40 protein-coding genes and 1 pseudogene are annotated in these 46,285 nt (G+C 53.5%); 31 read left to right on the forward strand and 10 right to left on the reverse strand.

The features are described 5' to 3' along the window. The coding region (locus M891_RS24690; RefSeq protein WP_051417031.1) for a transposase at positions 1 to 741 on the reverse strand (741 nt) is incomplete at its 3' end. An 872-nt stretch (positions 742 to 1,613) separates the two neighbouring features. Here M891_RS24690 and M891_RS0114865 point away from each other — a divergent pair. From M891_RS0114865 to M891_RS0114880, 4 genes are read left to right on the forward strand one after another with little or no spacing between them, the layout of a single operon-like run. Then, the gene (locus M891_RS0114865; RefSeq protein ID WP_232228352.1) at positions 1,614 to 2,249 is read left to right on the forward strand and encodes a YIP1 family protein; all 636 of its coding nucleotides are present in this window, start codon (positions 1,614 to 1,616) and stop codon (positions 2,247 to 2,249) included. A gap of 29 nt (positions 2,250 to 2,278) precedes the next feature. Further along, entirely contained in the window at positions 2,279 to 3,346 is a 1,068-nt protein-coding gene (locus tag M891_RS0114870) for an efflux RND transporter periplasmic adaptor subunit (protein WP_232228353.1), read from the forward strand. Then, the gene (locus M891_RS0114875; protein ID WP_028539399.1) at positions 3,343 to 4,032 is read left to right on the forward strand and encodes an ABC transporter ATP-binding protein; all 690 of its coding nucleotides are present in this window, start codon (positions 3,343 to 3,345) and stop codon (positions 4,030 to 4,032) included. Before M891_RS0114870 ends, M891_RS0114875 begins: the two co-directional genes overlap by 4 nt. Further along, positions 4,029 to 5,225, forward strand: a complete 1,197-nt coding sequence (locus M891_RS0114880; protein WP_028539400.1) for an ABC transporter permease — start codon at positions 4,029 to 4,031, stop codon at positions 5,223 to 5,225. Before M891_RS0114875 ends, M891_RS0114880 begins: the two co-directional genes overlap by 4 nt. 86 nt (positions 5,226 to 5,311) lie before the next feature. On the opposite strand, the gene M891_RS0114885 is transcribed toward M891_RS0114880, so the two are convergent. Next, on the reverse strand, positions 5,312 to 6,217 hold the full coding sequence (locus M891_RS0114885) for an AraC family transcriptional regulator (RefSeq protein ID WP_036700623.1): 906 nt from the start codon (positions 6,215 to 6,217) through the stop codon (positions 5,312 to 5,314). Between the two features lie 293 nt (positions 6,218 to 6,510). On the opposite strand from M891_RS0114885, the gene acpS reads away from it, so the two are divergent. Then, on the forward strand, positions 6,511 to 6,918 hold the full coding sequence (gene acpS, locus M891_RS0114890; RefSeq protein ID WP_016313554.1) for a holo-ACP synthase: 408 nt from the start codon (positions 6,511 to 6,513) through the stop codon (positions 6,916 to 6,918). Positions 6,919 to 6,930: 12 nt separating this feature from the next. Next, positions 6,931 to 8,160, forward strand: coding sequence for an A/G-specific adenine glycosylase (mutY, locus tag M891_RS0114895; protein WP_028539402.1), 1,230 nt, complete (start codon positions 6,931 to 6,933; stop codon positions 8,158 to 8,160). A gap of 494 nt (positions 8,161 to 8,654) precedes the next feature. Here mutY and M891_RS0114900 read toward each other — a convergent pair whose 3' ends face one another. Continuing rightward, the gene (locus M891_RS0114900; RefSeq protein WP_028539403.1) at positions 8,655 to 8,867 is read right to left on the reverse strand and encodes a hypothetical protein; all 213 of its coding nucleotides are present in this window, start codon (positions 8,865 to 8,867) and stop codon (positions 8,655 to 8,657) included. 35 nt (positions 8,868 to 8,902) lie between these two features. Beyond that, positions 8,903 to 9,517, reverse strand: coding sequence for a superoxide dismutase (locus M891_RS0114905; RefSeq protein ID WP_028539404.1), 615 nt, complete (start codon positions 9,515 to 9,517; stop codon positions 8,903 to 8,905). A 356-nt stretch (positions 9,518 to 9,873) separates the two neighbouring features. On the opposite strand from M891_RS0114905, the gene M891_RS0114910 reads away from it, so the two are divergent. From M891_RS0114910 to folE, 7 genes and pseudogenes are all read left to right on the forward strand, one after another. Then, entirely contained in the window at positions 9,874 to 10,314 is a 441-nt protein-coding gene (locus M891_RS0114910; protein ID WP_028539405.1) for a GNAT family N-acetyltransferase, read from the forward strand. A 116-nt stretch (positions 10,315 to 10,430) separates the two neighbouring features. Continuing rightward, the gene (gene lepB / locus M891_RS0114915) at positions 10,431 to 11,042 is read left to right on the forward strand and encodes a signal peptidase I (protein WP_028539406.1); all 612 of its coding nucleotides are present in this window, start codon (positions 10,431 to 10,433) and stop codon (positions 11,040 to 11,042) included. Positions 11,043 to 11,066: 24 nt separating this feature from the next. Next, positions 11,067 to 11,507 (forward strand): ribonuclease HI, encoded by a 441-nt coding sequence (gene rnhA, locus M891_RS0114920; RefSeq protein WP_009227070.1) that lies wholly within the window; start codon positions 11,067 to 11,069, stop codon positions 11,505 to 11,507. Positions 11,508 to 11,558: 51 nt separating this feature from the next. Continuing rightward, positions 11,559 to 12,731: pseudogene (gene queG / locus M891_RS0114925) on the forward strand (tRNA epoxyqueuosine(34) reductase QueG); the annotation flags it as partial. 45 nt (positions 12,732 to 12,776) lie between these two features. Beyond that, positions 12,777 to 13,811, forward strand: a complete 1,035-nt coding sequence (locus M891_RS0114930) for an HD-GYP domain-containing protein (RefSeq protein ID WP_028539408.1) — start codon at positions 12,777 to 12,779, stop codon at positions 13,809 to 13,811. Positions 13,812 to 13,907: 96 nt separating this feature from the next. Continuing rightward, a complete protein-coding gene (locus M891_RS0114935; RefSeq protein WP_016313545.1) occupies positions 13,908 to 14,150 on the forward strand; it encodes a YneF family protein in 243 nt (80 codons plus the stop codon). Positions 14,151 to 14,192: 42 nt separating this feature from the next. Then, positions 14,193 to 14,786: a GTP cyclohydrolase I FolE gene (gene folE, locus M891_RS0114940; RefSeq protein ID WP_028539409.1), complete on the forward strand. Its 594-nt coding sequence runs from the start codon at positions 14,193 to 14,195 to the stop codon at positions 14,784 to 14,786. Positions 14,787 to 14,860: 74 nt separating this feature from the next. On the opposite strand, the gene M891_RS0114945 is transcribed toward folE, so the two are convergent. Both M891_RS0114945 and M891_RS0114950 read right to left on the reverse strand, forming a co-directional pair. After that, positions 14,861 to 16,285, reverse strand: a complete 1,425-nt coding sequence (locus tag M891_RS0114945) for a Fe-Mn family superoxide dismutase (RefSeq protein WP_028539410.1) — start codon at positions 16,283 to 16,285, stop codon at positions 14,861 to 14,863. 68 nt (positions 16,286 to 16,353) lie between these two features. After that, complete coding sequence (locus M891_RS0114950) at positions 16,354 to 17,385, reverse strand: alpha/beta hydrolase (RefSeq protein ID WP_028539411.1); 1,032 nt, start codon at positions 17,383 to 17,385, stop codon at positions 16,354 to 16,356. 238 nt (positions 17,386 to 17,623) lie between these two features. Here M891_RS0114950 and M891_RS0114955 point away from each other — a divergent pair, with 238 nt between their 5' ends. Continuing rightward, positions 17,624 to 18,364, forward strand: coding sequence for an IclR family transcriptional regulator (locus M891_RS0114955; RefSeq protein ID WP_028539412.1), 741 nt, complete (start codon positions 17,624 to 17,626; stop codon positions 18,362 to 18,364). Between the two features lie 143 nt (positions 18,365 to 18,507). On the opposite strand, the gene M891_RS0114960 is transcribed toward M891_RS0114955, so the two are convergent. Genes M891_RS0114960 through M891_RS0114970 form a run of 3 tightly spaced genes read right to left on the reverse strand, consistent with a single transcriptional unit; the run spans position 18,508 to position 21,656 of the window. Continuing rightward, a complete protein-coding gene (locus tag M891_RS0114960) occupies positions 18,508 to 20,124 on the reverse strand; it encodes an alpha/beta hydrolase family protein (RefSeq protein ID WP_028539413.1) in 1,617 nt (538 codons plus the stop codon). A 35-nt stretch (positions 20,125 to 20,159) separates the two neighbouring features. Continuing rightward, positions 20,160 to 21,263 (reverse strand): DUF1648 domain-containing protein, encoded by a 1,104-nt coding sequence (locus M891_RS0114965; protein WP_028539414.1) that lies wholly within the window; start codon positions 21,261 to 21,263, stop codon positions 20,160 to 20,162. A 6-nt stretch (positions 21,264 to 21,269) separates the two neighbouring features. Continuing rightward, the gene (locus M891_RS0114970; protein ID WP_016313538.1) at positions 21,270 to 21,656 is read right to left on the reverse strand and encodes a GntR family transcriptional regulator; all 387 of its coding nucleotides are present in this window, start codon (positions 21,654 to 21,656) and stop codon (positions 21,270 to 21,272) included. A 144-nt stretch (positions 21,657 to 21,800) separates the two neighbouring features. On the opposite strand from M891_RS0114970, the gene M891_RS0114975 reads away from it, so the two are divergent. Then, positions 21,801 to 22,673, forward strand: coding sequence for a GNAT family N-acetyltransferase (locus tag M891_RS0114975; protein WP_028539415.1), 873 nt, complete (start codon positions 21,801 to 21,803; stop codon positions 22,671 to 22,673). Positions 22,674 to 22,726: 53 nt separating this feature from the next. On the opposite strand, the gene acnA is transcribed toward M891_RS0114975, so the two are convergent. Then, positions 22,727 to 25,444, reverse strand: a complete 2,718-nt coding sequence (gene acnA / locus M891_RS0114980) for an aconitate hydratase AcnA (protein ID WP_028539416.1) — start codon at positions 25,442 to 25,444, stop codon at positions 22,727 to 22,729. Positions 25,445 to 25,679: 235 nt separating this feature from the next. Between acnA and M891_RS0114985 the strand changes: the two genes are divergently transcribed. From M891_RS0114985 to M891_RS0115060, 16 genes are all read left to right on the forward strand, one after another. After that, positions 25,680 to 26,684 (forward strand): amidase domain-containing protein, encoded by a 1,005-nt coding sequence (locus M891_RS0114985; RefSeq protein WP_028539417.1) that lies wholly within the window; start codon positions 25,680 to 25,682, stop codon positions 26,682 to 26,684. Between the two features lie 56 nt (positions 26,685 to 26,740). Further along, on the forward strand, positions 26,741 to 27,835 hold the full coding sequence (locus tag M891_RS0114990; RefSeq protein ID WP_028539418.1) for a D-alanine--D-alanine ligase: 1,095 nt from the start codon (positions 26,741 to 26,743) through the stop codon (positions 27,833 to 27,835). A gap of 54 nt (positions 27,836 to 27,889) precedes the next feature. Continuing rightward, a complete protein-coding gene (locus M891_RS0114995; protein ID WP_016313533.1) occupies positions 27,890 to 28,213 on the forward strand; it encodes a hypothetical protein in 324 nt (107 codons plus the stop codon). Further along, the gene (gene uvsE / locus M891_RS0115000) at positions 28,210 to 29,211 is read left to right on the forward strand and encodes a UV DNA damage repair endonuclease UvsE (protein WP_028539419.1); all 1,002 of its coding nucleotides are present in this window, start codon (positions 28,210 to 28,212) and stop codon (positions 29,209 to 29,211) included. The genes M891_RS0114995 and uvsE overlap by 4 nt, the downstream gene beginning before the upstream one ends. A gap of 103 nt (positions 29,212 to 29,314) precedes the next feature. Next, entirely contained in the window at positions 29,315 to 30,085 is a 771-nt protein-coding gene (gene fabI / locus M891_RS0115005) for an enoyl-ACP reductase FabI (RefSeq protein WP_016313531.1), read from the forward strand. Between the two features lie 202 nt (positions 30,086 to 30,287). Continuing rightward, the gene (locus M891_RS0115010) at positions 30,288 to 31,157 is read left to right on the forward strand and encodes an inositol monophosphatase family protein (protein WP_174844485.1); all 870 of its coding nucleotides are present in this window, start codon (positions 30,288 to 30,290) and stop codon (positions 31,155 to 31,157) included. 73 nt (positions 31,158 to 31,230) lie between these two features. Next, positions 31,231 to 31,479: a hypothetical protein gene (locus tag M891_RS0115015; RefSeq protein WP_016313529.1), complete on the forward strand. Its 249-nt coding sequence runs from the start codon at positions 31,231 to 31,233 to the stop codon at positions 31,477 to 31,479. Positions 31,480 to 31,596: 117 nt separating this feature from the next. Further along, entirely contained in the window at positions 31,597 to 32,856 is a 1,260-nt protein-coding gene (locus tag M891_RS0115020) for a stalk domain-containing protein (RefSeq protein WP_157268813.1), read from the forward strand. A 598-nt stretch (positions 32,857 to 33,454) separates the two neighbouring features. Next, positions 33,455 to 35,773: a glycoside hydrolase family 65 protein gene (locus M891_RS0115025; RefSeq protein WP_028539421.1), complete on the forward strand. Its 2,319-nt coding sequence runs from the start codon at positions 33,455 to 33,457 to the stop codon at positions 35,771 to 35,773. Beyond that, on the forward strand, positions 35,770 to 38,136 hold the full coding sequence (locus tag M891_RS0115030; RefSeq protein WP_028539422.1) for a glycoside hydrolase family 65 protein: 2,367 nt from the start codon (positions 35,770 to 35,772) through the stop codon (positions 38,134 to 38,136). Before M891_RS0115025 ends, M891_RS0115030 begins: the two co-directional genes overlap by 4 nt. 49 nt (positions 38,137 to 38,185) lie before the next feature. Next, complete coding sequence (pgmB, locus tag M891_RS0115035) at positions 38,186 to 38,818, forward strand: beta-phosphoglucomutase (RefSeq protein WP_028539423.1); 633 nt, start codon at positions 38,186 to 38,188, stop codon at positions 38,816 to 38,818. A gap of 275 nt (positions 38,819 to 39,093) precedes the next feature. After that, a complete protein-coding gene (locus M891_RS0115040; RefSeq protein ID WP_254899739.1) occupies positions 39,094 to 40,872 on the forward strand; it encodes a sensor histidine kinase in 1,779 nt (592 codons plus the stop codon). A 20-nt stretch (positions 40,873 to 40,892) separates the two neighbouring features. Beyond that, complete coding sequence (locus tag M891_RS0115045; RefSeq protein WP_028539425.1) at positions 40,893 to 42,218, forward strand: response regulator; 1,326 nt, start codon at positions 40,893 to 40,895, stop codon at positions 42,216 to 42,218. A 104-nt stretch (positions 42,219 to 42,322) separates the two neighbouring features. Further along, positions 42,323 to 43,267: a carbohydrate ABC transporter permease gene (locus M891_RS0115050; RefSeq protein ID WP_016313522.1), complete on the forward strand. Its 945-nt coding sequence runs from the start codon at positions 42,323 to 42,325 to the stop codon at positions 43,265 to 43,267. A gap of 1 nt (position 43,268) precedes the next feature. After that, a complete protein-coding gene (locus tag M891_RS0115055; RefSeq protein WP_016313521.1) occupies positions 43,269 to 44,135 on the forward strand; it encodes a carbohydrate ABC transporter permease in 867 nt (288 codons plus the stop codon). Between the two features lie 123 nt (positions 44,136 to 44,258). Further along, positions 44,259 to 45,725 carry an ABC transporter substrate-binding protein gene (locus tag M891_RS0115060; protein WP_028539426.1) on the forward strand — a complete coding sequence of 489 codons (1,467 nt, stop codon included), beginning with the start codon at positions 44,259 to 44,261 and terminating at the stop codon, positions 45,723 to 45,725. Positions 45,726 to 46,285: the final 560 nt, after the last annotated feature.

A 46,285-nucleotide genomic window follows, 5' to 3' on the forward strand; every position in this document is an offset into this window, starting at 1 on the left:
ATGGGTTAGCCCCAAGGCAACATAGGTACGTTTCAGCGAATTCCACGCCGCTCTAACTTCTTTGCGCAAAGGCAAATACAGTCGAAATGCCAAAGGNAATGACTGAACGGTAGAGGTAGGGACATCGATATGCTTATGGATGAANGCGGCGACATCGTGCTTGTTGGCTCGTTGTCCNTCTCCTCTTNTNTGNGANATCAATTGNATCTTNACTCGCTCCGGCTCGCCAGANTCNNTNACNGTGCATCCGGCGACAACCGGGGTGGCATAAGGCTGAGCCGCCGGATGATAGCGTAACGAATCATACGCATATTGATCACAGTTGACCTTCACGTCTCCAGAGAGCAGTTCCCGGGCATCGCATTCGCCAAGGGTATGACGGATTTTGTGCAGCATGAGCCAGGCGGTCTTGTAGGTCACTTTAATGACCTGACTCAACCGCAGCGCTGAGATGCCATCGGGGAGCAGGAACAACTCGAGGGCGCGAAACCACTTCACCAAAGGCAGATGGGTTCTTTCAAAAATCGTACCAACCAAAGGCGACGCTTGATAGCCGCATCGTCCACACTCGAACAAAGGAAGTCGCCGGGTGGACAGGCGGGTGCACTCCGTATAAACACAACGCGGGCAAACGAAGCCATTTGGCCACTTCATCGCGATGATGGCCTCAATGCAATCTGCCTCGCTTTGAAAGCGGCTGCTAACAGTTTGAAACAGCTCCGTATTCATACCAAGCTCCATGTCCGATCCCTCCAACTCAAATTCCGCATCCTAATAATACGTACAGATGTTCTCTTTTTCATTATACCAAACATATGTTCTGTTAACAAGAAAAAAATCCCAAAAAATAATTCCTATATAAAAATCTTCTCCCAGAGGAGCTTATATCACTTTTCGTCCCATGTAACTCCTAATTCTGAGCAAAAGGGATAGCCTTGTGCAGAGAAGCGGTAGAAAGCCCTTCTTTCCACGATCCTTCCGTTCTGAGTTAAAGGGATATTCACGTAAAGTGACACACGAGAGGATCCCTATCACGACCTTGTCACACTGAGTTAAAGGGATAATCATGGAAAGAGGTGGCACGAAGGGCTTCTATCTGGAACCCTAATTCTGAGTTAAAGGGATATTCACGTAAAGTGGGCGTAACGAGAGGATCCCTACCTTGATCTTGTTATTCTGAACCAAAGGGATAATCATACAAAAAAGCAGCAGGAAGGACTCCAACCTAGCCCCTGCATTTCTGAGTCAAAGGGATAATAGTGTAAAGAGGTGTAGCAAGAGGAGCTCCTCCTTTAAAGATTTAATTACGAAAGGTAGCAAGGTCCGCGAGGTCCACAATGGGACGCTGATTTTTTTTGCAAATTGAGTGGGGTTGGTCTTAGGTCTAGCAGTGATCCTGGTCTTGAGACTGTGGCGGAATTGGGATAGAGGGGTATAATGGCAGGGAAACCCAGTGAGATTCCTAGGAATGCGATGTTCACGAGATCTTGCATGAGTTGTAAAATGTGCCTAACTTGAATCTCTTTGCGACTTTGTTCGTATATATAACATGATTCTAGTCTTACATATTTATGGGATGGAACAATGTTGGGAGATTTGAGGAGGGAGTTTCTATGAAAAACGTGTTTACGATTTTTACAGCTCCGGTGGAAACGTTCAGGCGGGTGCGGGAGAGTAAGACCGCTTGGCTCTTTGCGCTTGCGGCAATGATCATTGTTTCCGTTGTTGTGATTTACATGCAGATGCCGGTGATCGAGAAGGAATTTCTACGGCAGATCCAAAGTCAATCAGTGGATGCCTCGATGCAATCGACGATGATGGCAACAGCGAAGACGTCTGCTTACGTAATGGGTGTGGTGATGCCGGTTATTACGATTTTTGTGACGGGCTTGTTGTTGTTGCTGCTGAATTTAGTCGTTCGCGGTGAAGGCAAATACATGCAGTTCGTTTCCATCGCTGCTTATGCCGCATTGCCAGGGTTGTTAGGCAGCTTGATCACGGGAATTATGATCATGACGATGGACGTGCAGTCTGTTACGGATGTTTCGCTGAGCTTGGGAGCTCTTGTCTCTGATAAGTCCAGTGCAATGTACCAGTTCTTATCCTTGATGAATCCATTTTCAATTTGGGGCCTCGTACTGTATATCATCGGCTCTTCCGTCATGATGAAACGGCCTTACAAATCGGTGGCTGTTTGGATTATTGCAGCATGGCTCGTGTTATCGCTGGGATCGCTGTTGCTGGTTTAAGTCCGGAATTATACATAACAGGATAGGTGATGGACTTGTTGAAGAAAAAGTGGTTTTGGGGCGCTGTCGTCGGGTTGGCGGTCATCGCGTTGGTCATTGCCAATATGATCGGGTTGAATCGGGCCGCTAAAGTGAAGGTCGCCGCCGTGGAGATGGGCAAAATCGTCGAGCAAATCTACACGAACGGCAAGCTGGAACCGGGACAGACGACCTCCGTGTATGCTCCGGCAAGCGGGTTGATCGAAGAGGTAAAGGTGAAATCGGGTGATACGGTTAAGAAAGGGCAGGTTCTCCTTACGCTGAGCATGGAGCAGGTACGGGAACAGCTGGAGAAGGAACGGATTAATCTGCAATTGACTGAAGCGGAACGACTGGCGGCCAAAAAACAGCATTTTGAGAGCTTTAAGCAAGCGCGTCTCGAAAACCCGGACCTCGAACCGGAGGAGTTGGACCTTACCACCTATGATTTGCGCATTCGTTCCAGTGAGCTGACGATTCAATCCCTGGAGAAGCAGCTTGCTAACCAGAAGGTGCTGGCCCCAGCCGACGGCGTTGTTACCAGCCTGACGGTAAACGCAGGTCAAATGCTGGCCGAAGGCAGCGAGATCGCAACAATTGCCGATGTGAGCAAGCTTAAAGTAAGTGCATACCTGAATGAGTTGGATGCAGGCAAAGCGGAGCAAGGGATGAAGGCGGTGGTTACGGGAGAGGCTTTTTCGAATAGTTATGAAGGCAGTATCTCGTATTTGGCGCCTACCGCCGGTTTAGCCGATCCAACCTCCAAGGATACGTCGGTGGAAATGGAGGTCAGCCTGAATCAAGTATCATCAGAGCTTCGCCCGGGGTATAACGTCACGGTAGAGATGGAGATTCCCGATAAGGAACGGCTTCTTGTGCCAATTGATGCGGTTCAATATGACGGTGAGCAGGCTTACGTCTTTAAGGTTCAGGACGGTGTTGCTGTTAAGGTGCCAGTGACAACCGGGAAAGAGGGCGAGGCTCAAATCGAACTGGTCTCCGGGGTGGCCGCAGGCGATTTGGTTGTAGTGGAAGGCGGCGACAAGCTGCAGGATGGCGCTAAGGTGAAGATGAAATGATTACGCTCAAAGGCATCACCAAAGTATACAAAAACGGCCCCCTTGAAGTACAAGCTTTGACCCCCATTGACCTGCACATCGAGAAAGGTGAGTTCGTAGCGATCATGGGCTCATCCGGCTCCGGTAAATCAACGCTGATGAACATTATCGGATGTCTGGACGTCCCGACCTCCGGCAGCTATGAGTTGGACGGAGCAGCGGTAGAGTCGTTGAATGAGGAGGAATTGGCACGCGTACGGAACCGGAAAATCGGGTTCGTGTTCCAAAGCTTTAATTTGCTGGGCAGGCAAACCGTACTGCAAAACGTCACGCTGCCGATGATGTACGCCGGCATCTCCCGGGAGGAGCGTAACGAAAGGGCCCTTGAGTTGCTTCGCAGGGTGGGACTGGCTGAACGGGTTAAGCATCGTCCAAACGAGCTTTCCGGTGGTCAGAAGCAACGGGTGGCGATTGCCCGGGCGTTGACCATGAATGCACCGATCCTGTTGGCCGACGAGCCTACCGGGAACCTAGATACGAAATCATCCTATGAGATTATGGATCTGTTCAAAGAAATTCACGCCGAAGGGACGACGATCGTGCTCGTTACCCACGAACCGGACATTGCCGAGCATGCCGAACGGATCATCACATTTGGGGATGGACGGATCCTAAGCGACAAGCGTAAAGGGAGTGTTGGGGGATGAGCATTTGGGAGAGCATCCTTGTTGCTCTGGACAATCTCCGAATGAACAAGCTGCGTTCCTTCCTGACGATGATTGGCATCGTTTTTGGCGTCGCTGCGGTGGTCACGGTAGTGTCTATTGGCCAGGCTGGACAAAGCTCGATTATGTCGGAGATGTCGAACTATGAGGATGGGTATTTTCTGATCTATCCGAACTATAGCAACGGGGAGCCCGAGGATAATGTCTATTTCCGGCAGCGTGAAATGGCAGAAATTCGTAAGCTTCCGGGCGTCCGTTATGTTTCGTCGTCGTCTTCCTACGGAATGACCGGTAAGCTGAAGAAGGAAGAGCTGCAATTTAGTATCACGGGCACGACTTCGGATTCGCCTAAAATGCAAAAGATCGATTTGGTGGCGGGCAGATTTTTTAATTCTCAAGAGGAACGAGCGCGTCAAAAAATCCTCGTAGTTGAGGCCAAGTATGCCAATAAAGCATTTGGTTCTCCACAAGGTGCTATCGGTCGGAAAATCCAACTATCTGGAGGGATGTTCCGAATTGTTGGCGTGTACAAGGTGCAGGAGAGTCTCATGAGCGGTTTTGGCGGAGAGCGTTACTCTGCTTACGCACCAATTACGACGATGCTGGATGTGGAAGGGTCAAGTGATCGTTTAAGTATGCTGGAGATTCTGCCCACATCGCCGGAAAGAATGGATGAAACGGTAGCGTCGGTCAAGGCTTGGCTGGCAGATCGGAAAAACGTGAGCAAGGATGCTTATGTCTCGGAATCGGCAAGGGATGCGGAGCAAATGATCAAAAGCACGTTCTCTATCCTGCAAACGATCATCGGTTCGATCGCTGGGATCTCCCTGCTAGTCGGGGGAATCGGTGTCATGAACATCATGTTGGTCTCGGTTACAGAACGGACCCGGGAAATCGGGATCCGCAAAGCGATTGGCGCCACGCCAGGGACGATCATGCTTCAATTTATGATTGAAGCGATAATCCTCTCGTTTATTGGGGGGACGATTGGCGCCCTCTTCGGGTTATTGGCGGCCTGGGTGTTCGCTTTGATCTCGGGGTGGCCGTTCGTCATTTCGATTTGGGCCATTTTATTGGCGTTTGGATTTTCGGCAGCGGTGGGTATTTTCTTCGGCTTGTACCCGGCAAACAAAGCCTCCAAGCTGCACCCCATCGAATCGCTGCGTTACGAATAATAAAACAACCCGGTTCTCCATTGGGTGGAGCCCGGGTTGTTTCTTTTTTGCTGCGGGTTACTATGATGATGTTGCAGGTCAGCGGGTTACGCCTTTGCTTCAGATGGCTGAACCGGGACGTAAATGTCGATCTGTTTGCCTTCCTTCGGCCAGCAGCGTTCATCATACCATTCAAAATCAGGCGCAGCCACTTGCTCGTAGCCGGACGTTGGGAACCAGTCCGTAAAGATTTCGTCCCATGTCTGTTGAATAGACGAGGAGAAATCGGCTTCCCCTGCAGGTGGAGTCGTGAAGATCGCATAGGTTTGTGCCGGGATCCGATACTCCGTGATTCCTTCCTGAACTTCGGCCGTTTCGTCGACTTCAAAGCCGATGATATACCGGAACGTGCCGTCTTCATCGATGGCGGTGCAGACGCCGAGTTCAACATTTGGATGGAGTTTGCCAGGTACGCGGGAGCCCCATTGTTCACGCATATATTTTTGCCAAAATGCTGGGATGTCCTTGTGATTTTGCCCATTTTCCGTGGTTGTTTGGATTGCGAACCCCAGAATGCGTTTAGCTGGAATCTGTTCAATACGGAATTGCATGACATAATCTCCCCAATCGTACGTAATTTGAGCAACGAAGTCTCGAAGCGGATTGGCCTTGGGTACCAGGTATGGCGGGCGACCGCGGCGACGGCATTCCGTCGGCAGGATGCCGTACATTTTTCGGAAGGCCCGGGTAAAGGCCTCATGAGAACCAAAGCCGCAGCGCAGGGCAATATCGACGACTTTCAGGTCGGTATGTGCCAGCAGTTCGGCTGCGTGGGACAACCTGCGCTTACGAATGTAGGTCGTCATCGTATCGCCGACAACATACTGAAATGTGCGATGGAAATGATATTCGGAATAATACATCGCCTTGGCCACCTCAGCCAATGTGAGCTCTTCGCCTAGCCGTTCTTCGATATAATCGATGCTTTTTTGAATGATGTTGATTTGATTCATAACTGCCTCCAGACCGGTCTATGGTTCAAGTATAGCGGACCGAAAAATTGGCTTCTTGATCATTCTTGCGGTTGGGAAGATAACGCAGCTTCAGTATAGCATGGAGGAAGGGAGAGCTGTGTTGCTTGTTTTCTGGGTGGACGGTGATTGGTCATTCCCGATGGGAAGACTCGCGCCTCCTCCCGTTCCCTGCTACAATGGGGGAAGCGGCCGTTATGGGCTTGGCTCAGGACAGGGCGCAATGATAGAAGTAAGGTTCGAAGTTTACGTTTTGTAGGAAGAAGGGCTGCCTGTTGATTTTCGGAATCGGACATGACATTGTCGAAATCCAGCGCATAGAGCGCTTGCTCAACAAGACGATCGGCGAACGGTTGCGCCGACGGATTTTAACTGCGGCGGAGCTTGCGCTGCCTGGGCAAGCTGCCCGACCGGCGGAGTTTTTGGCGGGGCGGTTTGCAGCAAAGGAAGCCGTCAGCAAGGCGTTTGGCTGTGGTATCGGTCAGGTGCTTAGCTTTACTGATATAGAGATTTTGCCCAATGCGCAAGGGAAACCGTGTGTGACGCTGACGCCGGGGGCCTGGGTGCGGCTCGGGCTGTCTGGAGTTGGTCAACCGGAGGGCAGCGGGTATACCATACATCTTAGTATTACGCATGAGCGGCAGCTGGCTTCGGCCTTTGCTGTGGTGGAACGCGTGCAATAGAAGGAGTGCAGGATGCGGGGAAATAGAGAAACACGGGTATTTTTCAGTACAGAACTGTTGAGTTGGTACGAGCGGTCGAAGCGGGACCTGCCTTGGCGCAGGCATCGTGATCCGTATTATATTTGGGTGTCGGAAATTATGCTGCAGCAGACGCGGGTGGATACGGTGATCCCGTATTTTCAGCGGTTTATTGAGCGTTTCCCGACGATTCGGGATTTAGCCGAGGCGCCGGAGGAAGAGGTGCTGAAATGCTGGGAAGGGCTTGGTTATTATTCGCGAGCCCGCAATCTGCAGGCGGCGGCCAAGCAGGTGATGGAACGGCACGGCGGGATCGTGCCGGATACCAAGGCGGAGGTCTCCGCCTTGAAGGGGGTTGGCCCGTATACGACCGGGGCGATCTTGAGCATTGCTTTTAACCGCCCGGAACCGGCGGTGGACGGCAACGTCATGCGGGTGCTGTCGCGCTACTTCTTGATCGAGGAAGACGTCGCGAAGGCCGGGACACGCACCCTTATGGAGGAGCTGGCCGCGGAGCTGATCCCGGAAGGGCGGGCCTCCGATTTTAATCAGGCTTTGATGGAACTGGGCGCGCTCGTCTGCACGCCCAAGTCACCGCAATGCCTGATCTGCCCGGTGATGGCTCGTTGCGCCGGACGGCTTGAAGGCGCAGAGGAGCGCCTGCCGGTCAAGAGCAAGGCGAAGCCGCCGCGGCCGGAGTATCGACTCGCCGCCCTCGTCGAGGGCAGCGGGGCGCTGTCCGGCCGCGTGCTCGTGCGCCGGCGGCCGGACACGGGGCTGCTCGCACGTATGTGGGAGCTGCCCCACATCCCCGCCGACGCCGTGCCGGGCGAAGGCGCCGGCCTCCCCGACGGCCCGGCGATGGACCGGCTGGCGGCGGCGCTGGCCGCCGCCGGGGTGCCCGCCCGGCCGGGCGGGGCGTTGCTGAACGCGGAGCACACGTTCAGCCATATCCATTGGCATCTCCGCGTGTTTCGTTTTGACGCGGAGATGCCAATGGAGGCAGCCGGCCGCGGGGCAGGGCCCGCGGCCGTGGCCGAGACCGCCGCGGCGTATGACGCGGCGGGCGGCGCCGGCTCGGCGGCCCAGCCGCAGGCCTTGGACGCCGGGGCCGCCGCCGATGACACCGCAGCCGAGTACCGGTGGATCACTCGGGAAGACATGGACAACCTGGCGTTCCCGAACGTGTTCCTGCGTATTCTGAACAGGTACTTTGGCGCTTAATGCGCTGAAGCGCACTGCGAGGAGAAGCACACTGGAAGGAAGCGAAGGAAGAAGAGGAAGCAAAGAAACAAAGAAGCATAGAAGCTGGCAAGCAACAGCACGCAATCAGGGATCAGGGCAGTAACCGCATACGAGCAGGAATCAGAGGGGCAACAGCCATACGTTCAGTGGAGATTGGTTTAGTCCTGAATCAAAGGGATAATGCACATTCTCGTTAGCAAAATAGCGGTAAATCATACCGCTATTTTTGCATGGAATCCCCATTTAGCACCCATTAGCGGTAAAAAGGGGCGTTAATTTCGGTATTTTCGCCTGTTGTGGCAGTAACCGGGCTAAATAAGGGCATAAATTACCGTTAATTACGGTGCATCCGCTCTGCATGAGGGAAATAACGGTACTTTTTACCGCTATCAGCCGTTCCCCGCCACAGACCGCCGCACCCCGCGAACATCAAAAAAGGAAGGCGCATCTCATGCGCCTTCCTTTTTTTGCAATTACATCATACGGTTCTCCACAGATTTCATATGGTTCTGGGTGTCGGGTTCGCGGTGTTCCTCGTCCGAGACTTTGCCGAGGTCGGGGGTGGCCCCGCCGCCGGTGACGCTGTGGGCGAAGTTCGTGAATTGCTGCTTATGCGCGTCCTCCGCGTGTTTAGCGGCGAGAAGCTCCTCCGGGTCATTCGACAATTTACGCTTTTGCTCTGCCATAGATGTATCCTCCTTCGTTTGTCGTGAACGCAGCGTTATTTTTTCGCAGCCTCATACCGACGGTTCACTTCGTCCCAATTGATAACGTTCCAGAACGCCGCGATGTAATCCGGTCGTTTGTTTTGATATTTCAAATAATACGCGTGCTCCCATACGTCCAGGCCAAGAATCGGCGTTAAGCCTTCGAAGAGCGGGCTGTCTTGGTTGGGCGTACTGGTGACGGCAAGCTTGCCATCCTTGCCAACGACCAGCCATGCCCAGCCGCTGCCGAAACGGGTGGTCGCCGCCTTGGTGAAGTCCTCTTTGAATTTATCGAAGCCGCCGAGATCGCTGTCAATCGCGGCAGCGACTGCACCGGTTGGCGCACCGCCCCCGCCAGGGCCGATGACCTTCCAGAACAAGCTGTGGTTGGCATGACCGCCGCCGTTGTTGCGCACCGCCGTACGGATACTTTCGGGAACGGCATCCAGGTTGGAGATCAGCTCCTCCACGCTTTTGCTCTGCAGTTCCGGCGCGCTTTCCAACGCGGCGTTCAAGTTGGTGACATACGTGTTATGGTGCCGATCATGGTGGATGATCATCGTTTGTTCATCGATATAAGGTTCCAGTGCATTTGCCGGGTAAGGCAAAGCAGGCAATTCATGTGCCATGGTTGTTCTTACCTCCCGTTAATAATTAAATCCCGCTTCGTCATCCGAGTGTTAAGGAAGGCATCGCCTCCTCGCCGTTAACACTCGCATAACAATCCTATTATTGGCAGCGCATAAAAATATATGCATAAAATCGAGTCAAGACAGGGGCGTTTGTAAAAGTTCATAATTGTAACCGCTTAATTTAAAGCGCTTTCAGAAGAAAATTGATGTATTCTGGAGATATCTATGGTTTAATGGACAAGGAAGCTGTTTTTTTCTCGTTTTTGTCTGGAATCAAATATTCGGTTGATGTAAATCAGGGGGGTTATGTTTTACATCGGCCTATCTTGCGTGAAGAAAAGGGAGATCTTAGCATGCTTATTCGTTCCTTTCAGTTGAGTGATGTAAATCAAGTGATGGAGCTATTGCAGTTGGCCTTATCGGAGGATTGCTACGAAGACACCAAGTGCGCGTTTGCCAGACAACTTTCTTGGGATTCTGAGCTGATTATGGTTGCAGAAGTCGAGGAAGAGATCAAAGGGGTATTGATCGGGACGATCGATCAGAACACGGGATGTATCTACCGCATGGCCGTACATCCTGATTACCGCCGGCGCGGCGTTGGACGCAGCCTTGTAACCGCAATGGAACAACGGTTCCAGCAGCGGAATGTCCGTCGGATTATGGTCGCAGGAGATGAACATAATAAAGCGATCATGCCGCTCTACGAGGCGATGGGCTATGGGGCAGGCAAGTTTTTGGAAGCCTTCCAGAAGCTTGGCATCGCAGCCCGGACGCTGACGGGATCCAATTGATGAAACTTCCCATGACAGAAATGGGAAATGTTGAAGCATATCTTCCATCCGTTGCAAATGGGTGAAGGATATGCTTTTCTATTTATATAGTTTGTTTCATTTTGATGAGGTGCACAATGGAACCGATGATGGATTCGGAACACAAGGCAGCGTTAGCCCCTGAACGCTCTGCTAATGAACCGCAAGCGGACGCTCCGCAATCGCGATGGGCCGCAGAACTGTGGGAGATGCTGAAGACGATCGTGATTGCCTTTGTCATTATGCTGCTGTTAAACGTATTTGTTTTTAACTTATCCATGGTGAAGGGACAATCGATGCAGCCTACCCTGGAAGAGCAGGAGCGGCTGTTCGTGGATAAATTGGTGTATCGGTTTCAACATCCGAAGCGCGGCGAGGTCGTCGTGCTGAAGGATCCGAGTGTGGATGCGGACCGGAAGCCGTTTCTGGTGAAGCGAATCGTGGCGGTTCCGGGGGATACGGTTGAGGTGCGAGACGGCCGACTGCTCCTTAACGGGCAGCCGCTGGACGAGCCGTACACCGACTCGGTTATCGAGGACGGCGACATGCCGGAGCTGAAACTGGAGGACGGACAATATTTCGTGATGGGGGATAACCGTCACGCGGGACGAAGCAAGGACAGCCGTTATTTTGGCAGCGTGAAAGAGAAGTGGATCGTTGGCCGCGCTGAGTTCGTTTTTTGGCCGATTCCAAAGATCCGTAGTTTATAAGCCGTTAGTTTGGGAGGAAGAACTGTGAAGGAAGTGACGATTTATACGGACGGGGCGTGCTCCGGGAATCCGGGTCCAGGGGGCTGGGGCGCGGTGCTGATGTTTAATGGGCATCGGAAGGACTTGTCCGGCGGCGAAAAAATGACCACCAACAACCGCATGGAAATCCAGGCGGTCATTTCCGCGCTCAGTCAATTAAAGGAGCCTTGTCAGGTGAAGGTCTACAGCGACTCCGCTTATGTGGTGAACTGCTTTCAGCAGAACTGGATTCGCGGCTGGCTAAAGAACGGTTGGAAGAACAGCAAGAACCAGCCTGTCGAGAACCGCGATCTTTGGGAGGAGCTGTGGCGGCTTATGGGCATTCACAAGGTGGAATACATCAAAGTTAAGGGACACAGCGACAACGAGCTGAACAATTATTGCGACCAGTTAGCAAGGGAAGCGATTAAACGCTTATCTTCTTAAAAATACAACAGACAGCCTTTACGGCAACATGAACAGGAAGGAGGGGGACATATGTCTATGGCGGAAACCGGCACAACGCGTTTACCGGAAGGAGGCAACCGCTGGGCGCAGCTGAAGCGGGAGATACAGGAGGCCGCAACGGAGCTGGGGATCGACGATATCGGCTTTGCCAGCGCGGATCCGTTCTTGTCGCTGAAGGCAATTTTGCAGGACCGGCGGGATAAAGGCTATGAATCTGGCTTTGAGGAGCCGGATCTGGACAAGCGGGTGTATCCGGAATTATCGCTTACGGAGCCGGCTTCATTAATATCCATCGCGGTCGCCTATCCGTCGAAGATGGAGAATCCCCCGAAGTCAGCGCCCGGCGAACGGCGAGGCATTCTGGCCCGCTCCGCCTGGGGGCGGGACTACCATCAGGTGCTTCGCGAGGCGATGGCGAAGCTGGAAGCCTTCATCCGCGAGCGCGTCCCCGAAGCGCGGATCGAGAGCATGGTCGACACCGGCGCCCTGGTGGACCGGGCGGTGGCGGATCGTGCAGGGATCGGCTTTAAGGGGAAAAACTGCGCGATCATCTCCCCCAAGTGGGGCTCGTGGATTTACCTCGGTGAGCTGATCACCAATATTCCGTTTCCTCCCGACACCCCGGTGGAGGAGGATTGCGGTGAGTGCACCAAATGCATCGACGCGTGCCCGACGGGAGCGTTAGTGGGTCCCGGGGAGTTAAACGCACAGCGGTGCATTTCTTTTTTGACGCAAACGAAAGGCTTTCTGGACGAGGAATTTATGGTGAAGATGGGCAACCGCCTTTATGGTTGTGATACTTGCCAGATTGTCTGCCCGAAAAATAAAGGCAAGTCCTGGAATCATCGGCCGGAGTTGGCCCCTGATCCCGAAACGGTTAAGCCGCTGTTACTCCCCTTGCTGGACTTAAGTAACCGTGAGTTTAAAGAACGTTTTGGTGACAGCGCTGCAGCTTGGAGGGGCAAAAAACCGATCCAACGCAACGCGGTCATCGCGCTGGGCAACTTCAAAGATTCGGCGTCCGTGCCGAAATTAATAGATATACTGCTTCATGACCCGCGGCCAGAGCTAAGAGGAACTGCAGCTTGGGCGCTGAGCCGAATCGGCGGCAAGGAGGCCGAGGAAGCGATCGACCGGGCGCTTGACGCCGAGCAGGAGGAAGAAGTGCGGGTTCGGCTTCAGACAGCCAAGCAGAAGCTGCAGGCTTCCAACGGGGACTGATATCCAGCAAGGGGGATAACATAAAATATGCGTTTCATCAGTATCGAGGATATCGAACCGGGGCAATATTTAGGTAAAACGGTGTATTCCGCCAACGGGACCGTGTTATTGTCGGCAGGGGTTCAGCTTACGGTTTTTATGATTAACACGCTTAAGCGGATCGGTGTGACCATGTTATACATTAAAGATCCGGACTTCGATGATATCGAAATCGAAGATGTGCTCAGCGAGGCGACCAAGCAGGCGATGTTCCGGGAAATGTCCGAGACGCTGCAGGCGATTCGTTCCGGTAAGGATTGGAGCACACGCAAAATCAACGCCAGCGTGGATTCCCTGTTAACCGACGTGTTGAATAACAAAGAGGTTCTGTTACAGCTCACCGACATTCGGACAGCGGACAATGCCGCATATATCCATGCGGTGAACGTCAGCTTGATCTCCTCGATGATTGGACTGAACTTGGGGCTCGGGTACTCCCAGCTCAAGGATTTGGCGATTGGCGCGCTGCTGCACGATATCGGCAAATCGGTGCCGCTGCCGGAAGGCGCCAACGCCAAGGACCCGAAGCATCATCACACCTGGAGAGGCTATGAACTGCTTCGCCACAAACGCGAATTTAATCTGTTGATTGCCCATACGGCACTGCAACATCATGAACGGCTGGACGGCAAAGGAATCCCGCGGGGGATATCCGGGGATGAAATTCATCTGTTTCCACGCATCGTCGCTGTTGCGAACATGTACGATAATTTGGTCAGCGGTGCAAGCAAGGACGGGCGGGTCTTGCTGCCGCATGAGGCTTGCGAGCATTTGATGGCCTGCTCGGAACAGGAGTTGGATCACGAGGTGCTGGTGGAGTTTATGCGCATTATCTCCGTGTACCCGAACGGGACATCGGTTCGTCTTGGGACGAAGGAGACCGGCGTGGTGGTCCGACAGCACCGGGGATTACCAGGCCGACCGGTGATTCGGATCGTACGCGGAACCGGCGATGAGCTGGACGTGAATGAGATTGACCTCGCCACAGAGACAACGTTGTTTATTGAGGCAGTTTTGGCGTGAATCCTTGAATCACGTGAGGCTGGATGCTATGATATTTGGAGTGTGCAAGCCTTACAAGCTAAGGTAACACGATTATTATTCAGGGGTGGCTGAAACATGGATATCGTTATTCCAATTATTACTTTAATCGTCGGTCTGGTTGGCGGTTTTGTGATCGGGGTCTTTTATCTCCGCAGACAGTTAACGAAAATGCAAAACGACCCGCAAATGCTGCAAAAAATGGCGAAGCAAATGGGGTATAACCTGAACAGCAAGCAAATGCAGCGCGCGCAGCAGATGATGAAAAATCAAGGTGGCCCATTGCCGGGGGCGGGACGGCCGACGAAGAAGAGAAAATAAAGTAACGTTTCGCCATACTCTATGAAAGGAGGGGCGCTGAAGATGTCCGGATTGAAAGATTACGTTAATACACGGGTAGGCGATCATCGGGAGCAAATCGAATATCATGTTCGGGAAATCTTGAAGCTGATCGGGGAAGACGTGGAACGCGAAGGGCTGATCGAAACACCGGCCCGGGTGACGCGGATGTATGAAGAGATTTTTGCCGGGTATGAAGTCGATCCTCGGGATGTGCTGGGAGTTACCTTCGAAGAAAACCATGAAGAGCTTGTCATTGTAAAGGACATCGTCTATTACAGTCAATGCGAGCATCATATGGCGCCTTTCTTCGGCAAAGCCCATATTGGATATATTCCAAGCGGTCGAATCGCCGGGCTCAGCAAGCTGGCCCGTTTGGTAGAAGCAGTAACCCGACGCCTGCAGGTGCAGGAGCGGATTACTTCGCAAATTGCTGACATCATGGAAGAAGTGCTGCAACCCAAAGGCGTCATGGTTGTTGTGGAGGGCGAGCACCTGTGCATGTGCTCCCGCGGCGTCAAGAAGCCCGGCAGCAAAACCGTGACCTCGGCCGTACGCGGAAGCTTCCGTAAGGATGCGGCTTCCCGGGCGGAGTTCCTTTCGCTCATAAAGGAATAGTCTTTATTAAAGACCTTTGGTTTCGAGGATAAGCCTCGGGAACCAGAGGTCTTTTAGCGTCAAATGGCAGCCGATTAAAACGGCTGCCATTTTAGTTTTTTCGCGGCTTCGTAGCGGTTAGTAACGGCGGGCCAATAGACGACGTTCCACCAATCTTTGATGTAGTTGGCGCGTGCGTTTTGATGCTTCAGGTAATAGGCATGCTCCCAAACGTCCAGCGGAAGCAGTGGAACGACGTCCCATTGCGACAGGTTCTGATGCTTCTCTGCTGTGAGAATTTCCAGCCGGTGAGCGCGCGGGCTCCACACCAGGATGGCCCAGCCGCCGCCTTCGACTTTGGCTGCGGCTTCAGAGAACTGCTTGTGGAACGCGTCGTAGCTGCCAAAATCGCGTTTGATCTGCTCCAGCAGCTCGCCTTGCGGTTTGCCGCCGCCCTTCGGATGCATAATGTCCCAGAAAATCGTATGCAGATAATGCCCTGCGCCGTTAAAGGCGAGCTCCCGCTCCCAATGCTTCACTAAATCAAAATTACCGGATTTCCGTGCGTCCTGCAGCTTAAGCTCCGCTTTGTTCAAATCGTCCACATACGTCTTATGATGCTTGTCGTGATGAATGCGCATCGTCTGTTCGTCGATATATGGCTCCAACGCATTGTACGGATAAGGCAGCGGAGGGAGGGTATGTCCGCCGATCGGGACGGGCCGTTCTGGTATGCGCGCCGTGGGCGTTTCCGTGTTGTCATCAGCGGTTGGTTCTTGGCGAAGGCTGAGTTCATCCTGTTCCTGTTCTTCCTGGTTATGTTCTTGCCCAGCCTCCACTTCAAGGCTGGCTTCGGAGATGTTGGCTGTTTCTATTCCGTCTGGCTCTTCGGGAGGGTTTACCACCTCAGAGGGTTCGGATCTGTTCAACTCATCGGTGATGGCAGGGAGCACGTCGTCCGTCAGTTCCGGATGCTCAGAGGTGGGGGTGGCCGCTAGCTCCTGCGACTCTTCTTCACGATAGAATGGCTGCGCTCCAGCCGCGTGATACGGATCGGGATACGGCGGCGCTGCGGCCATGCTGCCAGCGATTTCTCCCGGCCGATTTAGCCGTTCAAGCACCTCAAGGAAGTACGCGGATTCCCGGATGATGTGCAGCAGCACCACGGGCGCCAGCGGTACCGATTTCACGGCTGCGCTGTGCTTCAGCATGTATTCCAGGTGGCGGATAAATTCCTGCGACTGTTGACACGAGGCTCGCAGAAGCCGTTCCGTCTGGCGGATAACCTCTGGACTCGTAGCGGCATGGGGCGTAGCCAAGGCGTATTGCAGCAGCCTGTCAGCGGCGGCCTCCGTCCCTTCAAAAATCGGCTTCCATTCCTCCAGCAGCTTCACATAATCGGCTTCCAGGCTGGGCACGATCGCCTGAATCACTTCTGTATGCTCTGCTTCTTGCTGCTTCCAGAAACGGATTTCCTCTAATATGCGTACAGGCAAAAAAGGCCCGTATACGAACAACATTCGGCCTACCTCCTCGGGGATAAGAAGTACATTACTACTAACTTATTGGTGAGGAGGGTTGGATTATGCTATTCGGATGCGGACCCGGTTTGAATATTCGTTTTTTGCGTTGCGAGCTTGATCTGGCCCAGGAACAGCGACACCTTGCGCAGATACTCCTTAGGATGCTCGCGGAAAATCAACTCATGATGCGCGCCGTCTACAATCCATACGCCGGAAGTGGGGTTCGTTTGGTTCTCCGCCAGTTTCTCGGCGATCGGGTAAGGCGCTTTCTCATCCTCTGTACCGTGGATGAACAGGATCGGAAAAGGATAATCCTCCGATTTGACCTGGCTATATGGAATTTGCCGCAGGCTGGTACCGTTGAGCACTGGAAGCAGCATGCCGATGATCTCCAGCGACGGATGGCGCGGCAGATCGATATGCTGGCGGATGTTGTGGTACATCGTATCCGGCTCCAACAGGAACGTACTGTCGAGAATCATGCCGTCGATATCCGGATTTTTGAGACCAGCTTGCAGCGCGGTGCCGGCTCCCATGGAGAAACCCCAGACGATGATCTCTTGGCTGCCCAATTGCTTGGCAACCTGAATCGCTCCGAGCAGCTGTTGGGCTTCCTTTTTGCCGCCGGTGGCGACCTCCTTGCTGTTTTGTGCGGCAAAGCCGTAATCAAACATCAGGACATTAAAATTCAGACGATGGGCAAAATTGGCCAGATCATACATCGGAATCCAATACTCTTCTCGGTTGGCCCCATACCCATGGCTGAATACGATCGTCTTGTCGGAATCTTCTGCTGGAATATACCATCCTTGCATCATTCGGCTCCCGTCAGCCGCAGGGAAGGTGATGTTCTGGTAATCCAAGTTAATAGACAGCTTCGGATTGGAATAAAGCGGCGCTACTTTGGGGTTAGAGAGCACCCAGGCGATATAGCCGTGCAGCGAGATGAAGCAGAAGAAGAAGAAGAACAGCACGGATAGTAAGAGGGCAATAATAATGTTTTTGATGCTAATTCGCCGAGCAGTCGCCGTGGGAACATCGCCGGAAACGTACGCCGAAGGAGGCAAGGGAAGATCATTTCGACCGGTGTGGCTCATACGCTTCCCCTCCCATTACTAGATTATATGATTAAATTTTGGACTGTTTACCATATAAGAAAACGCTTTTAATGTTGGGAATCGAAGAAAATGTCGAAATAACACGATTCTCCTGGATTTAATCGTAAGTCGATCCCCAGTGAATGTCAATGGAAGGTGTTTCATTGACGGAAATTCGCTTCTTTCATATAATTTATGTAACCGAGTTTCATATAGTGAAACCTAAGGAGGATGCCGGATGGAAGACCGGAAGCTGACGGTGCGCGCAGTTGAGCGGGCTTTGGATATTTTGGGATGCTTCACAAAAGCAAGCGATTTGGGGCTGACGGAGATCGCCGCCGAAATCGGCCTTCATAAAAGCACGGTTCATCGCTTGTTGACCACGCTGGAGGATCGGGGCTATGTGATCCGCGATCCTGCTACGGAGAAGTATCGACTCGGCCTGAAGATCTGGGAGCTGTCGACCCATATGTCCCACAGCGACGATCCCGCGGTGCTGCTGCTGCCGCAGATGGAGCGGCTGCGCGACCGCCTTGGCGAGACGGTCAGCCTCTATTTACGCGACGGCATCGAGCGGATACGGATTCAGGCGGTGCAGAGCAACCAGGCCATCCGCCGGGTGGCGCCGGTCGGGGCGCGGCTGCCGCTGTATGTGGGCGCGTCCAGCAAGGTGCTTGTCGCCTACTCGGGCGACGAAGTGCTCCAAGCGGTGCTGGACAGCCCGGACTGGCCGCCGACGATCGATAAGGCGGCCTATGTGGCGCAGCTGGAGGATATCCGCAGGATCGGATATGCCACCAGCTACGAGGAGCGGGAGCCGGGGGCGTCGGCGGTGTCCGCGCCGATTTTTGACCGGACAGGGAAGCTTGCCGCCGCCCTGTCCGTGTCGGGGCCGGTCAGCCGCTTGACGCTGCAGCGGCTGGAGGAGTACGGGCCGATCCTGATGGAGGCGGCCCGGGAGATGGGCATGCTGATGTAGGCGCGCCTGGCGGCAGCCACGGATCAGCATGCAGTGCACGGCAAAAACGCCTGCGCAGGGAGGGACCCTTGCGCAGGCGTTTTTATTATGGCCTTATTGGTGAGCTCACTAGACGCCGTGGCAGTCAGCAAGCATCACGCGCCTTATTTGATTCCCAGAAGCCAAGCGGCGATATCGTCGATGATCTCCTTGGAGACGTTGGACGGCTGGGCGTATTCGGCGCCGATCGAAAGACCATCCACCTTAGCCAGCAGGTGGTTGACCTGCGGGTAAGACTTAAACGTGACGTCGTTGCGGTTTTGCAGGGCGGTTTTCCAGCCTTCAAATTGCTTCATCGTCACTTGCCAATCGTTCTCGCCTTGCAGGATCAGCATCGGAACGGATTGCTGTTTGGCGAGCTCGGTCGGCACGTAATTCTTCTGCTCGAACCACCAGTAAGCCGGTTGGGCCGGGAATTGCTCCGGCATATGATCTACCGTATACTGCGGGTCGTTAACCATCGCAGCGATGGACGTATACACCGCAGCTTGCTGCTCATACGGTGCTGAGTCCAACCCCAGCTGCTTGACGCGGCTGACGAGCCCGGCTTGCTGCTCCGCCAACAGATCGGCGAACTTGCCGCTTGGCCCGGACAGCAGAATCGTCCCGGCGATGTCGCCGCTGGTATCGCCTGCGATGATCAGCGGCATCGCATAACCGCCTTGGCTGTGGCCCGCAACGAAGATGCGCGAGGCATCGATTTCCGGTGTCTGTTTCAATAACGCCACCGCTTTCAGGGCATCGTCAACCGTCTCTTTTTTCAGCGTAAACTTTGGATCGGCGGCGACTTTGAAGGTATGCTCATAGGTCACTTTGTCGTACCGCAGGACGGCGATGCCTTGCGCAGCCAGGCCCACCGCCAGGTCACGGAATGGCTTGCCGCCGCCAATCGTCTCATCCCGGTCGTTAGTTCCGGAGCCGTGCACCAGCACGACAGCAGGGAACGGACCTTTGCCCGCAGGCAGCGTTAGGGTGCCCGGTAAGGCCATGGCGCCTTCCCCAACGGTGACTTCCCGCTCGGTATAAGCGGAGGGGTCTTCGTAGGCCGGCTTCTGGTAGGCCGATTCGGCTGCAGCGGCGATATACATATCGTCGATTTCACCAGCGGCATTCAGCCGCAGCGTTAAGTTCACAGGAACGGCACTTGTCTGAAATACGTACGTCACGTTGCGGTGGATGGAATTGATCGATACGTTCTTGGTTGGTGTGCCAACCGCTTTACCGAACAGGGTTTCATAATTGGCCCAGAGCTGATTCAGCAGGGGAGCCGGAAGGTAAGCCGAAGCAGAGGCGCTTACATATTTCGCCGCTTCGGTACCGTTCCCGGCAAGCAACGCGTTCAGGAACAAGTCGGCGGTGTCCGTCACTCCCGCATCGGCGGTTTCATTTTTCCCAAACACCCCGGTCAGCCATTTGGCATCCACCAGCGCTCGGCCTTGTGTGATGCGTACAGGCGCTTCCAAAACAACACGTTTGCCATCCACCAACGCTTCTGACGAACCAAGGGTCAGCTCCAGCTTATGGCCGTCCTTGGTGATAATAATGCTGTGGTTGTCCGGCACCCAATCCACTTGCGCGCCAAACCCCTCGGCTGCCTCCCGTACAGGGATGAGTGCGGTGGCGCTTTGCTGAGAAGCCATTGCGGATGCCGGCGGAAGTGCCAGACTTAAGGTGAGTGCAGCAGTGGTGGCATGCTTGAACAGTTGGGATCGCTTCGTCATTTCAGATTCCTCCTTAATATTCAAATAAGTATCCTTTATTTCGCCAGCCAGGCAGACCAGATGATAACGACCAGAATGCCCAGCAGGGTAAGCCACGATATCGGATTTGCGAAGTTCATTGTCCAGCCGATTCCCGTTCTTTTCTCCACAAATAGAGTGGGGTCCTGCGGATTAAAATAAATGGCTCCGAGCTTCCAGTAACGGTCATCCTGAACCGGAGCGGTACCTGCATGGCCGAGGATACGCCCGCGCCCAATCCGGCTGCCGCCTTGACCCGTCGTAAAGCTCAGTACTATGGCAAACAACACAATCAATACGGGGACAGCCAGGCTCACCAGCATGATGACGCCGATATCCATGGGACGAATCATGTTGACTTGAATGAACGAAAACATCAGGATCAACGCCAAGGACGAGGTCACCGTAAAGACGGACCATCTCCGGCGGAACGCGGCATTTTGACGGAGCGAGCGCTCTGGATCGGAGGCTTGGAGCTGTTGCTTGCTGTGATGGATCGACCAATTCACAAACCAGAACAGCAACGTTAAGATGACCTGCATCACGTTAGGAAACAGTACGACGCGGTAGGATTTGGCGGCACTGCTGACCACTTGACCCGAAAAATCAAACTTCATCGCCACCGTATCAGGGATAGACGCGTATTGGCTTAGGGTCAGAGCTGCGCTTACGACAATGATGACAGCGTGGATCAGGAACCACTTGCCCGATAACGTCAGCCTTTGGCGGCGAAACCCGGTGTCCACCGCAATCACGGCAGGAGAGGACGGAGCCGCGGGCAGGGACGGGCGGAGTTTCTTCATCCGGAAGTAAAACGTTAGATAAAGTCCCGTGGAGATCGCGAGGACAGCCCCGAGATAAATAGCAAACAGGGTGCCCTGCTCATTGCCATCCTTGTTCCACAGGCTGACGAAGCAGGCAATCAGCAGGAGCGAGTAGATAGTTGTGCTGATGGAGGCGTACAGCCTGCGCAGCCGCCGCACCGGTTCGCTCCAGTATTGCTCCTCGCTCACGGATACGCCAAAGCTGACCGTCTCCCGAGTCAAATAAGGCATCAAGGCTAAGGACACCAGCAAGGGCAAAAATATCAACAATAAGAGAAACGTAGATAGCAGGTGCATATCGTTCTACTCCTTTCGAGAAATCTCTTGATGGATTTCCTCTACGATCCGAAGCAATTCTTCCTTCTCCATCCCGCGGCAGATCGCTTCGGCCACGATGGGACGCAGCTCGCGCCGCTGTTTCTCGCGAAATTCCGGCGTAATCGGCGGCATGGCCACCGGATCGACGACAACGCCCTTTTGGCGGTGGACTTGGATATAACCTTCCTGCTTCAGAATCGTGTAGGCTTTGTTGACCGTGTGCAGGTTAACGCCGATATCGGAAGCCAAGCTGCGTACGGACGGCAACGGTTCGCCCAGTTGAAGCCGTCCGCTGGCAATTCCTTCGATAATCTGATTGACCAGTTGTGTGTAAATCGGGACGTCCGATTGTAAATCCAACTGAATGATCACGGACAGGCATCTCCTTTTTGTTCTAACTGTTATACATTAAATATAACAGATAGTTTATATGGTGTAAAGTAGGAGGAGAACATGAATTGACGGGGATATGAAATCATGATTAGATTATCCTTACCATGAATGGGGGAGTTAGAGGTGGCGGATTATTTACTTACTCAATTAACGGGCTTCTCTCCTGAAGCTCTCGATCCGATCCGCGATTTGGAGCGGATATGCCGTGAGACAGATGGAACTGATCTCCGCATTGGCTTAGACAATTTGACAGCAGATAGCAGCGACCAAGTCTATCTTTATCAGACCGAGGGGCGCTTGATCGGATACTTCAGCTGGTATTCCGTAGATGGGATCGAGGCGAACATCAGCGCGATGGTGCATCCGCAGCGGCGTCGCCAAGGGATATTTCGAGCTTTGCTGGAGGCGGCGGCAAAGGATATGCGCAAGCAGGGGATTCAATCCTGTCGATTTAAAGTTCCGGCGGATTCGGATGCCGGTCAACATACCATGGAGCATCTGGGCACCAAGTTCGACAAATCGCAGTACGCCATGGAGTTTCAAGCATTACATCATGAGGAGCTCAGAAACCCGAACCTCGTGATCCGCCCGGAAACGCTGGAGGATTTCGGTTTTATGGTACGCTGCTCCACCCAAGCTTTTGGCGATTCGGAGGAGTGGACGCTACGCTATTTCGGGAATACCCGGGAGCCTCATCGGCATGCGTACATTGGCTTTGATGGGGCGGAGCGGGTCGGTATGATCCGGGTGAAGCTTCTGGGGAGCGATACGGCGGTGATCCATGATTTTTGCGTGTCGCCGGACATCCAAGGGCGCGGGTATGGACGGGACATACTGATGCAAACCGTGCGACTGCTGCTTTCGGAAGGACGAACGCGGATTCGCTTAAGCGTCATTACGGAAAATCGCAGTGCGCTAGAGCTCTACCGCAGAATAGGCTTTGGGATCGTGTCGAAATCGGATTACTACATTTGTAATTTAGAGGCATGGCGATAAGAAAAAAAGAGTTCCCTTCACGGCAAATGAAGGGAACTCTTTTTCATGTTGATTTACGCGTTTGCTGCGATCATCTGACGCAACACGGTTTGCAGGATACCGCCGTTGTGATAGTAATCTACATCGACCATGCTGTCGAGGCGGGCAATCACGTTGAACTGGAACGTGCTGCCATCCTGACGGGTTGCCGTTACCGTTAATTCTTGGCCCGGTTTCACGTCATTGCTCAGGCCTTCGATATCAAACGTTTCGGTGCCGTCGATGCCAAGCGTTTTCCAGCTTAAGCCTTCCTTAAATTGCAGCGGCAGAACGCCCATGCCTACCAGGTTACTGCGGTGGATCCGTTCGAAGCTCTCCGCGATAACCGCTTTAACGCCCAGCAGGTACGTGCCTTTCGCTGCCCAGTCACGGGAGCTTCCGGTACCGTATTCTTTGCCGGCAATGACGACGAGGTTTTGGCCTTCGGCTTGATATTTCATCGAAGCGTCGTAGATCGACATCACTTCGTCCGTTGGCAAGTATTTCGTTACGCCGCCTTCTGTCCCCGGTGCCACCTGGTTGCGGATGCGGATGTTCGCGAACGTACCGCGCATCATTACCTCATGGTTACCGCGGCGGGACCCGTAGGAGTTGAAGTCCTTGCGTTCAACGCCATGCTCGGTCAAATATTTGCCGGCCGGGCTGCTTGGTGAAATGTTACCTGCTGGCGAGATATGGTCGGTCGTTACCGAATCGCCGAGCAGAGCCAGCACGCGTGCGCCGCGAATGTCCGCGATGTCGGACAAGCCTTCGCCAATCTTCTCGAAGAACGGTGGATTTTGGATATACGTCGATTTCTCATCCCACTCATACAGCTCGCCTTGCGGAACCGGAATGGAATTCCAACGTTCATTCTGCGTGAAGACATTCTCGTATTTGCTGCGGAACATCTCCGGACTCATCGATTGACCGATCGCTTCCTTAATTTCTTGGGAAGTAGGCCAGATGTCCTTCAGGTAAACCGGTTGATTGTCGCGGTCGTAGCCGATCGGATCGTTCTGCAGGTCGATATTTACCGTACCTGCGAGCGCATAAGCAACGACCAGCGGCGGAGAAGCCAGATAGTTCGCTTTCACTTGCGCATGGACGCGACCTTCAAAGTTCCGGTTGCCCGAGAGCACTGCCGCTACCGTCAGATCGTTATCGGCAATCGCTGCGCTGACTTCGTCCGGCAACGGACCGGAGTTCCCGATACAGGTTGCGCATCCGTAACCGGCAACGTGGAAGCCAAGCGCTTCGAGCGGCTCGATTAAGCCGGCTTTTTGCAGATACTCCGTTACCACGAGGGAGCCCGGAGTCAAGCTGCTCTTCACATAACCCGGCTTGGTCAGACCGCGTTCAACGGCTTTCTTCGCCAGCAGGCCAGCGCCGACCATAACGCTTGGGTTGGAGGTATTCGTACAGCTCGTAATCGCCGCAATCACGACAGCACCGGTCTTCAGTTCGCTCGTCGAACCGTCCGGATGCTTCACCGGTACGCTCTGTTCGATCTTCTCTTCAGTCAGGCCGTAACCGCCTTTCTCAACCGGCGTGCGGATGATGGAGTTGAAGCTCTCTTTCATCGCTGTCAGTTCGATGCGGTCCTGCGGACGCTTCGGTCCAGCCAAGCTTGGGACAACGGAGCCAAGATCCAGCTCGATCAGATCGGTAAATACCGGATCCGGGGTATCGTCCGTGCGGAACATGCCTTGGGCTTTGTAATAAGCTTCAACCAGCGCAATTTGCTCTTCGGAGCGGCCGGTGCTGCGCAGATAAGCGAGCGTTTCCTTGTCTACCGGGAAGTAACCAATCGTTGCACCGTATTCCGGGGCCATGTTTGCCACGGTTGCGCGATCGGCAAGGCTGATGTTGGTCAGGCCTGGACCGTAGAATTCCACGAATTTGCCGACAACGCCTTTCTTCCGCAGCATTTGCGTAACGGTCAGCGCCAAGTCGGTTGCCGTAGCGCCCTCAGCCAGACTTCCCGTGAGTTTAAACCCGATAACTTCTGGAGCGACAAAATAGAGCGGTTGCCCCAGCATACCCGCTTCGGCCTCGATCCCGCCAACGCCCCAGCCAACGACGCCAAGACCGTTGATCATCGTCGTATGGGAGTCGGTACCTACGAGGGAATCCGGGTAAACGAACGTTTCGCCGTTTACGTTCTTCGTAGCGGCTACAGATGCCAGATACTCCAGATTGACTTGGTGAACGATCCCGGTAGCCGGAGGTACGGCGCGGAAGTTATTGAAAGCGGTTTGCGCCCAGCGCAGGAAGCGATAACGCTCTTCATTGCGCTCGAACTCAACCTTCATGTTGTACTCGAGCGCATCTGGGGAACCAAACGCGTCGACCATGACAGAGTGGTCGATAACGAGGTCAACCGGCACAAGCGGATTGATCTGTTTTGGATCTCCGCCGGCTTTCTTCACGGTGTCGCGCATCGCAGCGAGGTCAACGACAACCGGTACACCGGTGAAATCTTGCAACACAATACGAGCGGGGATAAAAGGAATCTCTTTATTCTCATCGCGGCCCTCGCTCCAACCGGCGATTTGCTTCACGTGTTCTTGAGTGATCGCTCTTCCGTCATATTGGCGGACAGCGGCTTCAAGCAATACTTTAATGGAGAACGGAAGTCTGGAAATCTTGCCCAGACCTTGTTGTTCAAGAGCCTGCAGGTCATAGTAACGGTAGCTCTTGCCGCCGACCTCCAACGTACGGGCAGCGGAGAAAAAATCGTTCGCTGACATGAATGAACCTCCTTGATTCATAGTTTCACTAGATGAAACATTATTTCAAAAATTCCTGACTTAAGTATACCTTTCCTGCCGTGGGGAGTAAAGTACTTTTTGAGCCTGATTCTGGCTCGTTTGGGCTTTACCGGTGCGGTTGAATAGGCTTTCAAGCCTAGGGCGGCGAGGTGCAGAACATACTCCCTCCCAGGCATTCATATAATGGCTAATAGTGAAAAGGAGGCGTGGACGTATGGCGGAGGAATGGAAGAAGACGTTATCGGTTTATGTAAACGAACAGAACCAGGACGAAGTGGACTATCGCACGCCTAGCGGGGGCACGGTCGTAACCGATGTGGATTATCTCATGCGGCGGGGAGAGCGGAAACGCAGACTGGAGAGCTGGTATCGTCTTCGGGGCGCCTCGCCGCTGCGCTGCGAGACCCGAGCCAAGCTGGTGCGTGAGATCGAGAAGCGTGAGGGCGAGATTGAGGTCGATCTGCAGTTGTCCCGCAAAATCTACTATGAAAAAGGCGGAGCCCGCCATCAGGAGGAGCGAATCGAAAAGCAGCGGCTCACCTTGGCGCGCGACGGTTCCGGCTGGATCGTGAGCAAGGTGGAACAGCCGGTGCCTGAGCGGCATCCGGTGATGGTGCTCCCTGATCATAATGAAGCAGAAGCGGCGGGGCGGAAGGGAGCTGTGCCGCGGCCTTTTTTGAACCATGAAGTTCTCGGGTTAGGAGGCTCACGCAGCATCGCATACCGTCGTGAGGAAGCCGTGTTATACGCGGATCGGTGGTGGGACAGCTTTAATCCTGATTTCGCCGCGTTTGAGGTGGATTGCACGAACTATATCTCCCAGTGCCTCTTTGCAGGCGGAGCCCCAATAAACTATACTGGAAAAAGAGAATCGGGCTGGTGGTACAAAGGTTATGTCGGCGGACGGGAGCTGTGGAGCTACAGCTGGTCAGTGGCCAATGCGTTAGCGCGCTATCTCGGCCAGAGCCGAACCGGACTTCGCGCCGAACTGCTCGAGCGTCCGGAGCAACTCCAGCTGGGCGATGTAATCGCCTATGATTGGGACGGCAACGGCATGTTTCAACACAATACGATCGTGACCGCGTTCGACGCTGGCGGCATGCCGCTGGTTAACGCCCATACGACACCAAGCAAGCACCGTTATTGGGATTACCGGGATTCCTATGCCTGGACCGAAAAGACGGTGTATCGTTTTTATCATATCGCGGACCGTTTCTAGAGATGAATTCAGTGAAGGTTCATGGAATTACCTAATATGAAGGAAAGAGGTTGCTCATGGGACAGGACAGAATAACCGTAGGCCTCATCTACGGGGGTAAATCAGGAGAGCATGAGGTTTCGCTGCAGACGGCCTTCGCCGTATCTAAGGCGTTTAATTTTGACAAGTACGAGTTGCTTCCTTTTTATATTGATAAGCAGGGCAAATGGAAGGTAGGCGAGAAGCTGAACGCGCCGTTTGCTGCACTGGAAGAGCTGAAGCTGGAAGAGAGCAAAGGCGATACGGCTGCTGCGATGGGGCTGTTGTTCAGCAAGCTTTCAACGGGCCAATCGGAAATTGACGTCGTGTTCCCGCTGCTGCACGGCACCAACGGTGAAGACGGCACGATCCAAGGGCTGTTCGAAATGGCAGATCTGCCTTACGTTGGAGCGGGCGTGCTGGCTTCCGCGGCCGGGATGGATAAGGTCATCATGAAGAAGTTGTTCGCCGAGGCTGGACTTGAGCAATGTGCGTACTGCTATTTCACTGCATCTGAATGGGAGCGATCAAGCCATACGCTGATCCAGAGCATCGAGGAAAAGCTGGGTTATCCGTGCTTTGTCAAACCAGCCAATCTTGGCTCCAGCGTAGGGATCTCCAAAGCGCGCAACCGTGAAGAGCTGCTGTCCTCCGTGGCGCTGGCCTTCCGTTATGATCTGAAAGTGATCGTTGAGGAGTTTGTCGATGCTCGCGAAGTGGAGGTTGGGGTGCTTGGCAACGATGAGCCGCTGGCCTCTGTACCCGGAGAAATCGTCTCTTCCAGCGAATATTACGATTATCAAGCCAAATATTTGGATGGAAAATCGCAAATGCTGATTCCTGCGCCGATCGATACCGAGTTGGCTGATCGCATCCGGGAACTGGCGGTTAAGGCGTTTAGAGCGATTGCCGGCAGCGGGCTGTGCCGGGCTGATTTTTTTGTGCGGAAGTCAGATCACAAAATTTGGATTAACGAAGTGAACACCATGCCGGGCTTCACGCCGTTTAGCATGTATCCGCTCCTGTGGCGCGAAACCGGAGTAGCTTATGAGGTGTTGCTGGATCGCTTGATCGAGCTGGCGCTGGAGCGCTACGAAGCCCGGCAGGCGCTGGAATTCGAAAGCGGCATTTAGTCTGCGGCGGCGATAGCCGCCCGGACAGCCGGCTGAAGAAAGGAAGAGATAACAGTGGGATTTCAAACGGAATTTAACTCAGTTTGTAAATTCAAGAAAGAGCAGGAGCTGTACGAGCTGTTAGAATACGGCAAGGGTAAAATGCTCAAAGAAGGGCTGCGCGTGTTCCCGACAGGTCAGAAAGTCATCGCGTATTCGCCGGATAACAAGGCGGTGGCGATCGTGAAGATTACCGCTTGTGTTGCTGAGATTAACTTCAATGGAGAGGAAGTTACTTCGGTTGAGCTGGAGTTGATCCGTCCGCTGACGGAGGAGGAGTCTGCCGTGCAGACCGCTCTGGCGCACGAAATGTTCTTCGGAGATCCGGACCGGAAATGATCGTGCGCTTCGGTTATGTGGCGATGTCCACCGTAATCGCCAACGCGTCGCCTTCCAAGACGATGACGTTAAAGACGTTTAACGGAATTGCGGATCGTGAGGCAGCGATCCGTAGACTGGAGACGATTGCGGAGGAGAACCTGCATAACACACTGCGCCTGCTTCGGCATAACGTCGGCAACGATATTCAGGTGTACCGCTTCTCTTCGAAGCTGATTCCTCTGGCGACGCATGAGTCGCTGTCTGACTGGAATCCTTACGAAGCGCTGCGCGAGCCATTTGCCGCCGTGGGGAAATATGTCAAGGAGCACGGCCTTCGGGTGTCTTTTCACCCGGACCATTTTACGGTACTGAGTACACCGCGGCCTGAGGTGCTGAAATCCTCGATCCGCGATCTGCATCATCATGTTGCGATGTTTGATGCGATGGGCCTGGATGCCCGGGCGAAGAACAATATCCATGTTGGCGGCGCCTACGGGGACAAGCTGTCTGCAGGAGCCCGGTTCCGCGAGAATGTCACGGGACTTCCGGAACGCATCAAGCAGCGGTTGACGTTCGAAAACGATGACAAGACGTTTAATGCTCGCGAGACGCTAGAGCTATGCGAAGCGCTGGGGATTCCGATGGTTCTGGATATTCACCACCATTGGGTGAACAATGAAGGCGAAAGCCCGGCGGAGCTGTGGCCGCGAATTCTGGCGACATGGCAAACGCCGTATGCGCAGGCCGATTCGCCGGCAGACGATCCGCTGCCGCCGAAGATCCATGCGTCCAGTCCGAAGAGCGCCAGCGATCCGCGTGGGCACGCCGATCACGTCATCGTTCTGCCGCTGCTTGAGTTTCTGCGCAGCATCGCTCCGATCACCGATCGGGTGGACGTGATGCTGGAGGCGAAGCTTAAGGACGGGGCGCTATTTGCGTTAATGGAGGATTTGGCGCGATACCGGGAGGAAGGCGTGGAGATTTTGGATGGAGCAAGCGTGCGCATCCAGCCGTAATTTTCGTGGACAAGCCCGCTGAACGCTGGTTCTCTTGAAAAATGAAGGGAAATACGGTAAGTTGTACAAAATGAAGGTGTATTTAATATAGAGGAGGATTTTCATGGGTGATTTGTTAGCGGGGAAAAATGTGATCGTGATGGGGGTTGCTAACGAGCGCAGTATCGCATGGGCAATTGCGCAAAGCTTGGCAGAGCAAGGTGCCCGTCTGGCATTTACATATGAAAGTGAACGCGTAGAAGGCCGGGTCCGCAAACTGGCCGAAACGATTCCAGGTTCGTTGATTCTGCCGTGCAACGTGACGGTAGATGAGGAGATCGACCGACTGGCTGACACACTGAAATCTGAATTTGGCGTTCTGCATGGTCTGGTGCACAGTATTGCGTTTGCCAAAGGTGAGGATCTGGCGGGTGAGTTTATGGACACGTCCCGTGAAGGTTTTGCATTGGCTAACGACATCAGCGTCTATTCCCTGGTGGCCGTATCGAAGCGCTTGTCGCCGCTCATGACGGAAGGCGGAAGCATTATGACGATGACGTATATGGGATCGGAGCGCGTAATGCGCAACTATAACGTAATGGGCGTGGCAAAAGCCGGACTGGAAGCATCGGTACGTTACTTGGCTAACGACCTTGGGCCGAAGAACATCCGCGTTAATGCGATTTCGGCTGGACCGATCCGTACATTGGCTGCGAAGGGGATCAGCGATTTCAACTCCATCCTCAAGCAAGTTGAGGAGAAAGCTCCGTTGCGCAAAACGACGGACACCGCTGAAGTTGGCGACACGGCGATGTTCCTGATCAGCCATCTGTCCCGCGGAATTACCGGAGAGGTCATTTTTGTAGACGGCGGGTATAATATCGTAGGTGCATAACGTAAAGACCGCTTGCGGTTAGTCAGCAAAAAGTTCGTTTCCGGCGGGGTACATTCTCTGCGATTGGACACGGACTTTTTGCATATAAAGTAAAGCGGCTTTCGTTTGATTTCCATGGCGGGCAGGCGAAAGGACGCAACTTTGCATATTTCAAGACGTATAGTTTTTAGGGAGTAAATTATCAGTATAAGATGAAAGTAGAGTGAATCGATTGGAATCGAATCCGAAAGTTCCATATGTGGTAGGCAGCAAGAGTCCGACGGCCGTAGCGATCAACTGCGCTGCGAAAGCGGGAGAATGGATTAAGAGCCGGCTGGGGGACTACCGTGATCTGAGTACGAAGCAATCGCCGCAGGATTTGGTAACGGATGTGGATAAGGGTGCGGAAGCGATGATTCGCAAGCTGATCTTGACGCATTTTCCAGATCATGAGATCCTTGGCGAAGAAGGTGTAGCCCCAGGAGCGGCGGCATCTGCTGCAGCGCTGAAGCAGGGGAGCGAGTCGGAGTATTTGTGGATCGTCGACCCGGTGGACGGAACGACCAATTTCGTGCACGGATTTCCGTTTTTCTGCGTATCGATAGCGCTGGCATATAAAGGGGATGTCATAATCGGCGTGATATATGACCCAATTCGCGACGAGATGTTTGTGGCAGAGAAAGGCAAAGGCGCCTACATCCACGGGCAGAAGTCGAAGGTGTCCAACGATGCAACATTGTCCGGCAGCGTGATTGCGGTAGGGTTTAACCCAGACCGGGATTTTGCTTTGCCGGTAAATATGCGCGGTTTGAACGCGTTGTCTGGACAAGTGCGCAGCCTGCGCGCTGCCGGTTCAGCTGCATTGCATTTGGCGTATGTTGCTGCGGGACGGCTTAGCGGTTATTATGAGGTTGGATTGAACGCTTGGGACGTTGCGGCGGGTGCACTGATCGTAAAGGAATCCGGAGGAATAGTGACGGATACCGCGGGCAACCCTTATCACATCGGCGTACGTCATTTGGTTGCCAGCAATGGCAAAATTCATGACGAACTGCTTGGAGTTATCCGGGCTGCCGACGCGACGGGCCTGTAAAAGAAATAAAATTTTGATTTAGATTTGGCGACAGCAAATGCTTAATCCATATTTACCGGAAGGAGTGTCCAGGATGAGCGATAGCAAGGATTTGGAACGCGAGCTCAGCGAGATGCTGACGGAAGGGGAATACGGCAATGAGAAAGAACGCCGTGAGGAGGAACGCAGAAGATTGTCACCGAAGTACGAAATCCGAATTCAGACCACGTTGGATCCGATTGTGGAGGAGACGCTGAATTACCGGAAGATGGCCAAGGAAGTCGATGGCCGTTATGATGAGTATTTAAAAAGGACCGGGCGCGCGGAGAATAAGCCGGAATAGCACAGAGTGCGCAGCATTCGCCGGTGTAAGATGCAACAACGAGACCTGAGGCCAACAGCGAAAAACCTCAGGTTTTTCGCGCTATTATACTTATTTTTATCCAAGGAGTTGAATAGCTTGAAGCATCCTCGTATGAACAAGGTTTCCGCCGTTGCGGGAGCGCTCGCCCTCATTCTTATCTTGGTCAGCGGCATCGCTGCAAAACCAACCCAAGCTGCGCCAGCGGTCGATGACTACCTGATCGTTGCGCTGGGCGATTCCATTACAGCCGGGTACGAGCCGGGCATGACTGAGCAGAGCGTCCCTTACGGCTTCGTGGAACGTCTTAAAGAACAGGGGCTGTTCCATGCACGGACGTCTGCCGTGAATTACGGTATTCTGGGTCTGACCAGCGAAGGTTTGAAAAATTACGTGACCGCCATCCAGAAGGGGGTACCGGTGGCTGGCGCAGACATTCAAGCGAACTTGCCGGATCCTCGCATTGCTTCCTTTGCGTCGGGGGTTGCTCAAGCAAAGGCTGATCTGCAGAAAGCTGATTTGATCACGATTACGATCGGCGGGAATGACCTGCTGAAACTGCTTCCGGATATGAAAAACATCTCGCTGGATCAACTCCGCGCCCAAGGCGATGAGGTGTTGACGCATTATGGCGACAACCTGCGCGAGATCGTCCGCATCTTGCAGGAGTTGAATCCTTCGGCGCAAATCGTGATTGCGGACCAATACCAGCCGGTGCCGAAGCTGGCCGGCACAGCGATCTACGATGAGCTGCAGCAGCTCGCCGGTAAGTTTACCGGGATCGTGGATGGCATTGTTGCCGATCACGCTGGGGATGCGAAGCCGGTCAAAGCAGCCCATGTGGCAGCCGCTTTTATCGGGCGGGAAATTTCGCTGACGCATATTTTCTCCGACACGGATATCCATCCGAACCAAGCGGGATATGAGGAAATCGCCAAGATTTTTGCTGAATCGGTTTGGGGAAGCTATCGGACGACGACCGCCAAGACAGGTGGAGCTCCGATATCCGTTGTGGTGAAGGGCCAAGAGTTGAACACGCCGTATCCGCCAATCTTGAAGAACGGGCAGACGTTCGTGGCTATCAAGGACATCACCGATGCAATTGGAGCGCAAAGCAAATGGGATTCACGCACCTCCACCGCCACGATTACTTATGGCAGCCGGACGGTTGTAATCCCGATTGGCGCGAAGCAAATCAAAGTAGATGGAACGCCGGCGACGACGGCAACCCCAGCATTCCTGCAAAAGGTCGGCAAAGAGAACAAAACCTATGTTCCGCTGGCTTTGCTCGTGCAGGGACTTGGGCTTGATGTGCAATACAGCAGCAAAATGAAGACGGTATTTATCAACGAACTTTAATTTTTATCGAGTTGGCCAACAAATCAGCCGGAGCGTGGAGAACGCTCCGGTTTTTTTGCGTTGCGGGTGCCGCGAGCTCGGCGGGATATATATGGCGGCCGGTTCTTCTCGACATTATCCCGATGAGTCAGGGGGGAGTAGAAGAAGAGGGACGAGTGAAAAAAGCGGCGACTGAATAAAAGCGGCAACTGAATAAAAGGGAAGATAAAGCCATAAGAGAGGCCTGAATGAACGGGATAATGGTGCAGAAGATCAGCAGGACCTGACACAAAGGGATACAGATGTAAAGAGACTGTCCTGAAGGAAAGGGATACAGATCTAAAGGGGCAGGTCCTGATGGAAAGGGATAAAGGTGTAAAAGGGTGGAGTCTGAATGAAGGGGATAATCATGTAAAAAGGGTACTGAGCTAAAGGGATAATCGTAGAATAGAGGGGGGAGAGATGTTCCAAGGGATACGGCGGGTTGGGCGGCTGGATGCCAAATCCGTACGATCGCACATAAGCTCCTTAGTCTTGGACATTTGGCCGCAACGGGCGTTCCGCTAAGCTAAGTGGGAGAGGTTTATCTTATGGATACACATAGAAGGAGATGCGGAACATGCCGAAAATCGCGGACAAATATTTACAGGTCGACCCTTGGAAGGTCGTGGAGGTAGGTTTTGATCCGGGGCGTAACCGGGTCAGCGAGTCGATTTTTTCACTGGGGAATGAATATATGGGGGTCCGAGGCTACCCGGAGGAAGGGTATAGCGGTGATACGTTGCTGGGCAGCTATTTCAATGGATTGTTTGAGGAGAGCCCGGTGACAGCTCATTACAAGGGAATTATCAAATCGTTGCGCTTTATGGTAAACGCAGTGGATTGGTTGCATACGCGGATTACGTTGGACGGAGAAACGCTGGATCTAGCGGAGAGCCGGTTCAGCGGCTTTCGGCGGGAGTTGGATTTCCGCACGGGCATCTATACTCGGGAGTTCGTGTGGCATACTGCCAGCGGGAAAGATGTTCAGCTCACATTTGAACGCCTCGTCAGCATGAAGGTGTCTCATCTCGGGGCACAGCGAATCACATTGACGCCGCTCAACTTCTCTGGTTCAATCCAGGTGCGAACCGGCCTGAACCTCAAGGTGATCCATGAGGATCAGCAACGGTGTTACTGGAAGGAACTGAAGCAAGATGAAGCCAAGGCGAGCGATGGAACCCCGATCGCAGCAATTCTAGGGGAGACAGTGAACACGGGGAACCGGTTGTTTTCCGGGTTTCATGTCGTTGCACCGGACGCGGTTACGGACGAGTTGGTGCAGGAAGACAGCTACATCGGCCGGGTTCTGACTTTGACGCTGGAGCAAGGCAAGCGCAGCACGCTGGATAAACTGGTGGTGAACGTGGCTGATAAAGATCGCTCCACCCAGGATAATGACCTTTGGCTGCGAGGGATCGAGCTGACAGCGCAACTCACACAGGCTGGATTTGATGCGGCGGCGGCCGACCAGCGGGCATACTGGGATCAGGTATGGGTGGAATCGGATATTGTCATCGAAGGTGATCCGGAGAATCAGCAGGGAATTCGCTTTTGCATTTTTCAGCTGTATCAGACTTACCATGGGGATAACCCCGGCTTTAACATCGGGGCGAAGGGGCTGACCGGCGAGGCGTATCGCGGGCTGGCTTTCTGGGATACGGAGTCGTATTGCTTGCCGTTTTATATTTTCAACAATCCGAAGGCAGCGCGGAGCTTGCTTGAGTTCCGTTACCGGACGCTCCCTGAGGCGCTGAAGCGGGCCAAGGAGTTGGACTGTGAAGGAGCGTTTTATCCGATTGCGACCATCGACGGAACGGAAAGCTGCGATCTGTGGCAACACTCGAATCTGCAGCTGCATGTCGGCACGGCGGTTGCGTACGGGTTGCGCCATTATGTGAAGATTACGGGCGATAAGTCGTTTTTGTATGAAAAAGGTGCGGAAATGCTGATTCAGATCAGCCGTTTTTATGCGTCACGCGGTCAGTGGGGGCAGCAGTCGGGCAAATACGGCTATTTCGGCGTCATGGGCCCGGATGAGTTCCAGCTGATGGTAAACAACAACTGTTATATCAACCTGATGGCCAAGAAGCTGTTCGAGTACACGCTGGAGGTGCTGGAAGCGATGCGGAATAAGGCTTCCGCTGCTTATGACGAGCTGGCAGCCCGGCTTGGCCTGACGGAGGAAGAACAGCAGGATTGGCAGAACAAAGCGCAGCATATGAAAATTCCGCGGGATGAACGGACGGGAATTTTTGAAGAGCATGATGGCTTTTTTGACCTGCCGCATCTGGACATCCATTCGATCCCGGTCACGGAGTTCCCGCTGTATTCGCATTGGTCGTATGATCGACTCTACCGTTATGACATGATTAAGCAGCCGGATGTGTTGATGTTCATGTTCCTGTACAGCAGCGAATATTCGCTCGAGGAGAAGCGCGCCAACTACGATTATTACGAGCCGCGCTGTATCCACGAATCGTCGTTGTCGCCGTCGATCCACTCGATTTTGGCGGCGGAAATCGGACGTTCGGATGAGGCGTATAGGTTCTTCGAATTTGCGACCCGGTTAGATCTGGACAACTACAACCGCAATACGCGGGAAGGTCTGCATACCACGTCGATCGCTGCCGCTTGGATGAACATCGTGTACGGTTTCGGCGGGATGCGGTCTGATGGGGAGCTGCTTGCGTTGAATCCAAGCATCCCTGAACGCTGGGAGAGCTATCGATTTATGGTGACGTATCGCGGCACGAAGCTGCAAGTTGAAGTGGACCAGAACCAGGTCAGTATCCGTGCGATGTCCGGCGGCGTGGCGGAAGTTCAGGTGTACGGCAACCTGGTGAGCATCGATGAAGCCGGGATTCAGTTGCCGCTGCGAAAGGCGGTCGTTCAATGAGCTGGATCATTCGTGAAAGCGGGTTTGACCCGGAACGAATCGCACATCACGGCAACAAGTTTATGATTGGGAACGGGGTTCTCGGATACCGGGGGACATTGGAGGAGTTTGGCAAAAAAGAGCTGACTGCAACGATCGTCGCTGGACTGTACGACCAAGTGGGGGGCAAGTGGCGTGAGCCGGTGAATGCTCCTAACGGGCTGGATACGAAAGTTTATTGGAACGGCACGAGGCTAAGCGTGTTCGAGGCCGGAAATGTGGCTGCAGGAGACAAAGCGGTGAACAGCGTAAATGTAGGCAGAGAGCTTGATCACAGCCGAGTAGAGCTTGTGAGCCATGAGCAGTCGCTGGACCTGCGTCAGGCGGTGCACCGCCGACGGTCGGTGTTCCGCACCGCGGATGGTGGGGAGGTCGCGATCACTGCGGAGCGGTTCTGCAGTGCGGCGCGCACAGAACTGATCGTATGCCGGTTCACCGTAGAGAGTAGCCGTGATGGCGAACTGACGATTGTCACCGGCATTAACGGTGACGTATGGGACATTAATGGTCCGCATCTTGTGCGGATGGAGAGCGATGTGGACGGGGCAGAGGGCGGTGCGGCTTGGGAAGTCGTATCGCTTAGCGCTTCGACGCAGGAGCTTGGCTTGCCGATCACCGTAGCGGAAGCGGCAGAGGTGGCGAGCGGCGGGGAGCATGAAGTTTTACGGAAGGATCTATCTATCCGCCGCCGGTTTCATGTGCATTGCCGGGCTGGGGAGCCGGTCGTGCTTGAGAAAACTGTCGCCGTGGCGGCCGGCCTGGAAGGGGAAACGGCTGACGAGGTTCGAGCGGCTGCGATCCAGTGGGCCCGGGAAGCGGGGCAGCTTGGATATGATCAGCTGCTGAGCGAGCACGCTGAATATTGGGAGCGCAAGTGGAGCGCCTCCGACATCCTCGTTGAAGGCGATGAGGAAGCCCAGCTGGCCTTGCGCTATAGCATGTATCAGCTGCATATCATCGCACCAGATCGCTCGGAGAAAGTGTCTATTCCGGCCCGGGGGTTGTCCGGCCAGGTGTACAAGGGTGCGGTGTTCTGGGATACGGAGATGTTTATGCTGCCGTTCTTCCTGTATACCCAGCCCGAGGTGGCGCGGAATCTGATGATGTATCGGGTGCATACACTGGCCGGGGCGAAGCGCAAAGCAGCCGAGTACGGCTATGAAGGTGCCTTTTATGCCTGGGAGAGCCAAGAAACAGGGGACGACGCCTGCACCTTGTTTAACGTCAATGACGTGTTCACCGGCCGTCCGATGCGAACCTATTTCCGTGATAAGCAGGTGCATATCAGCGCAGACGTAGCATACGGAATCTGGCAGGTTTACGCGTTTACCGGTGATGACCGTCTGCTGTTAGATGGCGGCGCAGAGGTTGCGTGGGAGTGTGCGAAGTTCTTTTATTCGTATGGATATTTCAATCCTCGGAAGCAGCGCTACGAAATTCTCGACGTGACGGGGCCGGACGAATATCATGAGCGGGTGAATAACAACGCGTTCACGAACCGGATGGTGAAGGAGTGCCTGCGTATCGCTTTGGATGCGATGGAGATTTTGAAGCGGGGTAACGTTGAGCGTTATGAGCAGCTGCTGGCAGACAGCCCTATACAGCCGGAGCATATCCGCGACATGTATGAACGGTTGTACGTTCCCGAGCCGGATACTCAAAGCCGCTTGATTGAGCAGTTTGATCGCTATTATACGCTGGAGGATGTTACGCTCGCACAGCTGAAGTCGCGCATGCTGCATCCCCACGAATATCTCGGCGGAGGGAACGGACTTGCGACGACAACGCAAATTCTTAAGCAAGCCGATGTCGTGCTGATGCTGCATCTATTTAAGGACGATTACAATTCAGCCGTTAAACAAGCGAACTGGGCTTACTACGAGCCCCGCACCGAGCATGGATCGAGCCTCAGCGCCTGCATTTATGCGCTGGTCGCGGCGGATACGGGATCACCGGATTGGGGTTACCCTTACTTTATGCGGACGGCGACGATTGACTTAACCGGTGATTCTAAGCAATACGTCGGTGACTTATACATTGGCGGGACGCATCCCGCGGCGAATGGCGGGGCATGGATGGCGGCAGTGTTGGGATTTGCCGGCTTGCGGTATGACGGAGACAAGGCGGTGCTTCGACCGGCGTTGCCATCGGCCTGGCAGGCAATCGAATTCCCGGTGCGCTTAGGCGGCGGTTCTTATCGAATCCGGGTCAGCCGGGAAGGGGTGACCATCACGGCACCTCGCGATAATCCGGCTGCACTGCGGTTTATCGTGGGAGACCGAGAGCTGACGGTGGCGCCGGGCCACGAAGTTCACATCGCGTAGAAAAAGAGCCATTTGGAAGCTAGCATAAGAGATTAAAGGAGAACTCATCATGTTAGAAACGATGAACGGTGCGATCTTCGACCTCGACGGCGTGATCGTGGATACGGCCAAATACCACTATCTCGCCTGGCGGGCGTTGGCGCATCGGTTAGGCTTCGAGTTTACCGAAGCCGACAATGAGCGGCTGAAGGGCGTCAGCCGCATGGAATCGCTGCGCATTCTGCTCGAGGTGGGCGGCGTGGAAGCCACGGAGGAAGAACGCGAGAAGATGGCAGCCGAGAAGAATCGCGAATATGTTGAGTATATTTCGAAGCTGGAGCCTTCGGAAATTTTGCCGGGGGCGAAGGAGTATTTGCTGCAGCTGCGCGAGCGGGGCGTCAAGGTCGCGCTGGGGTCGGCGAGCAAAAACGCCGGGTTCATTTTATCCCGGCTCGGCATCGCGGAGCTGTTCGACGCGGTGATCGACGGCACCAAGGTGTCCAAGGCGAAGCCGGACCCGGAGGTGTTCCTCGTGGCCTGCACCGCGCTGGCGTTGCCGCCGTCTGATTGCGTCGTGTTTGAGGACGCGGAGGCGGGCGTGCAGGCGGGCAAAGCCGCAGGCTGCCGCGTCGTTGGCATCGGCAGCCCGGACATCCTGGCTGACGCCGACCTTGTCGTCAACGGGCTGCATGAACTGGTGTAATGGGCACGTTTGATCGCTTGGCCCGACACTGAAGTAAGTCCCTCGGAAACTTCCGAGGGACTTTTTGTTTTTTTAACTGGCAAGAAACTCAAAATCCCCTACACTAAGAATTAGGCAGGGGCCCGCCATCCGCGAGAACAGGAGGAACCGCCACGATCTTCGTAGAAACGCGCATACTTGCCGGTTTTTAGAATTGCTATAGTTAAATTGCCGGAGGTGCACCATTGAAGCTAAAACTTAGGAACCCGCTAGCTAATTTAAATGTGAAACAGCAGATGATCCTCCTCTTCATTGTGATGGTCATTCCGTTATTTATTCTGAACGCCTACGGCAACTATAAAGCGGATCAAGTGTTGAAGCGAAATGTCACCAACGCCTATATCGAGCTGAATAAGCAGAATTTCCGGCTCATCACCCGGGATATCGAGGCGATTAACAAAGTGACGTCAACCGTCTTCCAGCATCCGTTGCTTCAGCAACTGAACCCTAGCGGTGAAAGCTCGGAGACCGTTCTGGATCGGGTCAAAAATTACGAAAGGCTGGAGAACCTGCTGCTCAATTATTCGCAGGAAACCGATCAACGCGAGCCGGTGTATTATTCGCTGTACGTTTACGATCCGGACAACGCATATTTCTTTGCTCCGTACTATCCGGATGCGCGGAAAGCTGGCGTCTATTTTTTTCTTGAGAACGAGAAGCCGGAATGGTTTGATGAAGCTGTTGCGCAAAAAGGGAACGGTTATCTACGTATCATTGAGCACCTGTCCCCCTCTGGTCAAGGCTTACAAAATCAAAAAACGCTCGCTTATATCCGGGCGATTAACAGCATTTACAAAAACGGGACGATTGGCGTGCTGGTCGTGTCCAATGTAGACGGGCGCATCGGCGAATCGCTGCAAACCGTCTCAATTCCAGAGGGCGAGCTGTATTTTACCGATTGGAACAACCGGATCCTGACCTCCACACCGAACCTTTCGTCCACGCCAACGGGTTCCATATTGGATTTGCCGCCGGAAGCGGATCTAGGCGATTCGCTGATTGGGGTAAAGGATGTCATTACTGAGGATTTCATTTATGTGATTAATTATAATTACGTTCTGCAGGAAAAGCTGGTGTACAAAGTGCCCATCAAGGCCATGCTGCAACAGCAAAACGAAATCAAACGAATTATTCAGCTTATTTCCATTGCTTATTTTGCGGTGGGGCTGGTGTTAATCTTATATTTCTGGCGGTCGCTGATGACCCCGATTCAAAAATTGGTTTATTTCGTCCGCCGTTACGAGCCGGGCAATGTGGTGCCGGAGACGCCGCACCGGGATCGCAACGACGAGGTTAGCGTGTTGATTTCCACGATCTACGAGATGGCGCGCCGGCTGAATGGACTGATTCATTATAAATATCAGATGGACATCAAGCAGAAGGAAGCCCAGCTGCAAATTTTGTATCAGCAGATTAACCCGCATTTGCTGTACAACACGCTGGAGAGTATTTATTGGAAAAGCGCGATGGAAGGGAACACCGCCTCCGCGGAAATGATCAAGGAGCTGTCCAAGCTGATGAAAATCAGCCTAAGCCGCGGCCGAGAGCTGATCACACTGGAGGAAGAGCTGGAGCATGCTTCGGCTTACATCAAGCTGCAGGAGCATCGTTACGAGTACGGGTTCCGCGTGACGTGGGACATTCCCTTGGAGCTTCATTCCACAATCATTCCCAAAATCACGCTGCAGCCGCTGATTGAGAACGCTATCATTCACGGTGTTAAACATATGGGAGAGGACGGCGAAATCCAGATTTGTGCCGAGGCGGACGAAGCGCTGGGCCGGGTCTACATTCGGATCGCGGACAATGGGTATAAGCCGGTCGATTTCGATGCGATCGACAAGCTGCTGAACGATGAAACGCCAAGTCCGTCGTTTGGTTACGGCATCCGCAATATTCATCAGCGGCTTCGGCTGCATTTTGGGCCGGAGTACGGCTTGAACTATGTGGGCCGCCCTGAAGGCGGAACCCTCGTCACCATTACCCTGCCGCTCACGGTGAACCGGAACGAATAACACGAACAGGGGGAACTACGATGTACAACGTATTGGTCGTCGACGACGAACCGTTGATCTGCAAAGGCTTATCCGGACTTCTAACCGCTTCAGGACTGGATATCGGTCAGATCTACACCGCGTATAACGGGCACGAAGCGCTGGATTACGTAAGAATGGAGGAAGTGGATCTGCTCGTCACCGACATCCAGATGGGAGAAATGAACGGGATCGAGTTGATGCAGCAGGCGAAGCTGATCAAGCCTTGGGTGCAGACGATCATCATCTCTGCGCATGAAACGTTCCAATACGCCCAGATGGCGATCCGGCTGGGTGCCAAGGACTATTTGATCAAGCCGCTGAACAGCGAGCAGTTCCTGGACTCGGTGCGCAACGCGCTGTTGAAAATGGATAAACCGATGCCGCAGGGCGAGGAGATTTTGGCCCGAGGTGCGGAGCATTTCCGCATGGAGGAGCCGCTTCCGGAATACGGCGAACGACTGAACCGTCTGTTAAGTGATCTCGCGGAGGGGGACGAAGAGCAGCGGTTTGCCGAAGCTGAGCGGTTGGGGCTGACGGGGCCGTATTTTTCGGTCATCAAAATCAAACTGGTGATCCCCGATGACAAGCAGCAATCCGGAGATCGGGATCGGGATGCCTGTCTGTTCCGTTACGCGGCGCTTAATATCGTGAACGAGCTGCTGCATCAGGAGTGGCGCGCAGCGTCTTTTTATACCGAGAGTTTGGAGATCGCTTTGATCTTGCAGTGGAGTGAAACGGAGTATGCCGAGCCGAATCTCAACAAAATCAATCAGCTCGAAATGCTTGGCCGCAGCTTGCATCATCACATTCATAAATATCTTGGCTTGCGGTGCACGGTCGGGATCAGCCAGATTCTTAAAGGAACGGGGTTCCTAAGCTTGCTCAGCCGGCAGGCGGACAAAGCGATGCTGTGGGGAGGCGAGCACGGGGATCATCATGTGTTTTATTATGGCGATTTTAACTGGCACAACTATTCCCAGGACCCTTCCACAGAAGAGCTGACCAAGCAGAATAACCGGATTGTGGAGAGCGCCAAGAAGTATATCGAGGAGAATTACCGGCAGAAGGGACTGACTATCCACGAGGTGGCCCGCAACAATCACGTCAGCCCCAATTACTTGAGCTACTTGTTCAAGAAAAATACCGGCTACAACCTCTGGGAATACGTGATCAAGCTGCGGATGGAAGAGAGCAAAGCGCTGATTCTGAACACGGATCTGCGCCGTTACGAGATCGCCGAACGTGTGGGATATGAGTCGCCGGAGCATTTTAGCAAGATATTTAAGAAATACTTTGGCGTCAGTCCTACCGAGCTGAAGAAATAACGATGAAGTAAGAACGACCATAGTTCACATAGTTTTAGACATGTTCGACATACGGCTGCTTTTCTACAATGAAAAAAGACACTACGTAGAAAAGAGGGAGAACGATGGGGGAACCCGTGATTTCACCGGGGAACATGCAGCAGAACACGGTTAAAGCATCCACCTCCGCTTCGCAGAAGCCGCGGCGGGGATCGAACTGGAAGCAGTACATGTGGGGGTATCTTTTTCTGGTACCGGCGATTGCCATCTTTATCGTGTTCTTGTGGGTCCCGATCATCAAAGGGATGGTTTACAGCTTCTACAATATCGATTTCGTCAAAGGCAACACATTTGTCGGATTCGACAATTACGTAAAGGTGTTTCATAACCCAGACGTGCTGTTGTCGGTTCGCAACACCTTGTATTATATGCTCCTCTGTTTGGTTATCGGCTTCTGGGTGCCGATCGCAGCGTCAATCGCGATTTCCGAGCTGCGCTGGTTCCAAGGATTTGCGCGGATCGCCGCTTACCTGCCGTTCGTCGTGCCGGGCGTCGTCCTGTACGGGATGTGGCGCTGGATGTACGATCCGGTGGGACCGATCAACGCCTTGCTCGGATGGTTTGGAGCCGATCCGGTGTCCTTTATTTCCGACGGCAGGTGGTCGATGGTCTCGATCGTCTTTATGGAGACGTGGCAGCAGTTTGGTTCAGCGATGCTGATTTACCTGGCTGGAGTGCTGAGCATTCCGCGGGATTGGTACGAAGCGGCGGAAATCGATGGAGCCGGCGTCTGGGCCCGGATCAAATACATCACGCTGCCGTCGATGCGGAACCTGATCGTGCTGATGTTGATTTTGCAGCTGATCGGCACATCTCAGGCGTACCAATCGCAGCTAGCATTGCTGGACGGCGGGCCAAACAAGGCCACGTTAACCTATGCCCTCCTGACCGTCAAATACGCCTTTACCCAGCTCGATTATGGGGCCGGGACTGCGCTTGGGGTTCTGATGTTCATCGTGCTAAGCGTGCTGGGCGTGTTGCAATACAAGCTGAACAAGGAGGAGTACTGATATGAAAGAAAGAGGCATCCTGTCGCCCTCCGATCTGCAGAAGCCGCTGAATAAAGTGGTCTACGGATTGATGTGCTTGTGCATTGCGGTGATGACGTTTACGATGTTGTATCCGATCGCGATGACGATGTTCAACGGATTGAAGAGTAACCAGGAGGTTAACTCGTTTCCGCCGCGATTCTTCCCGAAGGAATGGCATTGGGACAATTTCCCGAAAGCTTGGAATTATATCGATCTGCCGATGTTTTTGAAAAATACGCTGCTCATCTTCGGCGGCAACCTGCTGATGACCATTCTGGTGCTGGGTCTCGCTTCGTTCAGCATTTCGCGGATTCGCGTGCCATATAGCCGGGCGATCTACTTTTTTATTCTGCTGACGTTGTTCATCCCGGCGTCGAGCTATATGATCCCGAACTTCGTGAACCTGAAGGAGCTGGGGCTGCTGAACACCTATTGGGCGTTCTGGCTGCCGGCGGGAGCGAATGCGTATTATTTTCTGCTGATGAAAAATTTCTTCGACGGCATCCACCCGGAAATCTTCGAAGCGGCCCGGATTGACGGAGCTTCGGAGTGGACCAGTTACTTGCGGATTGCGGTGCCGCTGTCCGTGCCGATCTTCGCGACGTTGGCGATCTTTATTTTCTCTACGGCGTGGAATGATTGGTTCTGGCCATCGCTGGTGATGCACACGGAAGACAAATACACGCTGGCCACCGCGATCTACAAATATGTCATTAACGCGCGGAACATGGATAGCAGTGTGAAGTTCAGCATTTTGTTTATGGTGATGATTCCGCCGATCTTCGTGTTCCTGGGTTTCCAGAAGTTTATCATGCGCAGTGTGAGCCTGTCTGCGGTTAAGGGATAGTGGTAACGGTTACAAAATCGTAGGCCTGCACACGAAAGTCATAAGATCACACATCGAATGCTAAATGTTTCTCTTTTATGATAAAAATGCAAGATTACCTAACTTATGAAAAGGGGAGTTTCAATGCGCAAGTTTTCAGCAGTGTTGATGTGTCTGATGCTGCTTGGTTCGCTGCTCGCGGCCTGCGGCGGAGGCGGGAACAAGGAAGCCCAAAATAACGGCGGTAACAGCGGCGGAAACACGGCAGCTACGAGCAATAACGGAGGAGGCAATGCGGATGCTTCATCGGGGGAAGCCGATGATATCACGCAGCGCAAGGTCACGATCAAGATCCACTACCCGTTGCCGGACGAAACGACGCTTCGCCAACAGGAGGACGATAAAATCGCCCGCTTCCAAGCCAAGTATCCTAACGTCACAATCGTGAAGGACGACTGGCAATACAGCGTCAATGAGATTGGCGTAAAAATGGCTTCCAACGAAGCACCAACCTTTTACAATACATGGGCAACAGAAGCTCAATTCTTGGTAGAACGCGGCTGGGTTGCTGACATTACCGATTTGTGGAACAACTGGGAGTATAAGGACGAAATTAACCCGGTGCTGCAAAATCAATTTATCGTAGACGGCCGAGTGTACGGGATCACTCAAAACGGTTACGTCACTTCGACAGTAGTGAATAAGAAGCTGTTGGACGAAAAGGGCATTGCTGCTCCTCCGTTCGACTGGACTTGGGATGATATGTACAATGTCGCCAAAGGCGTTGCCGATCCGAAGAAAGGAATTTCGGGGATCGCTCCGATGGGGAAAGGGAACGAAGCAGGCTGGAACTGGACCAACTTCCTGTTTGAAGCCGGCGGCGACATTCAAAAGAACGAAAACGGCAAAGTGACTGCCGTGTTCAACTCCGAGGCTGGGGTGAAGGCGCTGGACTTCTACAAGAAGCTGAGATGGGAAGCTAACGCCATCCCGCAAGACTGGGCGTTGGGCTGGGGCGATGCCGTCAGCTCCTTCCAACAAGGACGGACAGCGATGGTAATTGCTGGTGCATTTGACGTCGTTCAAGCCGCGCTGAATGAAGGCGGTATGAAGCCGGAGGATGTGGTCGCTTATCCGATGCCTGCAGCCGAGAAAGGCGGCAAGCATTACGGGGTGCTCGGCGGCAACTACCTCGTCATTAACCCGAATGCGACGAAAGACGAACAAGAAATGGCGTTCCGTTATATTACGTTTGATTACTTCACCGACGATGCTTTGAAAGCGGTAGAAGATACGATCCAAGCCCGTAAAGCAGAAGGTAAGTATTATGTGCCGACACCGCTGGAGTATTTTAGCGAAGATTCCGAATACGCCAGCAAAGTGAAAGCCATTTACGACAAATACGACAACGTATACAAATACGATCCGCAGCTCTTCACTCTGCTCGAAGGCAAGCCGGAAGCGCAGTTTGGGACACAGGACTACTACGCTACGATGTCCAACGTCGTTCAGGAGTCGTTCTCGAAGAAGGGTACCGATTCCAAGCAGCAGCTGGATATCGCTGCGAAGTACGTGCAAGAGAATTTCTTTGACAAAATTCAAGCGCAATAATGGGTTGTAAAAGGCCTCCCTGGTTCAGTTTGGACCGGGGAGGCCTTTTTGCGTTGGATGTGTGTGGCGGGGAGCCAAGCCTGGGCCGCTAACGGAACTCAGAGACCTTATTTTGCTGTTTTCAGCTCGTTTTGAAATCTAACGGAACGGTGAGACGTTAATCTCCGTTTTGGACGTGGTTCAAAGCGGGTTTTGGCCAAATAACGTCTTCTGGTTCCGTTACGCTGGGAAATGGCCGGGAAATGACACTAGCCTTGCATCTAAAGTGACATGGTATTCAATTAATTGTTAATATTGGTTATATCAGCTTATTGGATTAAAATTTNCCATTTCTATTTTCCGCCAATGTGCTAAAAGGGTAACAGGACGTGAAGTGTAGTCATGTTACCAAAAATTAGTAGATGAATCATTCGGTTACTCTAGTACCATCTTGACGCTCTTGAGCTTCAACGGATGTTTTCTCGGCCTTCCTGGCCGCCCTTTCTTACGCCGGCCTTTGGATGGCCGAGACGGCGGTCGTAACACAGCTTGTTGAAACTCTTCCCACGATCGCTCAGCAT

This window comes from Paenibacillus sp. J14 (assembly GCF_000518465.1).
GTDB lineage: Bacteria > Bacillota > Bacilli > Paenibacillales > Paenibacillaceae > Fontibacillus > Fontibacillus barengoltzii.

Coding starts and splice junctions, on each gene's coding strand:
- M891_RS0114985 (WP_028539417.1), top strand. CDS start 25,680: ATGGCGGAGGAATGGAAGAAGACGTTATCGGTTTATGTAAACGAACAG.
- M891_RS0115050 (WP_016313522.1), top strand. CDS start 42,323: ATGGGGGAACCCGTGATTTCACCGGGGAACATGCAGCAGAACACGGTT.
- pgmB (WP_028539423.1), top strand. CDS start 38,186: ATGTTAGAAACGATGAACGGTGCGATCTTCGACCTCGACGGCGTGATC.
- M891_RS0114900 (WP_028539403.1), bottom strand. CDS start 8,867: ATGGCAGAGCAAAAGCGTAAATTGTCGAATGACCCGGAGGAGCTTCTC.
- M891_RS0114905 (WP_028539404.1), bottom strand. CDS start 9,517: ATGGCACATGAATTGCCTGCTTTGCCTTACCCGGCAAATGCACTGGAA.
- M891_RS0114950 (WP_028539411.1), bottom strand. CDS start 17,385: ATGAGCCACACCGGTCGAAATGATCTTCCCTTGCCTCCTTCGGCGTAC.
- M891_RS0114885 (WP_036700623.1), bottom strand. CDS start 6,217: ATGAATCAAATCAACATCATTCAAAAAAGCATCGATTATATCGAAGAA.
- fabI (WP_016313531.1), top strand. CDS start 29,315: ATGGGTGATTTGTTAGCGGGGAAAAATGTGATCGTGATGGGGGTTGCT.
- M891_RS0115060 (WP_028539426.1), top strand. CDS start 44,259: ATGCGCAAGTTTTCAGCAGTGTTGATGTGTCTGATGCTGCTTGGTTCG.
- M891_RS0115015 (WP_016313529.1), top strand. CDS start 31,231: ATGAGCGATAGCAAGGATTTGGAACGCGAGCTCAGCGAGATGCTGACG.
- M891_RS0114990 (WP_028539418.1), top strand. CDS start 26,741: ATGGGACAGGACAGAATAACCGTAGGCCTCATCTACGGGGGTAAATCA.
- M891_RS0114865 (WP_232228352.1), top strand. CDS start 1,614: ATGAAAAACGTGTTTACGATTTTTACAGCTCCGGTGGAAACGTTCAGG.
- M891_RS0114965 (WP_028539414.1), bottom strand. CDS start 21,263: ATGCACCTGCTATCTACGTTTCTCTTATTGTTGATATTTTTGCCCTTG.
- acnA (WP_028539416.1), bottom strand. CDS start 25,444: ATGTCAGCGAACGATTTTTTCTCCGCTGCCCGTACGTTGGAGGTCGGC.
- M891_RS0114960 (WP_028539413.1), bottom strand. CDS start 20,124: ATGACGAAGCGATCCCAACTGTTCAAGCATGCCACCACTGCTGCACTC.
- M891_RS0115040 (WP_254899739.1), top strand. CDS start 39,094: ATGATCCTCCTCTTCATTGTGATGGTCATTCCGTTATTTATTCTGAAC.
- lepB (WP_028539406.1), top strand. CDS start 10,431: ATGGAACCGATGATGGATTCGGAACACAAGGCAGCGTTAGCCCCTGAA.
- M891_RS0114945 (WP_028539410.1), bottom strand. CDS start 16,285: ATGTTGTTCGTATACGGGCCTTTTTTGCCTGTACGCATATTAGAGGAA.
- M891_RS0115030 (WP_028539422.1), top strand. CDS start 35,770: ATGAGCTGGATCATTCGTGAAAGCGGGTTTGACCCGGAACGAATCGCA.
- M891_RS0115045 (WP_028539425.1), top strand. CDS start 40,893: ATGTACAACGTATTGGTCGTCGACGACGAACCGTTGATCTGCAAAGGC.
- mutY (WP_028539402.1), top strand. CDS start 6,931: ATGCGGGGAAATAGAGAAACACGGGTATTTTTCAGTACAGAACTGTTG.
- M891_RS0115055 (WP_016313521.1), top strand. CDS start 43,269: ATGAAAGAAAGAGGCATCCTGTCGCCCTCCGATCTGCAGAAGCCGCTG.
- M891_RS0114930 (WP_028539408.1), top strand. CDS start 12,777: ATGCGTTTCATCAGTATCGAGGATATCGAACCGGGGCAATATTTAGGT.
- uvsE (WP_028539419.1), top strand. CDS start 28,210: ATGATCGTGCGCTTCGGTTATGTGGCGATGTCCACCGTAATCGCCAAC.
- M891_RS0114955 (WP_028539412.1), top strand. CDS start 17,624: ATGGAAGACCGGAAGCTGACGGTGCGCGCAGTTGAGCGGGCTTTGGAT.
- M891_RS0114875 (WP_028539399.1), top strand. CDS start 3,343: ATGATTACGCTCAAAGGCATCACCAAAGTATACAAAAACGGCCCCCTT.
- M891_RS0114870 (WP_232228353.1), top strand. CDS start 2,279: ATGGACTTGTTGAAGAAAAAGTGGTTTTGGGGCGCTGTCGTCGGGTTG.
- M891_RS0115025 (WP_028539421.1), top strand. CDS start 33,455: ATGCCGAAAATCGCGGACAAATATTTACAGGTCGACCCTTGGAAGGTC.
- M891_RS0114880 (WP_028539400.1), top strand. CDS start 4,029: ATGAGCATTTGGGAGAGCATCCTTGTTGCTCTGGACAATCTCCGAATG.
- folE (WP_028539409.1), top strand. CDS start 14,193: ATGTCCGGATTGAAAGATTACGTTAATACACGGGTAGGCGATCATCGG.
- M891_RS0114935 (WP_016313545.1), top strand. CDS start 13,908: ATGGATATCGTTATTCCAATTATTACTTTAATCGTCGGTCTGGTTGGC.
- M891_RS0114910 (WP_028539405.1), top strand. CDS start 9,874: ATGCTTATTCGTTCCTTTCAGTTGAGTGATGTAAATCAAGTGATGGAG.